Origin of the sequence: Oligella sp. HMSC09E12 (genome assembly GCF_001808505.1) — a bacterium.
Lineage (GTDB): Bacteria > Pseudomonadota > Gammaproteobacteria > Burkholderiales > Burkholderiaceae_B > Oligella > Oligella urethralis.
Genome location: NZ_KV793575.1, coordinates 1 through 51,284, shown reverse-complemented (window position 1 = coordinate 51,284; position 51,284 = coordinate 1). Strand labels below are relative to the sequence as shown.

Annotated in this window: 48 protein-coding genes, 1 pseudogene and 1 riboswitch; of the genes and pseudogenes, 38 read left to right on the top strand and 11 right to left on the bottom strand. The window is 47.9% G+C overall.

The features are described from left to right. Positions 1–235 precede the first annotated feature (235 nt). Together HMPREF3179_RS05745 and HMPREF3179_RS05740 are read left to right on the top strand one after the other, a co-directional pair. A complete protein-coding gene (locus HMPREF3179_RS05745) occupies positions 236–862 on the top strand; it encodes a 2OG-Fe(II) oxygenase (RefSeq protein ID WP_036559475.1) in 627 nt (208 codons plus the stop codon). 99 nt (positions 863–961) lie between these two features. Further along, a complete protein-coding gene (locus tag HMPREF3179_RS05740; protein ID WP_036559472.1) occupies positions 962–1,747 on the top strand; it encodes a TlpA disulfide reductase family protein in 786 nt (261 codons plus the stop codon). Here HMPREF3179_RS05740 and HMPREF3179_RS05735 read toward each other — a convergent pair. Then, entirely contained in the window at positions 1,744–2,025 is a 282-nt protein-coding gene (locus HMPREF3179_RS05735) for a hypothetical protein (RefSeq protein ID WP_036559470.1), read from the bottom strand. The genes HMPREF3179_RS05740 and HMPREF3179_RS05735 overlap by 4 nt on opposite strands. A gap of 237 nt (positions 2,026–2,262) precedes the next feature. Between HMPREF3179_RS05735 and HMPREF3179_RS05730 the strand changes: the two genes are divergently transcribed. The 4 genes from HMPREF3179_RS05730 to aspS all read left to right on the top strand — a co-directional run bounded on the left by HMPREF3179_RS05730 (position 2,263) and on the right by aspS (position 6,232). After that, the gene (locus HMPREF3179_RS05730; protein ID WP_036559467.1) at positions 2,263–2,628 is read left to right on the top strand and encodes a hypothetical protein; all 366 of its coding nucleotides are present in this window, start codon (positions 2,263–2,265) and stop codon (positions 2,626–2,628) included. Between the two features lie 137 nt (positions 2,629–2,765). Next, positions 2,766–4,055, top strand: a complete 1,290-nt coding sequence (locus HMPREF3179_RS05725; RefSeq protein WP_036559465.1) for a putative Na+/H+ antiporter — start codon at positions 2,766–2,768, stop codon at positions 4,053–4,055. A gap of 92 nt (positions 4,056–4,147) precedes the next feature. Next, the gene (locus HMPREF3179_RS05720; protein WP_036559463.1) at positions 4,148–4,366 is read left to right on the top strand and encodes an FmdB family zinc ribbon protein; all 219 of its coding nucleotides are present in this window, start codon (positions 4,148–4,150) and stop codon (positions 4,364–4,366) included. Between the two features lie 69 nt (positions 4,367–4,435). Beyond that, positions 4,436–6,232, top strand: a complete 1,797-nt coding sequence (gene aspS / locus HMPREF3179_RS05715; RefSeq protein WP_036559461.1) for an aspartate--tRNA ligase — start codon at positions 4,436–4,438, stop codon at positions 6,230–6,232. 67 nt (positions 6,233–6,299) lie between these two features. On the opposite strand, the gene HMPREF3179_RS05710 is transcribed toward aspS, so the two are convergent. Beyond that, positions 6,300–7,055: an SDR family NAD(P)-dependent oxidoreductase gene (locus HMPREF3179_RS05710; RefSeq protein ID WP_018025957.1), complete on the bottom strand. Its 756-nt coding sequence runs from the start codon at positions 7,053–7,055 to the stop codon at positions 6,300–6,302. A 160-nt stretch (positions 7,056–7,215) separates the two neighbouring features. On the opposite strand from HMPREF3179_RS05710, the gene HMPREF3179_RS05705 reads away from it, so the two are divergent. The 27 genes from HMPREF3179_RS05705 to epsC all read left to right on the top strand — a co-directional run bounded on the left by HMPREF3179_RS05705 (position 7,216) and on the right by epsC (position 36,320). Then, positions 7,216–8,013: a 3-hydroxybutyrate dehydrogenase gene (locus HMPREF3179_RS05705; protein ID WP_070470002.1), complete on the top strand. Its 798-nt coding sequence runs from the start codon at positions 7,216–7,218 to the stop codon at positions 8,011–8,013. 33 nt (positions 8,014–8,046) lie between these two features. Beyond that, positions 8,047–8,928: a KPN_02809 family neutral zinc metallopeptidase gene (locus HMPREF3179_RS05700; protein WP_018025955.1), complete on the top strand. Its 882-nt coding sequence runs from the start codon at positions 8,047–8,049 to the stop codon at positions 8,926–8,928. A gap of 5 nt (positions 8,929–8,933) precedes the next feature. Beyond that, entirely contained in the window at positions 8,934–9,581 is a 648-nt protein-coding gene (locus tag HMPREF3179_RS05695; protein WP_036559459.1) for a site-2 protease family protein, read from the top strand. A 42-nt stretch (positions 9,582–9,623) separates the two neighbouring features. Then, positions 9,624–10,526 (top strand): endonuclease/exonuclease/phosphatase family protein, encoded by a 903-nt coding sequence (locus HMPREF3179_RS05690; RefSeq protein WP_018025953.1) that lies wholly within the window; start codon positions 9,624–9,626, stop codon positions 10,524–10,526. A gap of 9 nt (positions 10,527–10,535) precedes the next feature. Next, positions 10,536–11,537, top strand: coding sequence for a lipopolysaccharide heptosyltransferase I (gene waaC / locus HMPREF3179_RS05685; protein WP_018025952.1), 1,002 nt, complete (start codon positions 10,536–10,538; stop codon positions 11,535–11,537). Beyond that, positions 11,537–12,883, top strand: coding sequence for a 3-deoxy-D-manno-octulosonic acid transferase (locus HMPREF3179_RS05680; protein ID WP_018025951.1), 1,347 nt, complete (start codon positions 11,537–11,539; stop codon positions 12,881–12,883). The genes waaC and HMPREF3179_RS05680 overlap by 1 nt, the downstream gene beginning before the upstream one ends. A gap of 43 nt (positions 12,884–12,926) precedes the next feature. After that, positions 12,927–13,820 carry a biotin--[acetyl-CoA-carboxylase] ligase gene (locus HMPREF3179_RS05675; RefSeq protein WP_070470000.1) on the top strand — a complete coding sequence of 298 codons (894 nt, stop codon included), beginning with the start codon at positions 12,927–12,929 and terminating at the stop codon, positions 13,818–13,820. Beyond that, the gene (locus tag HMPREF3179_RS05670; protein WP_070469996.1) at positions 13,813–14,667 is read left to right on the top strand and encodes a type III pantothenate kinase; all 855 of its coding nucleotides are present in this window, start codon (positions 13,813–13,815) and stop codon (positions 14,665–14,667) included. Before HMPREF3179_RS05675 ends, HMPREF3179_RS05670 begins: the two co-directional genes overlap by 8 nt. 86 nt (positions 14,668–14,753) lie before the next feature. Continuing rightward, entirely contained in the window at positions 14,754–14,915 is a 162-nt protein-coding gene (locus HMPREF3179_RS12260; RefSeq protein ID WP_018025948.1) for a hypothetical protein, read from the top strand. A gap of 46 nt (positions 14,916–14,961) precedes the next feature. Then, a complete protein-coding gene (locus HMPREF3179_RS05665) occupies positions 14,962–15,633 on the top strand; it encodes an alpha/beta hydrolase (RefSeq protein ID WP_018025947.1) in 672 nt (223 codons plus the stop codon). Between the two features lie 47 nt (positions 15,634–15,680). Beyond that, positions 15,681–16,940 carry a D-alanyl-D-alanine carboxypeptidase family protein gene (locus tag HMPREF3179_RS05660; protein WP_070469994.1) on the top strand — a complete coding sequence of 420 codons (1,260 nt, stop codon included), beginning with the start codon at positions 15,681–15,683 and terminating at the stop codon, positions 16,938–16,940. A 26-nt stretch (positions 16,941–16,966) separates the two neighbouring features. Further along, positions 16,967–17,845 carry a D-amino acid aminotransferase gene (locus tag HMPREF3179_RS05655; RefSeq protein ID WP_018025945.1) on the top strand — a complete coding sequence of 293 codons (879 nt, stop codon included), beginning with the start codon at positions 16,967–16,969 and terminating at the stop codon, positions 17,843–17,845. Positions 17,846–17,860: 15 nt separating this feature from the next. Beyond that, positions 17,861–18,136 (top strand): HP0495 family protein, encoded by a 276-nt coding sequence (locus HMPREF3179_RS05650; protein ID WP_018025944.1) that lies wholly within the window; start codon positions 17,861–17,863, stop codon positions 18,134–18,136. A gap of 40 nt (positions 18,137–18,176) precedes the next feature. After that, positions 18,177–18,881, top strand: coding sequence for a lipoyl(octanoyl) transferase LipB (gene lipB, locus HMPREF3179_RS05645; RefSeq protein ID WP_070469992.1), 705 nt, complete (start codon positions 18,177–18,179; stop codon positions 18,879–18,881). Beyond that, the gene (gene lipA, locus HMPREF3179_RS05640; RefSeq protein ID WP_018025942.1) at positions 18,866–19,843 is read left to right on the top strand and encodes a lipoyl synthase; all 978 of its coding nucleotides are present in this window, start codon (positions 18,866–18,868) and stop codon (positions 19,841–19,843) included. Before lipB ends, lipA begins: the two co-directional genes overlap by 16 nt. A 231-nt stretch (positions 19,844–20,074) precedes the next feature. Continuing rightward, positions 20,075–21,109, top strand: coding sequence for a sulfate ABC transporter substrate-binding protein (locus HMPREF3179_RS05635; protein WP_070469988.1), 1,035 nt, complete (start codon positions 20,075–20,077; stop codon positions 21,107–21,109). Positions 21,110–21,217: 108 nt separating this feature from the next. Further along, positions 21,218–22,048, top strand: a complete 831-nt coding sequence (gene cysT / locus HMPREF3179_RS05630) for a sulfate ABC transporter permease subunit CysT (protein ID WP_018025940.1) — start codon at positions 21,218–21,220, stop codon at positions 22,046–22,048. A gap of 11 nt (positions 22,049–22,059) precedes the next feature. Further along, on the top strand, positions 22,060–23,043 hold the full coding sequence (cysW, locus tag HMPREF3179_RS05625; RefSeq protein WP_036559439.1) for a sulfate ABC transporter permease subunit CysW: 984 nt from the start codon (positions 22,060–22,062) through the stop codon (positions 23,041–23,043). Beyond that, the gene (locus tag HMPREF3179_RS05620; RefSeq protein WP_018025938.1) at positions 23,040–24,107 is read left to right on the top strand and encodes a sulfate/molybdate ABC transporter ATP-binding protein; all 1,068 of its coding nucleotides are present in this window, start codon (positions 23,040–23,042) and stop codon (positions 24,105–24,107) included. Before cysW ends, HMPREF3179_RS05620 begins: the two co-directional genes overlap by 4 nt. Positions 24,108–24,266: 159 nt before the next feature. Continuing rightward, positions 24,267–24,926 (top strand): prepilin peptidase, encoded by a 660-nt coding sequence (locus tag HMPREF3179_RS05615; RefSeq protein ID WP_018025937.1) that lies wholly within the window; start codon positions 24,267–24,269, stop codon positions 24,924–24,926. Between the two features lie 14 nt (positions 24,927–24,940). Then, positions 24,941–25,579 (top strand): dephospho-CoA kinase, encoded by a 639-nt coding sequence (coaE, locus tag HMPREF3179_RS05610; RefSeq protein ID WP_036559437.1) that lies wholly within the window; start codon positions 24,941–24,943, stop codon positions 25,577–25,579. After that, on the top strand, positions 25,576–26,337 hold the full coding sequence (gene zapD, locus HMPREF3179_RS05605) for a cell division protein ZapD (RefSeq protein WP_036559435.1): 762 nt from the start codon (positions 25,576–25,578) through the stop codon (positions 26,335–26,337). Before coaE ends, zapD begins: the two co-directional genes overlap by 4 nt. Positions 26,338–26,363: 26 nt before the next feature. Further along, a complete protein-coding gene (locus tag HMPREF3179_RS05600) occupies positions 26,364–27,635 on the top strand; it encodes an efflux RND transporter periplasmic adaptor subunit (protein ID WP_070469986.1) in 1,272 nt (423 codons plus the stop codon). Continuing rightward, complete coding sequence (locus HMPREF3179_RS05595; protein WP_070469984.1) at positions 27,632–30,793, top strand: efflux RND transporter permease subunit; 3,162 nt, start codon at positions 27,632–27,634, stop codon at positions 30,791–30,793. The genes HMPREF3179_RS05600 and HMPREF3179_RS05595 overlap by 4 nt, the downstream gene beginning before the upstream one ends. 2 nt (positions 30,794–30,795) lie before the next feature. Next, a complete protein-coding gene (locus HMPREF3179_RS05590; protein WP_070469983.1) occupies positions 30,796–33,930 on the top strand; it encodes an efflux RND transporter permease subunit in 3,135 nt (1,044 codons plus the stop codon). Continuing rightward, a complete protein-coding gene (locus HMPREF3179_RS05585; RefSeq protein ID WP_070469982.1) occupies positions 33,927–35,345 on the top strand; it encodes an efflux transporter outer membrane subunit in 1,419 nt (472 codons plus the stop codon). Before HMPREF3179_RS05590 ends, HMPREF3179_RS05585 begins: the two co-directional genes overlap by 4 nt. Positions 35,346–35,402: 57 nt before the next feature. After that, positions 35,403–36,320, top strand: a complete 918-nt coding sequence (epsC, locus tag HMPREF3179_RS05580) for a serine O-acetyltransferase EpsC (protein ID WP_070469981.1) — start codon at positions 35,403–35,405, stop codon at positions 36,318–36,320. Between the two features lie 56 nt (positions 36,321–36,376). Here the strand turns inward: epsC and ppk2 are convergent, their stop codons facing one another. Next, positions 36,377–37,291, bottom strand: a complete 915-nt coding sequence (gene ppk2 / locus HMPREF3179_RS05575) for a polyphosphate kinase 2 (RefSeq protein WP_070469980.1) — start codon at positions 37,289–37,291, stop codon at positions 36,377–36,379. 169 nt (positions 37,292–37,460) lie between these two features. Further along, positions 37,461–39,335 (bottom strand): phosphomethylpyrimidine synthase ThiC, encoded by a 1,875-nt coding sequence (thiC, locus tag HMPREF3179_RS05570; protein ID WP_070469972.1) that lies wholly within the window; start codon positions 39,333–39,335, stop codon positions 37,461–37,463. 102 nt (positions 39,336–39,437) lie between these two features. Continuing rightward, positions 39,438–39,530: riboswitch (TPP riboswitch) on the bottom strand. Positions 39,531–39,860: 330 nt separating this feature from the next. Between thiC and HMPREF3179_RS12255 the strand changes: the two genes are divergently transcribed. Further along, on the top strand, positions 39,861–40,025 hold the full coding sequence (locus tag HMPREF3179_RS12255) for a hypothetical protein (protein ID WP_018025927.1): 165 nt from the start codon (positions 39,861–39,863) through the stop codon (positions 40,023–40,025). 186 nt (positions 40,026–40,211) lie between these two features. Further along, complete coding sequence (alkB, locus tag HMPREF3179_RS05565) at positions 40,212–40,883, top strand: DNA oxidative demethylase AlkB (RefSeq protein WP_246824385.1); 672 nt, start codon at positions 40,212–40,214, stop codon at positions 40,881–40,883. 123 nt (positions 40,884–41,006) lie between these two features. Here the strand turns inward: alkB and acnD are convergent, their stop codons facing one another. Then, on the bottom strand, positions 41,007–43,616 hold the full coding sequence (gene acnD / locus HMPREF3179_RS05560) for a Fe/S-dependent 2-methylisocitrate dehydratase AcnD (RefSeq protein ID WP_070469970.1): 2,610 nt from the start codon (positions 43,614–43,616) through the stop codon (positions 41,007–41,009). Between the two features lie 224 nt (positions 43,617–43,840). Here acnD and HMPREF3179_RS05555 point away from each other — a divergent pair, with 224 nt between their 5' ends. The 3 genes from HMPREF3179_RS05555 to HMPREF3179_RS05545 all read left to right on the top strand — a co-directional run bounded on the left by HMPREF3179_RS05555 (position 43,841) and on the right by HMPREF3179_RS05545 (position 47,085). Next, positions 43,841–45,106, top strand: a complete 1,266-nt coding sequence (locus HMPREF3179_RS05555) for a murein transglycosylase A (RefSeq protein ID WP_036559416.1) — start codon at positions 43,841–43,843, stop codon at positions 45,104–45,106. A 14-nt stretch (positions 45,107–45,120) separates the two neighbouring features. Beyond that, the gene (locus HMPREF3179_RS05550) at positions 45,121–46,296 is read left to right on the top strand and encodes an FAD-dependent monooxygenase (protein WP_070470004.1); all 1,176 of its coding nucleotides are present in this window, start codon (positions 45,121–45,123) and stop codon (positions 46,294–46,296) included. Between the two features lie 72 nt (positions 46,297–46,368). Next, positions 46,369–47,085 carry a DsbC family protein gene (locus tag HMPREF3179_RS05545; RefSeq protein ID WP_018025922.1) on the top strand — a complete coding sequence of 239 codons (717 nt, stop codon included), beginning with the start codon at positions 46,369–46,371 and terminating at the stop codon, positions 47,083–47,085. Here HMPREF3179_RS05545 and HMPREF3179_RS05540 read toward each other — a convergent pair. The 6 genes and pseudogenes from HMPREF3179_RS05540 to tnpA form a co-directional block, all read right to left on the bottom strand. Then, a complete protein-coding gene (locus HMPREF3179_RS05540; protein WP_070469966.1) occupies positions 47,072–47,830 on the bottom strand; it encodes an HAD-IA family hydrolase in 759 nt (252 codons plus the stop codon). The genes HMPREF3179_RS05545 and HMPREF3179_RS05540 overlap by 14 nt on opposite strands. Positions 47,831–47,846: 16 nt before the next feature. Further along, positions 47,847–48,734 (bottom strand): acetylglutamate kinase, encoded by an 888-nt coding sequence (gene argB / locus HMPREF3179_RS05535; protein ID WP_018025920.1) that lies wholly within the window; start codon positions 48,732–48,734, stop codon positions 47,847–47,849. A 37-nt stretch (positions 48,735–48,771) separates the two neighbouring features. Continuing rightward, entirely contained in the window at positions 48,772–49,275 is a 504-nt protein-coding gene (locus HMPREF3179_RS05530; RefSeq protein ID WP_070469965.1) for a peroxiredoxin family protein, read from the bottom strand. 31 nt (positions 49,276–49,306) lie between these two features. Beyond that, a complete protein-coding gene (locus HMPREF3179_RS05525; protein WP_070469964.1) occupies positions 49,307–50,041 on the bottom strand; it encodes a BON domain-containing protein in 735 nt (244 codons plus the stop codon). 3 nt (positions 50,042–50,044) lie between these two features. Beyond that, positions 50,045–50,632: a phosphoheptose isomerase gene (locus HMPREF3179_RS05520; RefSeq protein ID WP_070469960.1), complete on the bottom strand. Its 588-nt coding sequence runs from the start codon at positions 50,630–50,632 to the stop codon at positions 50,045–50,047. Positions 50,633–50,804: 172 nt separating this feature from the next. Continuing rightward, positions 50,805–51,221, bottom strand: a pseudogene (tnpA, locus tag HMPREF3179_RS11965) (IS200/IS605 family transposase). Between the last annotated feature and the right edge of the window lie 63 nt (positions 51,222–51,284).

Sequence of the window (51,284 nt, the reverse complement as noted above, 5' to 3'; positions counted from 1 at the left end):
CCCTGAAAGCTAACGCTCTCAGGGGTTTTTGCTGTCCGCTAACTATGAATACTTAGGGATGTTTTAGACGTATCGCTAGCTTTGGTGCGATTAGCTATTGCCTCCACAAATAAAACTATACAAAACATACCCTGTCGCTATAAAATTATTCTCCGCTTTTAATTGTTGTCACTCGATCTAGTTAGCTTTATGGCGATTAAGATTTAGCTCGACAGCGTAGTCACAGGGTTTTAGCATGCCAACTTTTGATGCCATTTTAACTGCTCTAGAAACTGAGGGTTGTTTTATCAGTGATGAGTTATTATCTCCAGCCTTGCTGCAATCATTATTAATAGAGGGTCATCAACGCTGGCAACTGGGTCAGTTTCACGATGCTCGTGTTGGACGTAAGCAACAACTCGCCTTGGCTGCGGATATTCGCGGTGATTCCATTCTTTGGTTAGATGCACATGATAGCTATCAAGCCTCACAGGAAATATTTGCATTTACTGAGTTATTGCAACAGGCATTTAATCAGTATTTTTTTATGGGTTTAAAGCAAGTTGAATTACACTATGCGCGCTATGCATCAGGTACGGGCTATAAACGTCATATTGACCAGCATCATGACACTACCTTTAGAAAAATAACCATAGTCATTTATTTAAATCCGGATTGGACAGCGGAAGACGGTGGTGAATTGCTGATCTATGATCCTTTTAATCCTGAGCAAACGCTGTTTCGTGTTTTACCTATCGCCGGGCGCATCGTGATCTTCCGTAGTGATCTCTTTGAGCATGAGGTATTGCCTAGCAGCAAAACACGCTGGAGCGTAACGGGCTGGTTTCGTGATGATGAAAACTTTTTCGGTTTTGCAGCTTGAATTCTAGACAATAATCTAGCAGTGACCTAAAAAACCATATGCTAGCTTAGTAATCGCTACACTATAGTCTTGTACTAACACAGTTTCCTTAGTAATCATATGGTGATAGGCCCTTTTTTGTTGCCACCGATGGTTTTTGCGACGCTTATCGGTGTGCTAGTATTAATGCTCATTGGATCGCTACTAAAGCGCTTGATAGACCCACAATTTGATACCTGGGTTGGCATTGCTCTGGTTGCTACCTTTTTAGCAGCTAGAGCTGGCTTTGTGTTAAGGCATTGGGATAGTTATCAGCAAAATCCTTTACGCTTTTTTTATATTTGGCAAGGTGGTTTTGATAGTCATTGGGCTATCGTTGCGGCAGTACTGAGTCTCTTCTTTTTAAGTGCTTGGCGTTATCGGGCAATCGCTGCTGCTGCTTTACTGGTAGCAGGTTCTGCTATTTATCTCGCCTTTAGCCTGACGCCTAAAGCGGCTTCCACACAGCTAGCGGATATTCAGCTAGTTAAGCTGCAGGATGAAGCTGTTAATCTCGCAGCGCATGCTGATGATAAGGTGGTGCTTAATCTATGGGCAACATGGTGCGCGCCCTGCCATCGTGAGATGCCGATGCTGCAGCAGGCGATTACAGATTATCCTGAGCTGCAGTTTTACTTAATTAACCAAGGTGAAACTGAGACGGTGGTGAGGGACTATTTAACAAGGCACGATTTACAACTACAGGATTCGGTTGTATTAGACCCCACCCAAGCGATAGCAAGTTATTATCAGACACTAGGCACGCCTGTGACGCTTTTTTTTAATCAGAATAGGTTAGTGGCTACGCATGTGGGCGAGATCAGTGCTGAGCTACTTAGTGATTATGTGCAAGCGATAAAGCACTAATGTAATCGCATGCTCGTACCGAAGCTGTATTGCAGGGTATTAAGGTAATTGTCTGTGCTTGCTTCGCCAGTATCCTCAGCTAATTCGTAATAGTCATCACAACCTGACAGATGATGGCCGCCACTTTCCTCAAGGGGGATACCCTCAAGTAAGAGTTTATTACCCGGTAGTTGCTTATAGTTAATGATCTGACCGGGTTTAATTTGCAAATGGCTCAGCAGCTCTTCTTTTAATTGGACTTGGCCGTAGGCGCCAATAACCATATAGCCTTTTTTCATGGTGTATCTCCCTAATAATGATTGTAGTCAGCAGTTAACTGCTTGGAAAGGCTTGCAGTCATGTTTTATTGTGCTCAGAACGTGTTGCAGGGACAATACACAGAACTACATATATTATTCATCAGTAGGACAAAAAAAGCCGTCCTCATACATAGCGCTCAGTCTTAGGTATATGATGAAGTGAGTGTTATATAAGACTTTGAATTTATTTGATAATTTCGATGTAGGGTAGTAGGCATGATAGCAAGCAGAAAGGAGTCTATTGATAAGCGTTTAGTACTAATTCATCACACGGGTGATAGACTATATCCCTTTAAAAAGTGCTTTAGACAGACGGGTAGTTTTGGTTATGTGGTGACCCCTAAGGGGCGGCGTGAGCGTAATGGCGATGGACTTTATTTACAAAGTTTGGAGGAGGTGATTCCCTATTTCTTTTATAAAGGTTATAGCTTGGCTGCAACGACGGATACTAGGCCGACCAGTGCGGGTGAGCGAATTGGTGCCTTTACGATTACTGGCACAGCAATCGTGGCCTATGAGATCGCTGAGGAGTTGAGTCATTTGGTGGCTACTGCACCGTTTCAACCGCGTTATGTTTTTTAATTTTTACGCTTAGAACTGTCTTAGTGCTAACGATGGCTGTTTATTTTTCCAAACTGGTTTAAAATCGAACGCTTGCGTTGAAATTTAAAATTACATTTGATAAATTTTAGATGAGATTTATTTTTGGAGCCTAAAGCATGCCAACCTCAATTGAGTTATTAGCAACCGTATTATTCGGTCTTGCGATTATTCATACATTTACCGTCCCTATTTTCGCCAAAATTGCTCATAGACCAGGTCCTCACCAGGGGCTTTGGCACTTGTTATCCGAGGTTGAGGGCGTGTTCGGGCTGTGGGCGACCATCTTTTTGGTGATTATGGCGGCCACTGGCGGTATTGAGTCTGCTGTGCATTATATGGATGGTCGTAATTTTACCGAGCCGCTCTTTGTATTTGCCATTATGGTGATTGCGGCAAGCCGTCCTATTTTGGATCTGGTGCAGCGTATTGTGCGCTATTTGGCGCGAGTGCTGCCGTTGCAGACTGAGGTGGCGCAGTTCTTTATTACCTTGAGTTTAGTGCCTTTAGCTGGCTCAATTATCACCGAACCTGCGGCTATGACTTTAGCAGCGTTGATGCTCAAAGAGGGTTATTTCAGTCGAGCACAGAGTGTAAAGTATAAGTATTTGGCCCTGGGTGTGCTCTTTGTCAATATTTCCATCGGTGGTGTGTTGACTGCGTTTGCGGCGCCACCGGTATTAATTGTGGCTAACACTTTCGGTTGGGACAGCTTGTTCATGTTAACAACTTTTGGTTGGAAAGCGGTAATTGCTGTCTTTATTAATGCGGTCGCCATCACCTTTATTTGTCGTCGTGAAATTATTCGCACGGCGCGTATTCCTATCACTAAAGAAACACGTATTGAGCGAGGCGGGGTGGCTGAACGAGCCGAGGTTGTGCCTGCCAGTGTGATTTTAGTGCATTGTCTATTCTTGCTTGGGGTGGTATTTTTCTCCCATCATCCGCATATCTTTATGGGTATGCTGATGCTCTTTATTGGTTATTGTACGGCCTATAATCGCTATCAAAACCCCTTGCTGATTAAAGAGGGCTTGATGGTCGGCTTCTTCTTGGCTGGTCTTTTGATATTAGGTGGGATGCAGCAGTGGTGGTTGCAGAGTTTATTGGCCGGTTTAGAGCCGTTGGTGTTATTTGTGGGTTCAACGGCATTGACTGCAATTACTGATAACGCAGCCTTAACTTATTTAGGTTCTTTGGTTGAGGGTACCAGTCCCGAGTGGCGTTATATGCTTGTGGCTGGTGCGGTCAGTGGTGGTGGTTTAACCGTGATTGCTAACGCACCTAACCCGGCCGGTTTCTCTCTCTTAAGAAGAAGTTTCCCTGATCAGGCCATTGCGGCACAGTATTTATTATTAGCTGCATTAGGTCCGACCTTGGTTGCTTCCTTGCTGTTTGTCTTATTATAAATCTTGCGCTTAAAGCGCTACCTTAAGGAGGAAAAAGGGCTAAAATATAGCCCTTTATTTCCTTTTTAGCGATTGCTGTTAGAGAGTTTGTTGTGCCTATTTATGTCTATCGTTGCGAACGTTGTGGTGCAGAAAAAGAATTGCTGCAAAAGATGTCCGATCCTCCTTTAACGCATTGTGATGCCTGTGATCAGGAGACCATGGTGAAGCAGGTCACTGCGGCTGGTTTTGAGCTAAAGGGCACTGGTTGGTACGTGACTGATTTCCGTGATAGCGCTAAGCCTAAATCAGGCGGCTCGTCTGAGAGTTAATCAGACACCCTTTATTTATCATTTAGTTATTCTACTAATAAAACGCATTTAAGCGATTTCGGAGCAAATATGAAACGCACCTGCTATACAGGTCAGGTTGGACTAGATCAATTAGATCAAACAGTTACTTTATTCGGTTGGGTTCATCGTCGACGTGACCACGGCGGCGTTATCTTTATTGATTTGCGTGACCGCGAGGGTTTAGCGCAGGTGGTATGTAACCCTGAAAATAAAGACACCTTTAGTATCGCTGAGGGTATTCGTAATGAGTTCTGCTTAAAGGTGACCGGTGTTGTACGCCGCCGCCCTGAGGGTACGGTTAATCCGGATCTTAAATCGGGCGAGGTCGAGGTAGTGTGTGAGGCGATTGAGATTTTAAATCCATCGATTACCCCGCCGTTCCAGTTGGACGATGATAATTTATCCGAGACGATTCGTTTGACTCACCGCGTGATTGATTTGCGCCGTGAGGTGATGCAGAAAAATCTGATGTTACGCTACCGGGTTTCCATGGAGGCGCGTAAGTTTCTGGATGCTCTGGGCTTTATTGATATTGAAACACCGATGCTTACTAAGAGCACGCCTGAGGGCGCACGTGACTATTTAGTGCCGTCACGGGTTAATCCGGGTGAGTTCTTCGCTTTGCCACAGTCACCGCAGTTATTTAAGCAGTTATTGATGGTTGCCGGTTATGACCGTTATTATCAAATCACGAAGTGCTTTAGAGATGAGGACTTACGTGCCGACCGTCAGCCTGAATTTACTCAGATAGACTGCGAGGTTTCTTTCCTTGATGAGGAGGAAATTCGCGAGATCTTTGAATCGATGCTCCGTCATATCTTCAAGGAGGTACTGGCCGTTGAGCTGCCGAATCCTTTCCCAACCATGCCTTGGACGGAGGCCATGCAGCGTTATGGTTCGGATAAGCCTGACTTGCGCGTGAAGCTTGAGTTCACTGAGTTAACTGAGGTGATGAAAGACGTTGAGTTTAAGGTGTTTAGCGGTCCTGCCAATACTGACGGTGGTCGTGTGGTAGCGCTCAGAGTGCCTGGTGGTGCAGCGCTATCTCGTAAGGAAATTGATGACTATACGCAGTATGTTTCTATTTACGGCGCCAAGGGTCTGGCGTGGATTAAGGTAAATAGTGTTGCTGAGGGTCGCGAGGGCTTACAATCACCGATTGTTAAAAATATCCACGATGCTGCCTTGACTGAGATCTTAAAGCGTACCGGTGCGACAGACGGTGATATTTTATTTTTCGGAGCGGATAAGGTCAAGGTGGTGAATGATGCCATTGGTGCCTTGCGCGTGAAATTAGGTCATAGCGATTTTGCCAAGGAGCATGGCTTATTTGACGCTGGCTGGAAGCCTTTATGGGTGGTTGACTTCCCAATGTTTGAATACGATGAAGAGGATCAGCGCTACGTGGCTGCACACCATCCCTTTACCAGTCCCAAAGATGGTCACGAAGACTTTCTTGAGTCCGACCCTTCAAAAGCCTTTGCCAAGGCCTATGATATGGTCTTAAATGGCTGGGAGATTGGCGGCGGCTCAGTGCGTATTCATCGCTCAGATGTACAAAAGAAAATCTTCAAAGCACTTAAACTGAGTGATGAAGAGATTCAAGCGAAATTTGGCTTCTTGGTTGAGGCCTTACGTTATGGTGCACCACCGCATGGTGGTTTAGCCTTTGGTCTGGATCGTCTAGTGACAATCATGGCTAATGCACCGTCAATTCGTGATGTCATTGCCTTCCCTAAGACTCAGCGTGCTCAGTGCTTATTGACCAATGCGCCGTCTGAGGTTGATGAAAAGCAGCTACGTGAATTACATATTCGTTTACGCAAAAAAGCTGAGCAGCAGTAAGTTATTCTCACTGCGCTAAGTCAAACCGCTAATTCTATCGTGTCAGAATTAGCGGTTTTGTTTTATTTTAGGCTTTGCGAGTCACCTTGAGGCCGCCATAGCTTTGCGCCACTGGCATCAGCTCCATGGTGTTGATATTTAAGTGCTCGGGTTGGGCGATGAGCCAGGAAACGATATTGGCAATATCCTCTGGGGTCACAAAATCAACCTTATCGTAAAGGGCCTTGATCTTTGCCTCGTCGCCATCAAAGCGCACATGAGAAAACTCAGTGCCGCCGCAGAGACCAGGTTCAAGATTTGTCACGCGCACGGCGGTACCGGCTAAGTCGGTGCGTAAATTAAGGCTGAATTGGCGTATAAAGGCTTTGCTGGCGCCGTAGATATTAGCACCCTCATAAGGCCAAGTACCTGCGGTTGAACCCATATTAATAATCAGACCACGATTACGCTCCACCATGCCTGGCAGGATTTGATGCGTGACATAGAGTAGGCCGTTGATATTGGTGCTAATCATTTGCTCCCAATCGTCTAAGTCGGCCGCTTGTGCCTTGGCTAGTCCCTTGGCCATGCCGGCATTGTTAATTAACACATCAATCACTTTAAGCGCCGATGGCAGTTGATTAATCGCTTCAATGACTGCCTCTTTGGATTGAATATCAAAGACAAGTGGGTGTAAATTACTACCGAGTTCCGCCCGTAGGGCTTCAAGGCGATCGGCACGACGCCCGCAGGCAATGACAGTATGACCTTGTGTGATCAACTGCTGACTGATCGCCTTACCAAAACCGGCGGTAGCACCGGTAACAAAGCAGATTTTTTTCATCGTAGTAGTTATTTGTTGGTTAAGGTTAAAAGCTGAATAAAGATTTACGTTATTGTCGCATCTTAAGGTTTGATAATAACGGTTAACAGTACTAAGATAGTGAGGAATATTTTATTCTACAATTATTTTTTTCTTATAAGCGAGAGATGGAGGATGATAGATGGTTAAGGCAAGCTATTCTTTAGCGGGGCAAGTCGCGTTAATTACGGGTTCTGGTAGTGGTTTGGGTCGTAATCTAGCCCTTAAGTTTGCGGCAGCGGGTGCGGCGGGCGGTGTGGCTGATTTAAATTTGGCTGCTGCACAACAAGTTGTTGAGGAAATTGAGGCAGCCGGTGGTCGTGCCTTGGCAATTGCGATGGATGTGACTAGTGAAGACGAGGTGAATAAGGGGGTTGAGGCCTTAGTGCAGGCCTTTGGTGCGATTGATGTCTTGATTTCAAATGCGGGTATTCAAATCATTGAATCCATTGATAAGTTTGAGTTTTCTCAGTGGAAGAAAATGCTAGCGATCCATTTGGATGGTGCATTTTTAACGACAAAGGCAGTGCTCAAGCATATGTACAAGGATAATCGCGGCGGCACCGTGATTTATATGGGCTCGGCACACTCGCATGAAGCCTCAGTGTTAAAAGCGCCTTATGTCACGGCAAAGCATGGGTTACTCGGTTTAAATCGGGTATTGGCCAAAGAGGGTGCAGCGCATAATGTTCGTTCCCATGTGATTTGTCCAGGTTTTGTGCTCACACCGCTGGTTGAAAAGCAAATCCCCGAGCAAGCACAGGAATTGGGTATTAGCGAGGAGGAAGTGGTTAAAAACGTGATGCTTAAGAATACGGTGAATGGTGAGTTTACGACGCTTGATGATGTCAGTGATGCGGCGTTGTTTTTGGCTACTTTCCCAAGTCATGCCTTGACGGGACAGTCTATTGTGGTGACAAATGGTTGGCACATGCATTAATTTGCAGGTTTTTTAGGTATTAAGGGGTTTATTATGAGGCTTGGCGGTAGAAGACAGAGTCGCAATGTGGAGGATCGTCGCGGTCAACGCGGCGCCGGTGGTATGGGTGGTGGGATACCCATTTTTCGTGGGGGTAAGCTCAGCCTTGGCACGATTGTGATTGCGCTAGTCGCTTGGTTGGCTTTTGGCGTAAACCCCTTACAGCTGCTTGGCGGGATGAGTGCCTTGGAGGTTGATCAAAGTACGGTTTCACATCGTGGCAGTACTGGTGAGTTAACAGATGCCGAGGGTGTTTTTGTGTCTAAGGTGCTAGCGACAACTGAGGATATTTGGGCTGAGCAGTTTAGGCAGCATCAATATGGTCGTTATAAAGAACCGCGTTTGGTTTTATATAGTGGTGCTACTCGTACCGCCTGTGGCTTGGGTCAAGGGGCGATGGGGCCTTTTTATTGCCCTTCGGATCAGACGGTGTATTTGGACTTGGAGTTTTTCCGCGAGACGGGTAAGCGCATGGGAGTACGCGGTGAGTTTGCCCAAGGCTATGTGATTGCGCATGAGGTCGGTCACCATGTACAACAGATTTTGGGTGTTTTAGAGCAGACCCAACGGGCGCAACAACGCAGCAATCAACGACAGGCCAATCAAATCTCTGTATTGACGGAGTTGCAGGCGGATTGTTTTGCCGGTATCTGGGCACATGAGTTGGCTAAGCAGGGTGATACGATTGACGAGAAAGATATTCGTGATGCGATGAATGCCGCTGCGGCAGTCGGTGATGACCGGATTCAGCGTAATACGCAGGGCTATGTGGTGCCTGATGCCTTTACACACGGTTCTTCAGAGCAGCGTGTGAGTTGGTTTACACGTGGTTTTAAGACGGGCAGTATTGAAGCTTGTAATACCTTTGCGAACTAGTGCTTATGGATATTCAATCAACACTCAAACTGGTCACGGTGTATGCCATTCCAGTGATCTTTGCCATTACTTTACATGAGGCGGCCCATGGCTATGTGGCAAAACGCTTTGGCGATAATACGGCTTATGTGTTGGGCCGTGTAAGCTTAAATCCGGCGCGTCATATTGACCTTTTTGGTACCGTGATTTTTCCGCTATTGACCTTATTTTTGGGCGGTATGCTCTTTGGTTGGGCCAAGCCGGTGCCGGTAAATCAGGGGCAGCTAAGAGAGCCACGGCGTCATATGATTTGGGTGGTCTTGGCTGGTCCCGCAGCAAATTTTTTAATGGCATTGCTGTGGGCGTTGCTGTTGCGCATTTTGTTTTCAATGGGTGAAACGCAGGGCTTTTTATGGGAGGTCTCGCGTGCGGGTATTTCCATTAATCTGATTTTGATGGTCTTGAATTTATTGCCAATACCGCCGCTGGATGGTGGTCGAGTGTTGATGAATATTGTGCCTTTAAAAACAGAAAATCTGTTGGCACGTATTGAACCTTATGGGATTTGGATCTTATTGGCGCTGTTGTTAACTGGTGTGATTCAACCAGTGATTGGGGCTGGGATTAATTTTTTCTTTGAGCTGATTCTTAAAATTGTCTTTTTTAAGCTTTAGTATAAAGGCAATGACATTGAATACGAAGTAGCATCTTAAGCCATGGTTCAATTAAAAGTTTTAACTTATAACATTCACAAGGGTAAGGCGCCCTTAGGTATACGCCAATCATTTGCTCAGTTAAAAGGCGCTCTGCAGCGAGAAAATGCCGATTTGATATTTTTACAGGAAGTGCAGGGACGCAACGATCTGGAGGATGCGCTACATAATCAACCAGAGCGTTTAGCGGAAGCTTTGGGTATGCATGTGGTATATGGGCGTAATGCGATTCGCCGCAACACGGACCATGGTAATGCCTTTTTAAGTCGTTATCCAATTGTTTTTCAGGATAATCAGGATATTTCCGATCATCGTTTAGAGCAGCGCGGGGTCCTACATGTGCAGGTACAGGTGCAACAGCGTATTGTGCATTGTTTTGTGGTGCATTTAGGCCTTTTCAAACAAAGTCGTCGACGGCAGGTGGAGGCGATTGCTCAGCGGATTAATCGTCTGGTGAGGGATGATGAGCCGGTAATTATTGCTGGTGATTTTAATGACTGGACGCAGCAGCTTAGCAGTCAGTTAATGTCCGTGCTGCACTTGCAAGAGGTGTTTGAAGATGAGGCTAAGCGCGTCGATATGGAGTTCCCTGCGGTTAAATTGAATTTCCAAAAGGGCTTTAATGAAATGGCACTGATTTGGCAAAACCCAGAGCTTAAAGGGCGCCTGGAGCGTTTGGCCAGTTATATGAAGACGGATAGTTTTATGCGCTTGACGGAGGCCTTTTTTATTGAAAGGCGTTACTATAATCCGCGCACCTATCCTGCCTCCTTTCCTTGGTTGCGTTTGGACCGTATGTATCAGCGCGGCTTTGAAATTGACACCACTGAGGTACTCAAAGGCAAGCCTTGGACGAAGATCTCAGACCATTTGCCGCTAAGCGCTAAGCTTAGGTTATTAACGTAGAAAGAAGCTATGACAAAAAAAATATTGATCGTGCGCTCATCCTCTTTAGGCGATTTGATCTTCGTGTTGCCGGCGATTTCCGATATCGCCAAGCACTGTCCAGAGGTGATGATTGATTGGGTGGTAGAGGAAAGCTTTGCCGACATTCCGGCCTGGCATCCAGCGGTACATCAGGTTATTCCAATTTCCCATCGACGTTGGCGTAAGCATTGGTGGAGTCGTGAGACGAGACGTGAACGGGCCGCCTTTAGAAAAAAGTTGCGCCAAACGCACTACGATATGGTCTTGGATATGCAAGGTTTAATGAAGTCGGTGTGGGTGGTGCGTCAAGCCATTGGCGAGCGTCATGGTTTGGATTGGAAGTCGGCGCGAGAGCGTTTAGCTTCGTTGTTTTATCATCAGCGTCATCGGGTGGACTTTTGGCAACCCGCCGTCACTCGGCAACGTGAGTTAGCGGCTTTGGCTTTGGGTTATCAATATGAGGGAGCGCCAGACTTTGGTTTGCAAGCGTTTACCGAGGGCGTGGAGATTCAGAATTATGCAGTAGTGATGCCATCCGCCAGTCGCGATGATAAGCTGTGGCCGGAGGAGGATTGGCATGCGGCTTTGGATTTATTGGTTGAGCATGGTTTGGAATTGCGTGTGCTCGCAGGCAATGACAAAGAGGCCGCACGCGCTGCCGAATTGGTTAAACACTATCCTAAGGTGACGCTGTTAACTGCGTTACCGTTAAAGGAAGTGGCCCATCAATTAGCGGCTGCCCGTCTGATGATCGGCTTAGATAGCGGGCTGACCCATTTGTCGGCAGCCTTAGGTCGACCGACGATTGGTATTTATTGTGCTTCTACGCCGGTGCGTACGCCCTTAACGGGTGCAGGTATGACGGCAAGCTTGGGCGACCGAGGTGTGCCGCCAAGTCGTGAGGTGGTGCTGTTAAAGTTAAAGCAAGCGCTCGGTGCCTCAGAAGAGAGTGCCGCGGATGAGCTGCTCGTGGAGCCGGCGGAGTCCTGATGAATCGCTTTTGCTATACCTGCTTGCTTAAAGTCGTAGCGCCCATTATGCTGGCACTGCTGGCGCGTAAAGCTAAGCGTGCTGGCGGTGTGTGGGAGATACGAGCGCCGGAGCGCTTTGGACGCTATGAGGGAGTAGAGCCTGCTTTACAAAGCTCAGCCGTTGCGGCTGCAGACGATGAGGTAGCGGTGGCTTTAGATTTTAAGCGAGCGGTTTGGGTGCATGCGGTCAGTTTAGGTGAAACGCGGGCAGCACAACCCTTGGTTCAAGCCTTATTGGATCAGGGGTTACCGGTTTTATTAACGCATATGACGGCAACGGGGCGAGCGATGGGGGCGAGCTTCTTCGAGGCCTATATCCGTTCAGGGCAGTTGCGTCAAGCTTGGATTCCCTATGATTTGCCGAGGGCAGTGAAGGGCTTTTTGGATTATTGGCAACCGCGCTGTGGCATTCTCATCGAACGAGAAATCTGGCCTAATTTACTCGCTGAAGCGAAGGCACAGCAGATTCCGATGGTGCTGGTGAGTGCACGTTTTTCTGATGCTTCATTAAAGCAGGCCCGTCGTCTCGGCAGCGTGTTAAAGGAAGCCTTTACTTCATTGGCCTTGATTTTGGCGCAAAGCTCGGAGGATCAACAGCGGCTGCAGGACTATGGTTTAGCAGGGGTGCAGTTGGCTGGTAATTTAAAGTTCGATGTGAAGGTGCCCACGTCCGTAGTACAGCAGGCAAGGCAATTTAAGCAGCAATTACAGCGTCCCGTGGTGGTGATTGCCAGTACACGGGAGGGCGAGGAGTGGATGTTTTTAGACAGCATAAAAACCGCCGCATTGCCACAGTCATTGGCTTCAGCCCCGACACCGCTGTATGTGTTGGTGCCGCGTCACCCAGAGCGCTTTGAGGAAGTGGCGCAAGTATTGGAGGCCTCTGGCTTAAGTTACTGTCGCCGCTCATCACAGCCTTCACCGCAGGCACTTAGCCATTGCCATGTATTATTAGGTGATAGCCTAGGTGAGATGTTTTTTTACTATGGGCTGGCTGATGTGGTGATTGTGGGTGGTAGCTTTGCGGATTTTGGCGGACAAAATAATATCGAGCCTAGTGCCTTGGCGTTGCCAGTGCTGGTGGGGCCACATACGGCTAATTTTAAACAGGCTGTGGCCGATGCCATTGCGGCGGGGGCGACGCGGCGCTGTGAGTCAGCCTTAGAGGCCATTGCCATGGCGCAGCAATTATTAGCTGAACCGGCACAAGCACAGGCGATGGGTCAAGCGGCAGAGCAGTGGCTGGTGCAACATCGTGGGGCAACTGAGCGCACAATGCAGTATTTGCAGCCTTTTTTGCAGTAGACTATGCTGTGAGTTGTATTAAATCTGTCATGAAAAATAGTTTATGCCTTTAATTACTTTACCCCCTGCAGCGCAACTAGCCGCTAAAATTAAAGCGGAATTACCTGGTTTTGCTGAGGTGCAATGGCTGGAGCAGGTGGATTCTACCAATAGCCAGTTAATTAATCGGGCGCGTCAAGTTGAGCCCGAGTCGGCGCAAGTACGCCCAGTGCTTTTGGGGGCCTATCATCAGACGCAGGGCAAGGGGCGTGGCGGCCGTACGTGGAAGGATCTGGATAAGACCACCTTAATGTTTTCCTGTGCCTTTGATGTGGATATGCCAGCCACACAGTTGCCGATGTTGGCGCCGCTATGCGGCATTGTGGTGTGTGAGCAGCTACGTCAATTAGTTGGTGCAGCGCATGAGCATCGTCTAAGTATGAAATGGCCCAATGATATTTTGTTTGACGGGGCCAAGCTTTCAGGTTTATTGGTTGAGGCGGTGAGGCCTGCGGTGGGGCGTTTCTCAGCGCATCATCATGTGGTGGTGATTGGTATGGGGCTCAATCTGTCACATGCCAAAGCCTTGAGTGAGTCCTTGCAGCGACCGGTGGCGGATTGGACGTCGGTGTTGTCATCATTAGCGGAGCGGGAGTCTAAAGCGGCGGCAAATGTCAGTAGTATGGTGGCTTTGCTTGCCAATGCTTGGTATCAGGCGTTTTTACAGTATCAAAAAACGGGCTTTGAGCCGTTTGTGGCGCGTCATGCGGTGGTGGATGCTTTAAAGCAGCAGACGGTGGATGTGCTGAATGGCCAGGAGCTGATGTTTAGCGGTCAGGCAGAGGGAGTGGACAAAAATGCCTGCTTATTAGTACGGACTGATGAGGGAGTAAAGCAGGTGATTTACGGCGATATTTCCATTCGGGCAATTGATCCCATGGTGGCGGATAATGGCTAAGGGCAGTGCTGCGGTCTTGCTGATTGATGCGGGTAATACGCGGATTAAATTTGCTTACTATGAACGACTTAGCGCCGCAGGGACAGATGAGGTGCCAGCAGCGCCAGTGAAGTTTATTGTGACGCATGCGGAAATTGAGGGTTTAGCTGCAAAGCTTAAGCAATTTGCTACTAAGCCTAGCCTCGTGATAGGGGTGAATGTCAGTGGTCCGCTGAGCGCAGCCCGGATTAGAGAGCAATTAGATGCGTATTGTGGTGAGCAAGCTTATGAGCTACATTGGCTCGCTTCCGAGCCACAGCTATTGCACTTACGTAATGCCTATGCTGAGTATCAGCAACTGGGTTCCGATCGCTGGTTAGCCATGTTGGGGCTGAGTGTACATGAAGCCGCTCAAAAGCGACCGGTGATGTTAATTAGTTTCGGTACAGCCACAACAATAGATACGGTGTTTCAGGATCAGTTTCTGGGCGGTTTGATTTTGCCTGGGCTGCAGTTAATGAGTGATAGTTTAGTGAGCGGTACGGCGCAATTACCAGCCATTCAATGGACCACGTCCAGTTATCCGCCGGCTTTTCCAAGTTCTACCGCAGAGGCTTTACTGAGTGGCATCACAGCAGCACAAGTGGGGGCGGTGTTACGCCAATGGCTCCATGTGCTTAAGCATTGTCAGCAAGCGCCGGTGGTGTTTTATGCGGGTGGTGCAGCAGACTACGTGCTGCCTGAATTATCCAGGTTGCTGTCAGAGCAAGCTCAATTGCACGGATTTGATACAATAGAGCTATTGCCCTTTGAGGACCCTGCGTTGGCTGGTTTATTACTTTATGCGCAGTACTATTTGGCGCAGTAGTCACTGAGCTAGGGATCATGCCTTGGTTGGAGCATGCTCAAAGTAGCTAGGATTTAGCCATCAAAGACCATAGCGTAAAAAGCACGATGCGAACTCTTTTTATCATACTTCTCCTAGCCAATCTCTTAGTTTATGCCTTGGGTGCAGGTTGGTTGGGCTTTAAACCGAGTGAGTTGAAAATCAGCTCCGGCTCTGCACGTGTGGTGGAATATAAGCCGCGCGATATTAGTATTGAGGCGTTGCCCTAGGCAGTTTGAGAGCCGCACCTTATGTTGATGTTAAAGGATTTAGACTGTGTCGCAAGAGATTAAGTTATATCAGGGTGAAGTAGGCGCTTTGGATGTCGCCATTGATTACCCGAGGACCGAGCCCAAAGCCTGGGCCATGATATTGCACCCACATCCTTTATTTGATGGGACGCGCGATAACAAGGTGATTACTACCATGTCGCGCTTATTAGTTAGTCATGGCTATGTGGTGCTGCGCCCTAATTTTAGAGGTGTAGGTAAGTCCGAGGGAAGTTTTGATGAGGCCCGCGGTGAGACACAGGATATGTTGGCGGTGGTGCAGCAGTTTTTAGCTGAACATCCCCAATTTGCTGAATTGCCATGGGTGCTTGGTGGTTTCTCATTCGGTTCCGCAGTGGCTGCACAATTGCATCAGGAAATTGAAGACTTAGTAGCCACGGCTGCCGCCCCTGCTGCTTTAACAATGCCCGCCGCCTTAGTGCTTGCGGGGGTAGGCGTATGGCGCTTCAGTTATCGAGAGGTTGATTTGCCGGAAAATACCTTTGTCATTCATGGGGAAGCCGATGAGGTGATTCCATTGGCAGATGCCTTTACTTGGCTTGCTGAAAAAAAGCAGGCGGTGACGGTATTACCCGGGGTTGGGCATTTTTTCCATGGCGCCTTAATTGAACTTCGTAAGCAATTAGCGCTCTACCTTAAAGGCCTTGAGCTGTTATAGTTTTACAATAGCGATCATTTATTATTCTGCGATATAGAGTGACAACGATGTTAAAAAAATTACTGATTTTACTGCTACTGCTTTTAGTAGGTGTCGGCAGCTACAAACTATTCTCCGGTGCTAAAACTGAATCTGGTGATGGACAGATGCTGTTGCAGCCGGTGTCACAGGAAAGCGCAGCGCCGGCGCATGTGTCATCTATTGTGCCGACTACGCCGGAAACGCCGACAGTAGTGAGCTTTTCAAATATTGCACAGCCGGAAATTGAGGCTAAAAGCTGGTTATTGATGGATGTGGATACGGGGCAGATTCTAGCCGAAAAAGATCCGGATATGCGGGTGGAGCCAGCCTCTTTAACTAAGTTGATGACCGCTAGTTTGGTGTTTGATGCCTTAGACAAGCGTCGTATCGCTTTGGATCAAACGGTGATAGTGACGCCTGAAGCGCGTGCAGCCGAGGGCTCTCGCATGTTTATTGAGGTCAATACCCCGGTTAAAATCAGTGACTTAGTCCAAGGTATGGTCGTGCAATCGGGTAATGATGCCAGTATTTTGTTGGCGCAAACGGTGGGCGGTACGCTTAATGTCTTTGTTGATCAGATGAATCAGCGGGCGCGAGATTTTGGTATGCCTAATACCAGCTATGGTGATCCCACCGGTTTGCCATCTGAGCGTACCTTTACCACCGCTCGTGATATGTCGGTATTAGCGCAGCACATTATCCTCGATCACCCCGATTATTATCACTACTTCAGTCAGTTGGAATATACCTACAACAATATCAGACAGCATAACCGTAACGGCTTATTGCGTAGAAATCTGGGGGTGGATGGTTTAAAAACCGGTCATACTAGCTCAGCCGGCTATAGTTTAATTACTACGGCGGTGCGTGATGGTCGTCGATTGCTAGCGGTGGTGATCGGTGCGCCTAGCCAGGCTGCGCGTGAACGTGCAAACCAGGCGCTATTAGATTGGGGTTATGCAAATTTTGTGGTACGTGAGGTGGCCGCTGCCGGTGCAGAAGTGATTCAGCCGCGGGTCTGGGAGGCTAAGAGCAAAACGGTTAAATTAGGCGCTAAAAATAAAGTGGCCGTCACTGTGCCACGCGGTCGTGAGAGTCAGGTGCAGTCCATGACTCAGCTTAGCGGCAAGTTGGTGGCGCCGTTAGCTGCAGGTCAACAAGTCGGTATGGTGCAGTTTGTGTTAGATGGTCATATTCTTAAGCAGGATCCTTTAGTTGTGATTGAGCCGGTGGAGCAAGCCGGTTTCTTCGGTCGTCTTTGGGATAAATTGATGAGCTCTTTTTAGGAGAGCCTTTTAAATAGAGTAAGCAAATGATAGAAGCATTAATTCCCGGCGTGACAGAAGACGTTGATGTGTATTTAAATGGCGATTTTGTGCCCTTAAGTGAGGCCAAAATTTCGGTGCTTGATAGAGGCTTTATTTTTGGTGACGGCATTTATGAAGTGGTGCCGGTGTATCGGCGTAAGCCCTTTAGGCTGGAACAGCACGTTGCTCGTTTGATGCGCAGCTTGGATAAAATCGCCTTGTATACCTCAAATACGGCTGAGGATTGGCAGCATTTGATGACTTTAATGGCAGAACGTGCGCCGTGGGAAAATTCCTTGGTGTATCTACAAGTCACGCGCGGCGTGGCAAAACGTGATCATCCTTTTCCTAATCCGCCCGTGAAGCCAACCATCTTTTTGATGAGTGCGCCGCGTTTGGCCCCTAAGGCTCAGGAGATTAATCAGGGGTTGCGCACCGTTAGCATGGTGGATATGCGTTGGTTGCATTGCGATATTAAGTCCGTGTCATTGTTGGGCAACGTACTTTCTAAGCAATACGCCGTGGATCGCGGGGTGGATGATGTGATTCAATTCCGTGACGGTAATTTATCTGAGGCCTCTTCCTCAAATGTCTGGGTCGTTAAAAACGGCAAGGTGTTGGGCCCTCAAAAGGATAATCTCGTGTTAGAGGGTATTCGCTACGGTTTAATCGAGGAATTATGCCGTGCCGAAGGCATTCCCTTTGAGCTGCGTGCCATTAGCAAAGCCGAAGTAGTAGCGGCTGATGAGCTCTTTTTGTCTTCCGCCACCAAGGAGATTCTGCCGATTGTGGAGCTAGACGGTGAGCCTATTGCAAATGGCGCAGTTGGTCCCATCTATAAGCAATTAAAACAGGCGTATAACCAGGTGTTGGCAGCCCTTTAGTTGTGAGAGAAGATGATGACAGAAATTTCAAAAGAAGACTCGTTAATCGAATACCCTTGTGACTTTCCAATTAAAGTCATGAGTGTTAACCATCCAGAGATCATCGATATGCTAGTGCCACTTATTCTGGCGCATGACCCCAGCTTTGATCACGAGACGATTGAGATTCGTGAGAGTAGCAAGGGGAATTATGTGGGCTTGACGGTAACGGTGTATGTGGAATCGCGAGAGCAGTTGGATAATATTTATCGTGCCTTGCATGGTCACGAATTGGTCAAGGCGGTACTTTAAATAATAGCATTTGAGCTCGCGAGGCAGTTTAATCACAAAGATGATAAAAATTAAGCAATTCGAAGGTCTCTCAGCGTATGAGCCCATTTGGCAGGCAATGCAGCAATTTACCGCCGCCCGTGCTGCTGATACCGCTGATGAGATCTGGCAAGTCGAACATGAGCCGGTTTATACCTTAGGGCAAGCCGCTAAGCCAGAGCATATTTTAAACGCAAAGCAAATTCCTATTGTACGTTGTAATCGTGGTGGTCAGGTAACCTATCACGGACCTGGACAGGTGGTGGTATATCCCTTATTACAGCTGAGTCGCTATCAAATGTATGCTAAAGAATATGTGGCATGTTTGGAGGATGCGATTATTGCTACCCTAGCGCATTTTGGTATTACTAATGCCTGCCGCAAGGAAAAAGCGCCGGGCGTGTATGTGCCGATGGCAGGGGCCGCTGCTGATGACTTAGCCAAGATTGCTGCGCTGGGCGTTAAAATTAGCAATGGTTGTACCTATCACGGTTTAGCCATTAATGTTGCGATGGATTTGGATCCCTTTCTTGGCATTAATCCCTGTGGTTATGAGGGCTTACGTACAATCGACATGAAAAGCTTAGGGGTAAAGGCAACGGTACAGGCGGTTTCTGATAAAGTGGTGGCTGAATTGCAGCACATTTTAGTGAGCAAACTCAAGTTGAGCGGACAGGGCGCAGCGGATCGTTCTGAAATAGAGGAAATAGAGTGGACAGTCAGTTAAAAACTATTGCAAAAGACGAGGCTTATGATGCGAGTAAGAAGCAAAAAGCCTTTGATAAGGTATCTCGCATTCCAGTCAAAGTGGTGCAACGGGAACCGCTTAAGAAGCCGTCATGGATCCGTGTAAAAGCGGCACCAGCGAATTCTCAGTTTAATCATATTAAAAAAATTCTACGTGAGAATAATATGGTGACGGTGTGCGAAGAGGCTTCTTGTCCTAATATTGGCGAGTGCTTTGGTATGGGTACGGCTACCTTTATGATTATGGGGGATAAGTGTACACGTCGTTGTCCATTCTGTGATGTCGGTCATGGTCGCCCTGATCCCTTAGATGAGCAGGAGCCAGCAAATCTGGCCGAGTCTATCGCCTTAATGCGTTTAAGCTATGTGGTGATTACCTCGGTCGACCGTGATGATTTGCGTGACGGCGGGGCGCAGCATTTTGTTAACTGTATTAATGAGGTGCGTAGTCGTTCACCGCGTACGCAGGTTGAAGTGTTAGTGCCTGATTTTCGTGGTCGCCTGGACAAGGCCTTGAGCATTTTTGCGGATGGCCTACCAGATGTGATGAACCATAACTTGGAGACCGTGCCGCGTCTTTATAAGCAGGCACGCCCGGGCGCCGATTATGCGCACTCGCTCAAGCTATTGCAGGACTTTAAACGCCTCTATCCCGGTATTCCGACGAAGTCAGGCATTATGGTGGGCTTAGGTGAAACGGACGAAGAGATTTTGGACGTGATGCGTGATATGCGCGCACATGATGTGGATATGATCACAATTGGTCAGTATCTGGCCCCTTCCGAGCATCATTTACCAGTGGAGCGCTATATGCACCCTGATGAATTTGCTTGGCTGGAGGCGGAAGCATACAAAATGGGTTTCACCCATGCTGCGGTGGGAGCTATGGTGCGTTCTTCCTATCATGCTGACGCACAAGCGAGTGAGGCTGGTGTAGTTTAAGTTTGAATTATAGAGCTAATGGCGCCCTGTATTGTTAGTGATACAGGGCGTTTTTGATCGTGCGCAATGGCTTTATTAGCTGTGTTAATCGCACTACATACTTTTTCTATATATCTAAAAGTAATATTAATATTAAAAACTATCATTTTTAATTATAAAGAGAAAGGGGTATAGTTTTTCATACGTCGTCTTATTAAGGACAAAGACTTTAACTTATCGACTTGGAACATTATGAAATTATCTAAACGCTTTTTCTCTTCATTACTTCAGTCTACCCTAATTGCTACGGTAGCTGCCTCTGCCACCTTCGGTGTAGCACAAGCGCAGGACGCTCGTGGGAACTTTTTAAACGTATCGTATGATGTGATGCGTGATTTTTACAAGGAATTCAATCCTTTGTTTTTGGAGGACTATGCCGCTAAGCATGACGGTAAGAAATTCCAAATTCAGCAGTCACATGCTGCTTCTTCTAAGCAGGCCTTAAGCGTGGCAAATGGTTTATTAGCTGATGTGGTGACCATGAATCAGAGCTCAGATATTCAACTGTTGGTGGATAAAGGCTTGATTAAGGCGGATTGGGAGCAGGAGTTTCCTGATAACGCAGTGCCCTTTACCAGTTTGACGGTGATTTTGGTGCGCAAAGGCAATCCTAAACAGATTCAGGACTGGGACGATTTGACCAAAGACGGCGTAGATATTGTGATTGCGAATCCTAAAATCACCGGTAACGGACGTTATGCCTTCTTAGCCTTTTATGGTGCTGCGTTAAAAGAGCATAATGGCGATCAGGAAAAGGCCAAGGAATTAGCCCGTGGTATTTTGAAAAATGTATCTATTCTAGAAAATGGCGGTCGTGCGGCGACCACAACCTTTATCCAGCGTGGCATTGGTGATGTGCTATTAACCTTTGAAAATGAAGCGTATATGGCAGCCAATGAGTTCGGTAAGGATCAGTTTGAGGTGATTTATCCTAAGTACTCGATTAAGGCTGAAAACCCAGTGGCTATTGTCGATACTGTCGCTGAACGTAAGGGTTCCCAAGCAGTGGCTAAGGAGTATTTAGGCTATTTATGGAGTGAGCCAGCGCAAGAATTAGCGGCTTCGCTGTACCTGCGCCCAAGCGATGAGACCGTGCTTAAAAAGTACGCTGAACGCTTTCCTGCAGTAGATACTTTCCGTGCCACAGAGACTTTCGGAGCTTGGCCTGACATTATGAAAAACTACTTTGCGGACGGTGGCGTGTTTGATGAAGTGAATAAGCGCTAAGCCAGCGCCGATACCTAACTCAGATTGAATCAGTTGCCATGCGTTTAGCGCTTCTCGCTTAAGGGCTAAACGCATTCGCTATGAAAATATGCAATAACATTCGGAACGATGCAATTTTTACTTAAACAAAAATCGATATTGCCAGGCTTTGGTTTGAGTCTGGGTATCAGTGTGTTTTGCCTGTCCTTGTTAGTAGTGTTGCCCTTTGCGGCTCTAATTACGGTGACAGCGGGGATGGGCTGGTCCGCTTTTGTGAATACCATTGCTGATGAGCGTGTGTTAGCGGCGGTTTTTTTGAGCTTGCGCTTATCCTTTTATGCCACCCTCACGAATGTATTTTTCGGTACCTTAGTGGCTTGGGTCTTGGTGCGTTATGAGTTTCCTGGTAAAGCAATCATGAATGCTTTGGTGGACTTACCTTTTGCCTTGCCTACGGCGGTGACTGGTATTGCGCTCGCCACCTTATACTCGCCTAACGGTTGGTTGGGGCAGTTCTTTAGTCAAAAAATTGCCTTTAGCCCTGCTGGTATTTTCTTGGCCTTGGTGGTTGTGAGCTTGCCCTTTATTGTGCGTGCGGTGCAGCCTGTGCTAGAAGAACTACAGCCCGAACTGGAAGAAGCGGCAGCGAGTTTGGGGGCGAATCGTTGGACTACCTTTAGGCGCGTTATTCTGCCGGAGCTTACACCCGCTTTATTAATGGGTAGTGGCATGATGTTTGCGCGCGCCACAGGTGAATATGGTTCGGTTATTTTTATCGCCGGCAATATCCCTATGGTATCGGAAATTTTGCCGGTAATTATTACTGCAAAATTAGAAATGTTTGATATTCAAGGGGCTTCAGCCGTGGCCTTGTTTATGCTGATTATCGCTTTTGTGATTTTATTTATTATTAATGCGACGCAATGGCGTCTCAGCCGTCGCCTTGAGGCCAGAGCTTAGGGATTGTAGTGATGCAGACAAGTTATAAAAAACCCATCGATGAACCTCGTTTTTTAAAAGTGCTGTTAATTGCACTGGCGCTTAGTTTTTTAGGCGTGATGTTAGTGATTCCGCTGATTTCAGTGTTTGTAGAGGCTTTTCGTCAGGGTTGGGCGCTGTATATTGCCTCATTAACCGAGCCGGATGCGATGGCGGCCATTAAATTAACCCTGTTGACGGCGGCGATTGTGGTGCCAATTAATGTGGTTTTTGGGGTGGCCATGGCATGGTTGTTGACGCGCTTCGATTTCCGCGGTAAGCAATGGCTGACCACGCTTTTGGATTTGCCATTTTCCGTATCACCCGTGGTTGCCGGTTTGATGTTTATTCTACTGTTCGGTAGCTACAGCGTTTTGGGTAGTTGGTTGGAGTCCATCGGCTTTCAAGTGATTTTTGCGGTGCCGGGCATTGTGATAGCGACCTTGTTTGTGACCTTCCCCTTTATCGCACGTGAGTTGATTCCGCTGATGCAAAGTCAGGGCTCGAGCGAAGAGCAGGCTGCCTTGGTGTTGGGCGCATCGTCGTGGCAAATGTTTTGGCGTGTGACTTTACCGAATATTCGTTGGGCCTTGTTGTACGGCATCATCCTAAGCAATGCCAGGGCCATGGGTGAGTTCGGCGCAGTCTCGGTGGTCTCGGGCCATATTCGTGGCTTGACCAATACCTTACCCTTACATATTGAAGTGCTTTATAACGATTACAATCCGGTGGGTGCCTTTGCCGCCGCTAGTTTATTGGCATTTTTGGCGATTGTCACTCTGCTCTTGCAGCATCTTTTGAATTGGTGGGAGCAGCGCAAATATAAGCAAGCAGCAGCGACACGGAGTGATGCCGAAGAGGTGCTACGCGCCGAGTCAGATATCGTGGCAAGAGATGATTTCACAACTAACAAAATAAGCGCAGAGCGCAGCACAAAAAAGTCCACTGATTTAGGATTAAACAAGGTGACTGTATGAGTATCGAAATTAAAGATCTGAATAAAAGCTTTGGTGCGTTTCACGCGTTAAAAAATATTAATTTACAGGTGGAAACCGGTCAGCTGGTTTCCTTATTGGGACCGTCGGGTTGTGGTAAAACGACGCTGCTACGAATTATTGCCGGTTTAGAGTTTGCCGATAGTGGGCAGGTCTTATTGGATGGCCAGGATGTGACAAATAAATCAGTGCAAGAGCGCCATATCGGTTTTATGTTCCAGCATTATGCTTTGTTTCGCCATATGAATGTCTTTGATAATGTGGCTTTTGGGCTTAGCGTCTTACCACGCAGTCAACGTCCTTCAAAAAAGGAAATTCGCGAGCGTGTGATGCAGCTGTTAGACTTGGTGCAGTTGCCGCATTTGGCACACGCCTTTCCCGCACAGCTTTCTGGTGGTCAAAGACAGCGCATTGCCTTAGCCCGCTCATTAGCCGTACAGCCTAAGTTATTACTGTTGGATGAGCCCTTCGGCGCCTTGGATGCCAAGGTACGTAAGGAATTACGTCAGTGGCTACGGCGGGTGCATCATGAGTTGGGTGTGACGAGTATTTTGGTTACCCACGATCAGGAAGAGGCTTTGGAAATTTCCGATAATATTGTCTTGATGAATCACGGGGTGATTGAGCAAGAGGGTAGCGGTTCCGCACTCTATCACCAGCCGCAAACAGCGTTTGTGACGGAGTTTTTGGGTGAGGCCAGTGTGTTTGAGGGCGTGATTGAGGACGGTGCATGGCGTTTTAATGACTTCACGACTCCATTGACAGCGGAGCAACAACAAGGGGTGCAAGCTGGTCCAGCAAAAGCGTATGTGCGTCCTCACCAGTGGCGCTTAAGTCGACCTGGTGTGTCTGATGACATGATGCTTCAAGGTCGTTTAGAAGAGGTACAAGATCTGGGCGCCTTGGTCAGACTGCATGTGGTAGATGAGGCGCAGGCACAAGCGGTAGATGTTTTTGTGCCCCAACAAATTCAGCAACAGGCACGCTATCAACGAGGTGAGGCACTGGGCTTGAGCCCGGCATCAGTGATTGTTTTTAATTCCTAATGGTCTTTTTTCTGCGGTTTAGCAAGCTGTTTAGAGCGAGTGTTCTTAGGATCGACTCGCTTTTTTTGTGCGTAATGGGCGTGTTAGGTGGATAAAGAAATCCTGTATGCGTGAAAAGGTCAGCGCTTGCACTATGCTTTTTCCTTTAAGGAGAATCATATGTTGCTGCTCGTGATCGCTAGTGTTCTGATGGCTGGCTTGCTGTATTGGCTTTTACCGCATTATGTACTCAGTTGTTATCGGCGCTATCGGGGCGATCCTTATTGGCAGGTGGTGCGACCTTATAAAAAGCGTTATGCGGTGTATTGGGTGCCTTTGCTATTTTTAGCGAGCACCGTGCCGCTACTGAGTGCGACCCAGTGGCCTTTCTTTTATTTGTTTTTCAGTGCTATTTTACTTAGTCTTGCGTGGTTGGATCTCAAGCTGCGTATCTTGCCAGATGTGATTTTGTTGCTCTTTGCCTTACTCGGTTTGACTTATAGCTATGTAGTCGCAGATGGTATTATCTTATGGCGCTTACTCATGGTTTTGCTCTGCGTCGGCTGTGCTAAGATCGTTCAGGTAGTCAGTAGCAGCTTTGCTAAGCGTCGTTGCGGTAGCAGCTTAGGTGCGGGTGACATTAAATTTATGGCCGCCTTGGCGTGTTGGTTTGAGATGATGGTCTGCTTGTATTTAGTGGCCTTAGCCTGCGTTATTGCCTTAGTTGCGATTTTTTTTCAGACACTGCTGTTTAAAAGGCGCGTAGAAACTATCGCATTTGGTCCTTATTTGTCGTTAGCCGCTTACTTTGTATGGTGGTGGGGTAGCTTATATAGCTGATTGAGGGGGTAGAGATGGCTCAGTTTAAGGTAGGTCTTACCGGTGGTATTGGTTCGGGTAAATCAACCGTCACTAAGCAATTACGGGGCTATGGGATTGCAGTGATTGATGCTGATGCCATTTCACGTGCTGCTACGGCAGCTGGTGGTGCCGCCATTGAGGCCATTGTGGCGGCCTTTGGCGCAGCGATGCTGGATCAGCATGGCGCCTTAAATCGTGCCTTAATGCGCAACTTGGTGTTTAAGGACCCCGAGGCACGTCAGCGCTTAGAGGCCATTGTGCATCCCATTGTACAGGAGCAGATGGGCTTACAAGCAGCGCAGGCCGATAGCCCCTATGTGGTTTATGATATACCCTTATTGATTGAGTCAGTCGCACGCTATCGTCCTCAGTTTAAACGTATCTGTGTGATTGATTGTGATGAAGCAACGCAAATATCACGTGTACAATTAAGAGATCAACTTCGTTTAGATGAAGTTAAGCGGATTATTGCCAGCCAAGCACCACGGCAGCTTAGACTGCAGCATGCCGATGATGTGATTGATAATGGTGCCGGCGTAGACTTACCTCGGCTACGTCAACAAGTGCAGGAAAAGCACGAGCTCTGGTTGGCCTTAAGCGAAAAGGACCGATTACATAAGGGATTGTCGTGATTTTATATGAGTATCCATTCAGCGAGAAGATACGCTCATTTTTGCGTTTAGAGTTTCTTTTTCAGCGCTTATCCTTTTTTCATAAGCATTTTGCGAGTAGCCCTGAAAACGATGAGGCCTTATTGGGTGCGTTGTTCGACATTATGGAGGTATGTGAGCGGGGCGACGCGCGTAATACCTTATTACAAGAGTTGGATAAGCAAAAACTGACCTTACAGTCCTATCGCAGCTATCCCGATATTAATTTGGTGGCGATCGAATCGGCCTTGGTGGATTTAAATCGGGTCAGTCGAGAATTGCATGACGCAGGCAAGATTGGTCGAGCGGCGCGTGACTGCGAGTGGCTTGCTAAAATCAAAAACCGTTATGTGGTGCCGGGTGGCTTATCCAGCACTGAATTCCCAGCGTATCATGGTTGGATGTTGGGCGATCATGCGCAGCGCCAAGCGGTGGTGGATGAGTGGGTGGCTTCATTTAATCCACTCAGCGAGGCGGTCAATAGTCTCCTACACTTTATTCGTGCGTCGCGCGAGCCAGAGTATGTGACCACACCGCCTAACGGTGTTTTTGAACGCGCTTTGCGGGGGCAGCCGTTTCAGTTAATACGCGTTTGGGTGCCGGCATCCGGCGGCATTTATCCAGAAATTAGCGCAAATAAGCACGTGACCTTTGTGCGTTTATACCAATTAAATGAGCGACTTGAGCCGCAACTGGTGACAAAGCCCATCAGCCTGAAAATCGCATTTTGTAATTTTTAATTTTTTGTTTTTGATAGGATTTTTGAGTGACAAAACCACCTGAGACGGTACAGCACAATCAGCCACCGAAGCAAGTGCAAGTACAAGCTGAGTCTGATGCGCCGTTTAACAAAAGGGAGTCGGGTAAAGTGCGTATTATCAAACAGCTCGTTCTGCTCCTGTTGCTAGGCGTGATCGTGTTTGTGGTATATGCTTTATTTTTCCATAAGCAGGCTGACAATAACACAGCTTCTACACCTTCTCCTCCAGCGATGGGTCCAGGTGGTAGCGTTCGAGGAGCTCCCGGGGCTGGCACGGTAAAGGTTAGGGCAGTCGCTGCCGAAGTGCGCACCATGAATAATGTGATTCGAGGGATTGGCACCGCTTTGCCGTCCGAAACCGTGGTGGTGCGCAGTCAGGTCAGCGGACCATTAACTCAGGTGTTTTTCGAAGAAGGGGCGCTGGTCAAGGCAGGCGATGCGCTGTTTGCCATTGATCCCAGGCCGTTTGAGGCAAAGTTACAGCAAACACGTGCCCAGTATCAGCAAAATGAAGCACAATTAGCCAATGCTGAGGCAGATTTGCGGCGCTATCAAACCCTGTTTAAGCAAAACTCCATTGCCCGTCAACAGGTGGATACGCAAGCAGCCCAAGTTAAGCAATTAAGAGCCAGTCGTGCCAGTTTACAGGCGCAAATCGATCAGGCTGAGATTGAGCTTGAGTACACCACGGTGAAAGCGCCGATTAGTGGGCGCCTGGGTTTACGACAAGTGGATATTGGAAATCTGGTGCAGGCTAACGCCACCGAGGGCTTAGTGACAATTACTCAAACGCAACCGATGGATGTGGAGTTTGCCATTTCAGAGCGATATGTGCCGCAGGTAGCAGCCAAGTTTTATCAGGGACAGCCGCTTGAGGTGCAGCTCTATGACCGTAATTTTTCTCAATTTATTGAGCAGGGTGCGTTGCTGTCGATGGATAATCAGATCGACGCCGCCACTGGTACGGTAAAAGTCAAGGCACGCTTCGATAATGCGGATTATGCTTTATTTCCAAATCAATTTGTGAATGTGTGGCTGTATGCGCAGCGCTATGACAATAGCCTCAGTGTGTTAACCGATGCCATTCAGCACGGACGCCAAGGGGCTTTTGTGTTCTTGATTAATGAGGATATGACAGTGCAGCGGCAGGAAATTCAAAGTGGCATTGTTGAAGGTGTTTATACCCAAGTACTTGAAGGCTTGGTAGAGGGTGATCGCGTCGTGATTGAGGGCGTAGATCGCTTACGTGCAGGATCTAAAGTAGAGATAATCGATTGAGTATATCAGCGATTTTTATCAGTCGTCCGATTGCGACAACCTTATTAATGATTGCGGTGCTGTTGACGGGGATTTTTTCCTATCAACGGCTCTCAGTGTCTGCATTACCAGATGTGGACTACCCGACGATTCAGGTGACTACCTTGTATCCTGGGGCCAGTCCTGCCACCATGGAGGCCTTGGTGACCTCACCGCTTGAGCGTCAATTAGGGCAAATGGCGGGTCTGCAGCAAATCAGTTCCTCCAGTGCCGCCGGCGCGTCAGTGATTAATCTCAAGTTCAGTTTGACGCTACCGATTGCGGTGGCCGAGCAGGAAGTGCAGGCGGCGATCAATGCGGCCTCGAATCTGTTGCCGCAGGATTTGCCCATGCCGCCGGTATATAACAAGGTGAATCCTGCGGATGCGCCGGTCATTACCTTAGCCATTAGTTCCGATGCTTTACCGTTGTATGAGGTACGGGATTTGGTAGAAACTCGAATTATGCAGACGATTGCGCAAATTTCGGGTGTGGGAATGATCAGTATTGCCGGCGGACAAAAGCCAGCCTTTAGAGTGCAGGTTAATCCAGTCGCTTTAGCGGCTAATGGTTTAGCCTTAAGTGATGTGCGTACGGCGATTGCTTCAGCGAATATTAATCAACCCTCTGGTAATTTAAATGGTCCGCGTCGTTCGACCACCATTCATACCAATAGTCAGCTCTATACGCCGGAAGAGTATGAGGATCTTATCATTAGCTATGTTAATGATGCGCCTTTACGCTTAAAGCAGGTAGCCAAGGTGGTGATGGATGCGGAGGATATACGTCAGGCTGCGTGGCTAGGTGATAAGCAAGCGATTCTTCTTAATGTTCAGCGCCAACCCAATGCTAACGTGATTAGTGTGGTGGATGAGGTGCTGCAACTATTACCCTCATTGCGTGCAGCGATGCCGGAGTCGGTGCAGATAGAAGCGGTGGCTGATCGTACAGAATCCATCCGTCAATCCATCAACAATGTACAGACAGAGTTGCTACTTGCCGTACTGCTGGTGGTGTTAGTGACCTTTGTGTTTTTACGTACCTTAAGCGCAACCTTTATCCCATCGGTGGTGGTGCCGCTATCCATTATCGGTACCTTTGCGATCATGTTATTTTTAGGCTATAGCCTCAATAACCTCACTTTAATGGCGCTGACCATTGCATCCGGTTTTGTGGTGGACGATGCCATTGTGATGATTGAAAATATTGCGCGCCATATTGAGGAGGGTGAAACCCCGCTTAATGCCGCATATAAGGGCGCTAAGGAAATTAGTTTCACCTTGATTGCCTTGACCTTTTCATTAATTGCGGTACTTATTCCTCTGCTCTTTATGGGCGATGTGATTGGTCGCTTATTTAGAGAGTTTGCGGTCACCCTGTCAGTGGCGATATTAATTTCACTGGTGCTGTCGCTTACGCTGACACCGATGATGTGTGCTTATATGCTGAAACCCGCAGCTAAAAAGGCGATGGTTGGGGCGGGTGCTAGTGATCACCCCCTAGATGCTGCGGATGTGCCTAAGGAGGGCCCTGTAAGCCGTTTCTTGGCTAAGCAAATTGATCGGTTGATGGCGGCTTATGCTAATTTACTGGATAAGGTCTTAGCTCATCAGTTAGTGACCCTATTGGTGTTTGTCGCGACCTTAGTGATGACGGCGGCACTGTATGTATGGATTCCCAAAGGCTTTTTCCCGCAGCAGGATACTGGTCTGATGGTCGTGATGACGGAAGCCGATCAGTCCGTGTCTTTTGAGCGAATGGCTGAATTACAAACGGCGATTGCAGAGGCTTTTAGTCAAGATAGGGATGTGGCTTCAGTGACCTCCTTTATCGGCGTAGACGGCAATAATGTCAGTTTGAATACGGGCCGTATACAGATCGAGTTGACGTCTCATGCTGGTCGCAATAGTGCTCACGTAGTCATGGACAGGTTGCAACAGATAGCCGCAGACTATGAAGGCATTAAGGTGTATTTGCAGCTTAATCAGGATCTTTCGATTGATACGCAACTGGCCCGTAGTCAATATCAGCTTAGCCTTTCCTCCATTGATAGTGAACAGCTGAGAGCGTGGGTGCCGAGTTTTGTGTCGGCACTTAGTGAGATTGAGGGTTTACAAGATGTGGTTGAAAATTACCAAGTGCGTGGCTTAGAAGCCAAAGTGGTGGTAGATCGCGATGCCGCCGCTCACTATGGTGTTCGGATGGCACAGGTGGATGAGGCCTTATACAATGCCTTCGGTCAGCGCTTGATTTCAACGGTCTTTACCCAAGCAGCGCAATATCGCGTGGTGTTGGAAGTGGAGCCGAGTTTTGCGCAGGATCCGCAGTCGCTGGCCGATGTGTTTATTCAGGGTACTAATGGCTTAGTTCGGCTGACAGATATTGCCCAAGTTGAAATGGCATACACCCCGTTGGAAGTGCAGCGGATTGACCAGTTTAATGCCAGCTTAATTTCTTTTAATTTACAAGCGCATTATTCGTTGTCGGATGTGTTGCCACAAATTCAAGCGCTACCGCAGCAAATAGCTATGCCCGAGGTGGTTGAGATGCGTTTACAAGGTACCACCGAGGCTTATGTCAGTGCTCAAAAAAATAATCTGTGGTTATTGTTGGCGGCGGTTTTTACCATGTATATTGTTTTGGGGGTGCTGTATGAAAGCTATATTCACCCCATTACGATTTTATCGACGCTACCCTCAGCCACGATTGGCGCCCTAATTGCCTTAAATGTTGCCGGTATGGATTTGGATATGGTGGGCATTATCGGCGTGATTTTGCTGATTGGTTTGGTTAAGAAAAACGGCATTATGGTGGTGGATTTTGCCTTGTCGGCTGAGCGTGAACAGGGTTTATCACCCTATGCAGCAGTACGTCAGGCCGCCTTATTACGCTTCAGACCGATTTTAATGACAACCTTGGCGGCTTTGTTTGCAGCCATTCCACTGATGCTGTCAAGCGGTGTGGGGGCGGAATTGCGTCAACCATTAGGTTTAGCCATGGTGGGTGGCTTGTTATTAAGTCAAGTGTTGACCCTCTTTACGACACCGGTCGTGTACTTATATTTTGACCGTTTGCTTAGCGGCAGAACGCATGATGAGCAACAGGCGAGGCCTGAGTCTACTGTCGCTAACGAGGGCTGAGTATGAACTTATCAGCGCTGTTTATTAAACGACCGGTTGCCACCTTATTATTAGCCATTAGTGTGGCGATTTGCGGTATCGTCAGTTATCTGGCTTTACCAGTCGCGCCATTGCCCAATCTCTCGGTGCCGGCGATTTTTGTGCGTGCGAGCTTGCCTGGCGCTAGTCCAGAAACCATGGCGAGTAGCGTGGCCACGCCATTGCAGCGTGCCTTAGGATCGATTGCCGGGGTGGATGTGTTAAGCGCCACCAGTCAGGAGGGCAGTACACAGATTATTATTCTCTTTGAGTTGCGTAAGGATGTGAACGATGCGGCAAGAGAGGTGCAGGCTGCCATTAATAAAGCGCAACATCTGCTACCCAGCAATATGCGTACACCACCCACCTATCGTAAGATGAATCCTGCTTCTAGTCCGATTATGGTGTTGACACTGACTTCAGAGACGCATAATTTGGGTGAGCTCTATGATTTGGCGACCACGGTAATTGCACAAAAAGTAGCGCAGGTAGAGGGGGTCGGTGAGGTCAGTGTTGGTGGGAGTTCCATGCCGGCGGTACGGGTAGATTTAAACCCGATGCAGTTGACTAGCTATGGCATCACCCTGGATGAGGTCAGTCGAGCCATCAGCGAATCCAATCAAATTCAGCCGCGCGGCTTTATCGAAAACAAAAATTTACGTTGGCTTATTAGTGCTAATGGTATTTTACATAAAGCCGCAGACTATCAAGATTTAATTATTCGCTGGCGCGAGGGTCAGGCGGTGCGCCTAAAGGATGTGGCGCATGTTTATGATTCCGTCGAAAATGAGTATAACTTCGGTTTTTTAGATCATCAACCTGCCATTAACCTGATTATTCGACGTGAAGAGTCGGCCAATATTATTCAAACCGTTGATGCAATAAAGCAGCAATTGCCAGCGCTGAATGCCTTAATGCCAGCGCAAGTGGATTTAAATGTATCGCAAGACCGCTCCTCTAGTATTCGTGCCACCTTGTATGAGGCTGAGAAGACCTTGGTATTGGCGGTGATCTTAGTGGCGCTGGTGGTGTTGGCTTTTTTAAGAAAGCTTAGAATTACGATGATTCCGGCGGTATCGGTGCCGATTTCCTTATTCGGTTCTTTTATCGTGATGTATTTTTTGGGCTTTTCCCTTAATACGATCTCCTTAATGGCTTTGATAGTGGCCACTGGCTTTGTGGTGGACGACTCAATTGTGGTGGTAGAAAATATTGTGCGCCATATGGAAAAGGGCTTGGCGCCTTATGAAGCTGCATTAACCGGCGCTAAGGAGGTCGCTTTTACTGTGGTGACGATGAGCCTGTCGCTGGTGATCGTTTTTCTACCCCTGTTGCTGATTCATGAGATGATCGGTTTGCTCTTTTATGAGTTCGCGTTGACGCTGACGGTGGCTGTCTTGGTCTCACTCGTGGTCTCGCTCACGCTGGTGCCCATGTTATGTGCGCTTTGGTTACGTCCGGACAAGGATCTGCATCACGCCACAGCACCCGCAAAGAAGCCAAGGCGATTACTACGCATGTTGGAGCAGCCTTATGAGTTGCTATTTCGCTTTTATCGGTGGAGTTTGGCTTGGAGTCTACGCTGGCGTGCGGTGACATTTTTTAGCTTGGTGTTGGTGGTGATTTTAAATGTGCACCTATTTATGACGGTACCCAAAGGCTTTTTTCCTCAGCAAGATACCGGTATGATTCGCGGCATGTTCAGAGTCGATGAGGGCACCTCCTTTGAAACGATGAAGCCTAAATTTGATGAGTATCGACGGATTATTTTGGCGGATCCGAATGTCGCTACGGTGAGTGGTTTTGCCGGTGGTCGTGGCGGCAGTTCCAGCAGTTTTATGACGATTCAATTGGTGCCTTTTGAAGAGCGTGAGTTGACGGCTCAAGAAGTCATTAATCAATTACGCACTAAACTGTCGCATATACCTGGTTCGAGCATGTCCTTATTTGCCGTACAGGATATACCGGGTGGTGGCGGTTTGGGTGGTCAGGATAGCGGTGATTATCAGTTTTTATTAAAAGCAGGTGATTTGCCTACACTCAGAGAATGGACAGCTAAGGTACGTGCAGCCTTTTTTGAATTACCCGAGTTGGTCGATGTGTCTGAGGGCTCTGAGGATAAAGGTAGCCGTTTGGAGTTGCACATTGATCGGGAAAAGGCGCTGCGGCTCGGTGTGGATATGCGTCTGGTGGCGAGCACCTTAACTAATCTCTATGCCTCACGTCAAGTGTCGGTGATTTATGAAGAGCTGAATCAATATAATGTGGTGATGGGGGCAAATGCTCGCTATGCCCGAGATGCCACTGTGCTTGATGATTTGATGGTGATGAGCAATGATGGGCGAGCGATCCCAATTAGCTCTTTTACTACCCTAAGCATGGCAAATGCGCCATTGCGCGTGAACCAGTCGGACGGGATGTTAGCGGATTCGATAAGTTTCGCTTTGGCTGAGGGAGTGAGCTTGGAGCAGGCGCGCGCAGCGATTAACGATGCGCTTATCCGAATCAATTTACCTACACGCTTGGTGCAAGCAGGGTTTGCTGGCACCGCTGCCGATTTTGAAAAAATGCAACGACAGCAACCCATCATGTTATTAGCAGTGATTGTATTACTTTATTTGCTGCTTGGGATGTTATATGAAAGCTATATTCATCCTTTGACCATTTTATCCACCTTACCGTCCGCCGGTTTTGGTGCCTTATTGGCACTGAATATGGTGAATATGGAGTTTACGATTATTGCTCTGATTGGTCTTTTCTTATTGATCGGTATTGTGAAGAAAAATGCCATTATTATGATCGATTTTGCTTTGCAGCGACAGAGAGAGGATAATCTCAGTTCCGAGCAGGTGATTTATGAGGCTTGTTTAGTACGTTTTAGACCGATTCTGATGACCACCTTTGCCGCATTGTTTGGCGCTTTGCCTTTAGTTTTGGCCACCGGTGCCGGGGTGGAAATGCGCCAGCCACTCGGTATAACCATTATTGGTGGTTTAGTGGTGAGCCAAATTTTGACCCTTTATAGTACCCCGGTGGTGTATTTATACTTAGATGATTTAGCTAACCGGCTTAAGCGTAAATTATCAAGGCGGCAGCAAGTTATTGAGAGTAAATCATGAGATTAAAGCGATTAATCCTAGCTCTGGTCGCACTGAGTGCGGTCAGTGGCTGTGCGGTGGGACCGGATTATGAGGTGCCGGCAGTCGTTACCGCATCCGCCTTCAAAGGTGCACCGGTCAATAGTGCACAATGGATTGAACTTAAAGCGACCCAAGCTTGGATTCGCGGTGATTGGTGGACGCTGTTTAAGGATGCGGAATTAAATCAATTAATGCTATTGCTGAATCAGGAGAATCAGAGCATTGCGCAAGCGTTGGCTCGCTATCAAGCAGCCATTGCTCAACGTCGTAGCGCGACGGCTGATTGGTTCCCCAATGTCGGTAGTACGACGTCAGTGACGCGGGCCGGTGGTTCGGAGCAAGACCCGAATAATCGCTTTTCCTTAGGGGCGAATTTGTCCTGGGAAGCCGATCTTTGGGGTAGTATTAGGCGCTCGGTAGAGTCAAGCACCGCTTCCGAAGAGGAGGCAGAGATTGCCTTAGCTGATGCTCGTTTAAGCATGCAAGTGCAGCTACTGGAGAGCTACTTCCAGCTACGTCGCAGCGATTTAGAGCGTGAGTTACTGCGCAAGATTATTCAAGCTTATGAGCAATCTTTAACGATTACCCGTAATCGTTATGAGCAGGGCGTGGTTGCTTATGCAGATGTGGTGCAGGCAGAGGCACAATTAGAAAATGCACGCTCTGATGCCATCGCTGTCGAAACCAACCGTCGTCACTATGAAAATATGATTGCTGTGTTGGTGGGGCAAATGCCTTCCAGTTTCCATATCGCTGAAAGGGTGGATGATTTACCCGAGATGATTTCGGTGCCGGTAGGTATTCCAGCTGAGCTGTTACGGGCGCGACCCGATGTGGCAGCCGCTGAACGCCGAGTTGCAGCTGCCAACGCCAAGATTGGGGTGGCGCAATCGGCATGGTTGCCGCGCTTAAGTTTATCCGCTAACGGCAGCTACCAGGCAACACATTTCTCAGACTGGATTCGTTCGCCGCTCAACGTATGGTCACTCGGACCGCAATTGGTCTTAAGTATTTTGGATGGCGGTGCGCGTCAGGCCGCCGTCGATTCAGCTAAAGCAAATTATCAAAGCGAGGTGGCAGCTTACCGACAAGCGGTGTTAGAGGCGATGCGTGAGGTGGAAAATGCCTTAACCGCAGCGGTCAATCTTGAGCGTGAACAGGAGGCGCAGCAGCGCGCCCTAGCCGCATCGCGTCAATCATTAAGCATTGTGATGAATCAATATCAAGCCGGCTTAGTCGATTACCTAAGTGTTGCCCAGGTACAAAACAGTACTTATAATGCCGAAATACGTCAATTAAACCTACGTGCCAGCCGTTTATTAAACCAAGTCGAATTAATTCGTGCCTTAGGCGGCGGTTGGGAAAATCCGCGACTGCTACAAGCCAGCCGCTAATCAGCATTGGCATCGTTTTACTGAGGGATTTTTATGCCATTTTTTAAGTGTGACTCAATGAATGATTTTCCGCATGATTTTATGATCGATGATGTGGTCTGCGGTCTCAAAGAGCAGCGCCAAGCATGGCGCACAGAGCAAAATCGTTTAGAGGAAAAGGGCGGCCGACACTTGCCTTCACCCGAAGTTATTGCGCAAGCGATGCATTCGCTGACGGGCGCCTTATTTCCGATGCGTCTAGGACCTGAGGACTTAGTGCAGGAGAGTGAGGATTTTTACGTGGGTTATACCCTCGGTAAAGCCTTGAATTTACTACTGACACAGGTGCGTCTAGAGTTTTTACAAAAGTCTCAGCAGAATGGGGTGGACCATGAGCAAATCCGTGAGCAAGCGGTAGAGATTGTACGCCGTTTTGCGGCCACGCTGCCCCAGATTCGTGGTTTATTGGATCAGGATGTGCGCGCCGCTTTTCGGGGGGATCCGGCAGCCACGAGTGTGGATGAGGTGTTACTTTGCTACCCTGGTGTGCATGCCATGGTGTCACACCGAATTGCGCATGAGCTATACAAATTGGATGTCAAAATCATCGCTCGGGTTATCTCTGAATTGGCTCATAGTCACACGGGCATTGATATTCACCCTGGAGCAACCATCGGCCCTGGTTGTTTTATTGACCACGGTACCGGTGTAGTGATTGGTGAAACCGCTATTATCGGCAATAATGTCCGGATTTATCAGGCAGTGACTTTAGGTGCCAAGAGCTTCCCTAGCGATGAGCATGGTAATTTGCATAAAGGACTCGATCGTCACCCAATTGTTGAGGATGATGTGGTGATTTATGCGGGGGCGACGATTTTAGGTCGTATCGTGATTGGCAAAGGCTCGGTGATTGGGGGTAATGTCTGGTTGACCCGTAGTGTGCCGGCAAATAGCGTGATTAGCCTAGCCGATCCTTGCGGTGATAGTAGTCTTTAAGCGTTGATAAAAAGGCCGTGAGACACTAAGTTAACTCACGGCCGAGTTACGATAGCTTAGTAAATCGCTGGCACCAGCATCGAATCCGGGGTAGGTAAGCGCTTGTAGTCAGGATGATGGATGCGCTCGGGCAGCTCTACTTCATCATGCTCAATATCCGCATACGGGATTTGCGACAATAGATGCGAGATGCAGTTTAAACGAGCCCGTTTTTTGTCATCACCCTCAACGACCCACCAAGGGGCCTCAGGAATATGTGAACGTGCCATCATAATTTCTTTAGCCTTGGTATAGTCCTCCCAACGACGGCGAGACTCTAGGTCCATAGGCGATAGCTTCCACTGCTTTAAGGGATCGATCATGCGCATCATAAAGCGACGGTGCTGCTCCTCATCGGAAATTGAGAACCAATACTTAATTAAGATGATGCCGCTACGGATGAGCATTTTTTCAAACTCGCCCACGTCACGGAAAAAGGCCTCGTATTCCTCATCGGTACAGAAGCCCATCACGCGCTCGACCCCGGCACGGTTATACCAGCTGCGGTCAAATAGCACGATTTCGCCACCAGCAGGTAAATGGGATACGTAGCGTTGGAAATACCATTGGGTGCGTTCGCGATCATTGGGTGCGGGTAGGGCGGCAACACGACAGACACGTGGGTTTAGACGCTGAGTAATGCGCTTAATGGCACCACCCTTGCCGGCGGCATCACGTCCTTCAAAAATCACCACCACTTTGAGTTTTTTCTCTACTACCCAGTCTTGCAACTTAACCAACTCGCCTTGTAAGCGGAGCAATTCACGGAAATATAGACGACGATCCATGCCTTCATCGTGAACGGTTTGACCCGCTTCAGTCAGTAATGCCTGATAACGTTCATCGTCAATTTCCATCTCCAGCTCTTCATCAAAGCTATCCATGATTTCAGCGTAAAGACGACGCGCGTTTTCTGATAGAGATTGACTCATAATATAAACCTAATGTGTGTGACTTCTTTGGTAAAAATATCTGCTTATTTTATTTATACTACCACTGAATAATGAATCTAATATGACGATTCATCGCTTTTAAGCATAGAAAAAACGCCGCACAAGCATTGAGCTCGCACGGCGTTAATAGTGACATTAAAACGAGTGATTAGCTATAGATCTTACTGCCCTGCTTAATAAACTCAATGGATTTTTCTTGCATACCCTCTTGCGCTTTAGCGTAGTCGCGTACCTCCTGAGTAATCTTCATCGAGCAGAACTTCGGTCCACACATGGAGCAGAAATGCGCGATCTTAGCCCCTTCCGCTGGCAATGTTTGGTCATGATAGGACTCAGCGCGTTCTGGATCCAGACTTAAACGGAACTGATCCCGCCAGCGGAACTCAAAACGTGCTTTGGAGAGCGCGTTATCACGCAATTGAGCGCCTGGCCAGCCCTTGGCTAGGTCGGCCGCATGGGCGGCAATTTTATAGGTAATAATGCCGGTACGTACATCCTCTTTATCAGGTAAACCCAAATGCTCTTTAGGTGTTACATAGCACAGCATGGCAGTACCGTACCAACCAATATTGGTCGCACCGATACCAGAGGTAATATGATCATAGCCGGGCGCAATATCTGTTACCAGTGGCCCTAAGGTATAGAATGGCGCCTCATAGCAATGCTTGAGCTCCTCGGTGACATTGGCCTGAATACGTTGCATTGGTACGTGGCCCGGACCCTCGATCATGACCTGTACATCATGCTCCCAGGCTTTGGCAGTCAGCTCACCCAAGGTATAAAGCTCACTGAATTGTGCTTGGTCATTGGCATCGGCAATACTACCCGGACGCAAGCCATCACCTAAGCTGAAGGATACGTCGTAGGCCTTCATGATTTCACAGATCTCATCAAAATGTGTATACAAGAAGTTTTCTTGGTGATGTGCCAAACCCCATTTCGCCATAATCGAGCCACCACGAGACACAATACCAGTGACGCGATCCGCTGTCATCGGTACATAGCGCAACAGCACCCCGGCATGGATGGTAAAGTAATCAACGCCTTGTTCGGCTTGCTCAATTAAGGTGTCACGGAATAAATCCCATGTTAGGTCTTCGGCAATGCCACCGACTTTTTCCAAGGCTTGGTAAATAGGTACGGTGCCGATAGGTACCGGGGCATTACGAATAATCCATTCACGCGTTTCATGAATATGGGCGCCAGTGGAGAGATCCATAATGGTATCTGCACCCCAGCGCAGTGACCAAACCATTTTTTCGACTTCTTCGGTGAGTGAGGAAGTGACAGCGGAATTGCCCAAGTTGCCGTTGATTTTGACGCGGAAATTACGACCGATGATCATCGGCTCTAATTCTGGGTGGTTGATATTGGCCGGAATAATGGCGCGACCGGCAGCGACTTCACTGCGAACAAACTCCGGCGTAATATCTTCTGGTCGCTTAGGTAAATTGGCGCCGTAATCAAATCCCTCATGCTGTCTTAAGAGCTTGCTATAAGCGGGATCAGACATTAATTTATCCAACATCAATTGTTCACGTAAGGCTACAAACTCCATTTCAGGGGTGATAATCCCTTGGCGAGCATAGTGCATTTGCGTGACGTTTTTGCCGTTTTTGGCGCGTCTGGGTTGAGTGATCACATTAAAGCGTAGATGCGCTGTCTTAGGGTCAGCTAAGCGCTCGTTACCGAATTGACTGCTTAAGCCAGGCAGCTTTTCGGTGTCTCCTCTTTCCTCAATCCAGCGCTCACGAATATTGGGTAGACCCTCTTTAAGGTCAATGCCTTGGGCGCTATCGCCATAAGGACCGGAAGTATCATACACGGGGATGGGTGGGTTAAGCTCTTCGCCTGCCGCAGTAATCGTGGGATCCTGTTCAATTAAGCGCAAAGGTACCCGAATATCATCACGACTGCCTTGAATATAGTGTTTAGTGGAATTTGGATAGGCAAACTGTAAGCTGATTTCCTCGCTTAAGTCGCTCAATGCCTGGGTGCTGTTTAATGATGCGCGTTTATTCATAATGCCTCCGTTGTGGTAAAAGGTGAACAGAGGTATGAATTTGCGTGGAGCGGATAGTGAGCATAACCTACTATCTCAGCACAAGAGAAACGTAAACACAATATGTGCTTACTACAAACTCCCTACGCCGGTACTAACCGGGTCAAGTTCAAAGGGTATTTCTCAGCCGCAACTGCAGCACCCCTGTTCGTTAGTGGCATTAAAACATTTTTTAATAAAAGAATAAAGACTTTAGCTGCTGATTAGGGGTTAATACTGGTTTTAATTACTCTTTGGAACTTAAATGCGCTTACTTAGTCTAACTAAACAATTCGTTCTGAATGCTCTGCCTAGCAGCTGATAAATCATCACAATAAAGCACGCTAAGTCCATGATTATTTGGCATGAAGCTTTCATGCTATTGTCATATTATCTCGTTACTATATCGTCTGACATCATACTTAATTCATGTTTGGACTGTATCAAATGAGCTCGGCAGAGCGACAAAGCAAATAGTAATAATTATTAAAACATTAGGAGCATACTATGAAATTATTAACTCGTCTCCGTGAAGAATTTGCACCAATGACTCACGATGAATCTCTTAAGGATCTAAAGCAGGAAGCAGAGCAAGCTTCCGAGCATGCAGCAAGCGTAGAGGCGTTGATGCAAATGCTGGAACAACGTAAAATTCAAAATGAACTGGCTTAATTGATTAACTAGTCACGTTATTATGCGTTGATCACGCTTTTTTAAATTTTTAGCAGTATCTTCAAAAGCGCTGTTAGTCTTAGGACTGATGGCGCTTTTTGTTCGGCACGTCTTTATCGCGTGAGTACCCTTTGGGCAGCCATAGGATAAACGCACAAGATCATTGAAGGTAAAGGATAAGTAGCATTGGCACAGCAGGGCTTTTTGTTTGATGAGGATGAATTTTTTAGGCACGGTGCTTCAGACAGCTGCGAGCAAATTGGTGCCGCTAGCTTTATTCTGCGTGGCTTTGCCTTGCCTAAGGTGGCACCGATCATCGCACGGTTAGAGCGTATTACTGAAGTCGCAGCTTTTCGGCAGATGCAGACCGCAGGTGGTCATCGTATGTCGGTGGAAATGACGAATTGTGGTGAGTGGGGTTGGTTAAGTGATGAGCAAGGCTATCGTTATGTGCAGCTCGATCCCCTAAGTGCTAAGCCTTGGCCGAGCATGCCAGCGTTATTTCTTAAGTTAGCATGTGATGCTGCAGCGACGGTGGGTTATGAGGGTTTTGCTGCGAATGCCTGTTTAATTAATCGCTATCGACCAGGCAGTAAAATGTCATTGCATCAGGATAAAAATGAGCGCGATTTTGATCAGCCTATTGTTTCCGTGTCTTTGGGCCTACCGGCTGTGTTTCTTTTCGGAGGGCATGAGCGCAGCGATAAAGTGGATAAGCATGCCTTATTTCATGGTGATGTAGTGATCTGGGGTGGTGAGGATAGATTGCGTTACCATGGTGTGATGCCACTTAAGGAAGCGGAGCATCCCGTGTTGGGTGCACATCGTATTAATTTGACCTTTAGAAAAGCTCGTTAAGTAGGGGTGATATGCACTGGGTCAACACGCACCAGGCTGAGGAATACATCTAGCTTATAAAAAGTTGAGCCCGGATCGGAACCCGAGCTCAATGCCTATTAAAGCGCAACTAGTGAGTCTATATTAGGCGTCTGCAGCCTCAAGGAAGTCTTGTGCAAAGCGCTGTAATACGCCGCCAGCTTGGTAGATACTCACTTCTTCGGCCGTATCTAAGCGGCAAGTCACTGGTACATCCACCGTTTCGCCATTACGGCGGTGTAGGCGTAGCGTTAGATCACAACCTGGGGCAGGTGTCCCAATCACGTCGTAGGTCTCGGTACCATCAATTTCTAGCGTGTTACGGTTAACACCCTCTTTGAACTGTAGTGGTAACACACCCATGCCGACTAGGTTGGTGCGGTGGATGCGCTCAAAGCCTTCAGCGACAATGGCCTGCACACCGGCTAAGCGTACACCTTTGGCTGCCCAGTCACGCGACGAACCCTGACCGTAGTCGGCGCCAGCGATAATAATAAGCGGCTGCTCGCGCGCCATATAGGTTTCAATGGCTTCCCACATGCGAGTGACTTTGCCCTCGGGCTCAATGCGAGCGAGTGAACCCTGCTTAACAGAGCCGTCTTCATTGCGAACCATTTCGTTAAACAATTTAGGGTTAGCAAAGGTGGCGCGTTGGGCTGTTAAGTGATCGCCACGGTGCGTCGCATAGGAGTTAAAGTCCTCCTCAGGTAGACCCATCTTGGCGAGGTACTCACCAGCCGCACTACTAGGTAGGATGGCATTGGATGGTGATAAGTGGTCAGTGGTGATGTTATCACCCAAGACCGCTAAAGGCACCATGCCTTTGAGACTACGCTCACCCGCTAAGGCGCCTTCCCAATAAGGAGGGCGACGGATATAAGTAGACATAGGACGCCAGTTATAAAGTGGGCTATCCGCTTTTTGCGTGGTCTCGTCCTTGGCAAACATAGGGATATACACCTTACGATATTGCTCAGGTTTCACCGCTTGCTTTTGGATGGCGTCGATTTCTTCGTCGCTTGGCCAAATATCCTTAAGCGTGATCGGATTGCCGTCCTGGTCAAAGCCGAGCGGATCCTTTTCAATATCAAAACGGATGCTGCCGGCAATGGCATAGGCGACCACTAAAGGTGGTGAGGCGAGAAAAGCTTGTTTAGCATAAGGGTGAATTCGACCGTCAAAGTTACGGTTACCAGAAAGCACGGCAACCGAGTATAGATCACGCTCGATAATTTCCTCTTGGATCTTAGGATCTAAGGCGCCGGACATACCGTTACACGTGGTACAGGCAAAGGCAACCACACCAAAACCGAGCTTTTCTAACTCAGGCATCAGCCCTGCTTCTTCAAGATACAGCGCAACGGCTTTAGAGCCAGGGGCAAATGAGCTTTTAACCCACGGCTTGCGTAACAGACCCAAACGGTTGGCATTGCGTGCTAAGAGGGCGGCGGCAATGACGTTACGGGGGTTATTCGTATTGGTGCAACTGGTAATGGCTGCAATAATCACGGCGCCATCTGGCATTTTGCCGTCTTTGCTCTCGTAGTCACCTAGCAGACCGCGATTCCCCAACTCACTCACAGGTAATAAATTGTGTGGGTTCGACGGACCGGCTAAGGTACGCTCAACCGTAGATAAATCAAATTCAAGAACACGTTCGTACTCAGCGGTCTTTAGCGCATCAGCCCAAAGGCCGGTGGTTTTAGCGTATTGCTCAACAAGCTCGACTTGCTCCGGCTCGCGACCGGTTAGCTTTAAGTAGTCGATAGTTTTATCATCGATATAGAACATGGCTGCCGTCGCACCGTATTCAGGCGCCATATTAGCAATGGTGGCACGATCACCGAGGCTGAGGTTGGCAGTACCCTCACCGAAGAACTCTAGATAGGCAGAAACCACTTTAGCATCACGGAGGAACTTAGTTAAGGCTAAGACAATATCAGTGGCGGTGATGCCTACACCCGGTTTGCCACTTAGCTTGACACCGACAATATCCGGTAAGCGCATCCAGGAGGCACGTCCGAGCATCACCGTTTCGGCCTCAAGACCGCCAACACCGATAGCGATCACACCCAGTGCATCCACCATCGGGGTGTGACTGTCAGTGCCGACTAAGGTGTCCGGGAAAGCAACGCCATCGCGCACTTCAATCACCGGTGACATATGCTCTAAGTTAATCTGGTGGAGAATACCATTGCCCGGCGGAATCACATCGACGTTTTCAAAGGCGGTTTTGCTCCAATTAATAAAGTGGAAACGGTCATCGTTACGACGATCCTCAATGGCGCGGTTTTTCTCGAAAGCGTCAGGATCGTAGCCGCCGTACTCTACCGCTAGGGAGTGATCGACAATCAGCTGGGTTGGTACGACTGGATTGATTTTGGCGGGGTCACCACCCTTGTCGGCAATGGCGTCACGTAGACCAGCTAAGTCGACGAGAGCCGTTTGACCTAAAATATCATGACAGACCACACGTGCAGGGAACCATGGGAAGTCCACCTCACGCTTTCTGTCAGTTAACTGAGTTAACCAGGTGTTTAAGGTCTCTTGGTCTGTTTGACCGTCAGCTTTACGAACTAAGTTCTCAGCTAATACACGTGAAGAGTAGGGCAGCTTATCATAAGCACCGGGGCGAATCGCTTCAACGGCGGCACGCGCATCGTAGTAATGCAGCGAACGACCTGCTAGCGTTTTTTTGAAAGCAGATTGGGTCATTTGATATCCTCAGAGGTTTAATAATATTTCCAAAGATTTGATAGGCGTATTTAGCCTAGTGCATCATAATGTTATGATGAAAATCTTACACTAATACCCGATTGATTTTAAGCAATTGGCAAAAATAAATCTTATATAAGCAGAATAAAGTCTTATATAAGACATAAGACTAAACATATTATATTCATTTCATTCTTAATAGAGTTGATTTAAAGGTTTTTTATATGAAGAAGTTATCTCTATCGCTTATCGCCGGGCTCGTTGGTCTAGCTCTGTTGTCTTGTAGTACTTCTTCAGATTATTCGGCTGAGGTGGAGTCGGTGGCGTTTGATATGCATGCGCCTTTACAGGTGCCGGCATTGTCAAGTTTTGCGCAAACGGCACCGCGGGCCTTGCAGGGGCAGTATCGACCGGCACAATGGCATGATTTACCCGGTTGGTCCGAGGATAATGGCGAGCATCTGTGGATTACGCTGATTAATAACTGTCGCGGTCTGATGCGTCCAGTGTCAGGCTCGTTGACGATTCCAGCGCGGGCAACACCCCAGGATTGGCAGCCATTCTGTCGTGATGTGGCAGAGTTTAGCCGTGAACATGGTGAAACGCCTGAGCTTGGTGCGATGAAGTTTTTCTTAGAACAGCATTTGCAGCCTTGGGCTCTCGTTGGGCGTGGCATGGCGACTGGTTATTATGAGCCCATCGTACATGGCTCCAAATCACGTGGCGGTCAAAATCAATGGCCAATGTACGCAGTGCCTAAGGATTTATTAACTATTGATTTAGCAGGCGTCTATCCTGAGTTGGCTGGTAAGCGTGTACGCGGCAAGGTTGAGGGCAATAAGGTCGTGCCTTATGATAGCCGAGCACAAATTGCCGCTCGTGCTGATAAACCACCAGTGATTGCTTGGTTAAACGATCCGGTGGAGGCCTTTTTTCTGCAGGTTCAGGGATCTGGTCGCGTGCAATTGGATAATGGTCGTTCAATTCGCTTAGCCTACGCTGATCATAATGGTCGTCCTTATACCTCCATTGGTCGTTGGTTAGCCGACCAAGGCGAATTACCGCTGGCTCAGACTTCCATGCAAAATATCAAAGCGTGGGCGCAGCAAAACCCGCATCGGGTTGATGAAATGCTAAATGTTAACGAAGCCATGGTCTTTTTCAGAGAAGAGGCGATTCAAGACAGCATCGCCGGACCAAAGGGCGCTTATGGCATTCCCTTGGTGGCACAAAGAACCGTTGCGGTGGACCCAGACTATGTGCCATTGGGCAGCCCACTGTATTTAGCCACCACCTATCCAGCATCTAATGCGCCTTTAGAAAAAGTCGTGTTTGCGCAGGATACCGGTAGTGCGATTAAGGGCGCTGCTCGGGTGGATTTTTTCTGGGGTAGTGGTGATGCGGCAGGTGAGCAGGCCGGCCGTATGAAGCAGGATACGCAGGTGTGGGTCTTATGGCCGGTTGGCATGGGGGAGCCTAACGCAAGATGAGCGGGAGTCAGAGCATGAGTTACGAGGTGGTGGTCTGTGGTGCCGGCATTGCCGGTATGGCAGCCGCTTTGCAATTAGCAAAAAATCAATTTAAGGTCGCTATTTTAGCCCCTAAAGTACAGCCTAAGCATAGTTTGGGTGAGCAGTATCACCCGCGGATTTACGCGATATCACTTGCCAGCCAGCAGTTTCTTGAAAGCCTGGGCGTGTGGCAGATGATGCCGGCTGAGCGTCGCAATCCAGTGCGTCAGATGGAGGTTCACGGGGATCTGGACGGGGTGATTGTGTTGGACGCACAGCAGTCACAGATGAGCGAGCTGGCTTATATTGTTGAGTCAGGCGAAATTGAACAGGCCCTGTTTAATGCGCTTAAGGTTTACGGTGTGCCTTGGATAGAGGATAGGATTCAGGGCTATGAGCAATGGCAGGGCGAGGTGCGTTGTGCATCCGGTCAGTTGTTGCAGACTAAGCTACTGATAGGGGCAGATGGTGCTCGTTCCACCGTGCGTGAGATTTGTGCTATCCGGCATGAGTTCAAAGCCTATGGCGATATCGGTTTAGTGGCGCAATTGAACGTAGAAAAACCACATCTTAATACCGCCATTCAGTGGTTTGATGGCAGTGGTGTGTTGGCCTTTTTGCCCTTGCCGGATACCGCTGATGGCCATCAGGTGTCGATGGTGTGGTCGGCCCGTCAGGCGATTGCTGATAAGTATTTGGCGATGTCAGCTGAGGAACTGGCGCAACGTCTACCGCCAGCCTTACAGGCCATCGCAGGTCAGCGTTTAGGTGAGATTCAATTACGTAGTCCCATGTATGGCTTTCCATTGACCTTAGAGAGTTCGGCTATGGTGGGTCCTGGCGTGGCACTCGTGGGGGATGCCGCTCACCGGGTTCACCCCTTGGCAGGTCAGGGCTTAAATCTGGGTTTAGGGGACGTGGAGACGCTATGTAAGGTATTAATTGAGCGTGAGCCCATGCGTGATTTAAACGATATGCGTTTATTGCAGCGTTATAAGCATCAACGAGCCGAGGCGATTTTTAATATGCGCTTTGCAACGGATGGCTTATATCGTCTCTTTGCCCTTAATTCACCAGCACTTGCGATGTTGCGCAATACCGGCTTATCACTGGTGGATAGGATTGCGCCATTGAAAAAGTACTTTGTGCGCGCAGCTGCTGGGAACTAAGGCGTTTAGATCGTAATCATAGAGTGAATCAGTCATTGGAAAGGAATTATGGTGTTAAATCAAGTTAGGTCAATGTTGAAGCAAATTAGCTATTGTGGTGTGGCAGCTTTTGCGCTACTAGCCTCACAGACTGTTATGGCAACAAGTGTTGAGGAGTCGATTAAGGAGGGTCTTACAAAGCGTCTTCAGCAACCTGTCACCGAGGTTAGAAAAACGCCCTTTGATAATCTTTACGAGGTGCGTGTGCAGGGTTCGGTGGTGTATACCGATGCAGCTAGACAGTTTGTGATTTTCGGCGGTCAGCTTTACGATTTGGAGAAGAATACTAATCTCACCGAATTGGCGTTGGAGGAGATGAATCGTGTTGATATTGACAGCTTGCCACTAGATAAAGCACTTAAAATGGTTTATGGCGATGGTAAAAACCGTTTAGTGACCTTTGAAGATCCGAATTGCCCTTGGTGTAAAAGGCTACAAGCAGAGTTTGAGCAAATGGATGTGACAGTCTATACCTTTGTGACGCCAATCTTAAGCCCTGACTCATTTACTAAGACAGAGAATATCTTATGTGCCAAGGATCCGGTACAAACCTGGAAAGATTGGATGGCTAAAAATATCAGTCCTAAAAAGCAGGACAGATGTGAGCTACCGATTAACGAGGTACTAGCCCTGATGCAGCATTCAAATGTCGCAGGGACACCAGCGATCTTTTTTGATAATGGCAAACGGATTAACGGTTTTGCCGATGCAGAGCGTATGCGCCAAACCATGCAGGCTAAGGCAGAGTAGCTTTTTTTTGATGTGCAAAGGGGTGCCTTAGGAGCGCAGCTAGGGAGCGCACACGCAGATCGACATAGCTCGGTCGAATAATGTGTTGAGGACCAAAGGGCGTGCCGGGGTGGTAAATATAAACAGTTTGCCATCCCTCTTTATTGGCGGATTTGAGGTTGCTGAGCGTATCCTCAACCAACACACATTGCTGCGGCTTTAGGTCTAAACTGGCTTGTAGTTGTCGTAATAGTGCGGGCGAGGGCTTCGGCTTGTATTCACCTAGCACCCGCATATGATTAATCGCACAGATACCAGCAAAGCATTGGATGATATTCAAGCCCTCTAACACTTGCACGGCATAATGTACAGGTGCATTGGTTAAAACATACTTCGTGCCGGGCACCGCATCTAGCAGGGTGGCTAAATGATGCTCAAAGCGCATGTATTGCGCCACTTCAAAGTTATGTGAATCTAGTAAAAACTGCTCGGGATCCAATTGATGGTGCTTATGCATACCAATCATGGTGGCACCATAGCGTTGCCAATATCGTTCACAAAGCTGCTTGGCGGCAACGGCATCAATGTGCAAATGCTGCATCACTGCCTTCACCATACCGAGGCTAATCTGCTCAAAAATGGCATGGGAAGCGTCATGGATGGTGTTATCTAGGTCAAAAAACCAGACGCGCGCAGCGGGTGATGTCTGCGCGCGATAGCGATGGCTTTTGGCCCTCAAGGGATGAATAAAACGAGTCCGAAGCATGCAGTCCGTTGCTTGCTTAGACCGTGATCATGGTGCCTACACCGTCATTGGTCAGGATTTCGAGCAATAAGCTGTGCGGTACACGACCATCAATAATGTGGACCGAATTGACCCCAGCGTTCGCTGCTTCTAGCGCACCGGCTAATTTCGGGAGCATACCACCAGAAATCGTACCGTCTTCTGCTAAGTCATTGATGCTCTTCGTATTAAGACGGCGTAAGAGATTTTTATCCTTGTCGAGCACACCGGGGATATTGGTTAATAGCACTAGCTTTTCAGCCATCAATACTTGCGCCAAACGACCGGCTACTAAGTCGGCATTAATGTTGTAGACCGCATTATCCTCCTCATTAAAGCCAATAGGGCTAATCACAGGAATAAACTGATCGTTTTGTAAGGCCTTAATCACCGCTGGATCAATGGATTGAATCTCCCCTACATAACCGATATCCAATGGTTGGTCTGGATTCTCGGCATTGTCCATTAGCTTTTTTCTGGCCTTAATCAGCCCGCCATCCTTACCCGTCAAACCGACGGCCTTACCGCCCGCCTGATTGATCATCATTACAATATCCTGCTGCACCTGACCCCCTAATACCCACTCAACCACTTCCATGGTTTCGGCATCGGTGACGCGCATTCCTTGGAGGAAAGTACCCTCCTTGCCTAAACGCTTAAGGGCTTGGTCAATTTGGGGGCCGCCACCATGAACCACGATCGGGTTTAAGCCGATTAATTTTAGTAGAGCCACATCATGCGCAAAGGTTTTTTGTAAATGCTCGTCCACCATGGCATTGCCGCCGAACTTAATAACGATGGTTTTGCCATGAAAACGACGAATATAGGGCATGGCTTCGGAGATAATCTCCGCTTTAATGGCAGGCGTGATAGCTGTCTCAGTCATGGTTAGCTCTTATAAAAGGGGTTGTGTAAAGGGTTTATCAGCTGTGTGCAAGGGCTTTTTCGAGCGCTTCAATAAATTGGTTTTTATCGTAGTTGCCGATAAAGCTTTTAATCACTTTGCCTTTGCGATCAACTAAAAAAGCCACTGGGGTAAAGCGCACATCACCAAAGGCCTTGGCAATAGAACCATCCGCGTCATGCACAATGGTGAACTCATACCCGCGTTCTTGTACTAAGCGATTAATGGCCGCAACGCTGTCGTGCTTCATGGCGACTGCAACCGTCTCATAGCCTTGATCCTTGTACTTAGCATAATGTGCTACCGTATCAGGCATTTGACGCATGCAGGTCACACAGTCGGTGGCCCAAAATTTATACATGGTCACCTTGCCCTGCAAATCATGGGTTGTGAATTGACGCCCGTCAATACTGTGAAGCGTGACTTCGGGGACGGCCTTGCTACTAAAAACCGTGTTATAAACCACTGCACCTAGAATAGCGATGACGGCAACAACGATAAGGAGTACAAAATTTTTCTTCATCTAATCAGACCCTGTTGAATTTCAAATCATCTTAATTAGTTAAAGGAAAGGTTTGTGTACCGCCACTGGTAGCAGGGTTGCTGCTTGTATTGGCATTGCTAGGGTTAGTTTTTGGTGGCGTAGAAGATACCTTGTCAGTGCTTGAAGCGATATCAAATACCTTAACCACGCCCTTTACCCCAGCAATACCGGCAGCGGCGTTGGCGGCGGCATCAGCTTCTTGTGCAGTGACTTGTCCCATCAAATAAACCACGCCTTGAGAGGTGGTGGTCAGGATGGTACCGCTAGGCACGCCAGAGGTTGCTAATAAATCGGTCTTAACCTTGGTGCTAATCCAGGTGTCATTACTGCGGGTTGAAAAATCAGCGACTGGACCGATGCGGAGCTGATTTACCACCTCATTAACGTCATCAATTTCTCTAACCTCTTGCTCGGCCACGCGTTTATGCTCTTCGCTAGCCACCTCGCCAGTCAATAAGACACGCTGATTGAAGGTCATGGCATTAATACGGGAGGTATTGGCAGGCACTGCGCCGCCAGCTTTTTGTTCAGCATAGAGACTGATTTTCTTGTCATTGGCCTGCATGCTCGGCGGACGACGGTCACTGACCACGGTTGCTACGCCAGTGGCTAAGCCCCCCACCATCAATGGCACGCAAGCTGATAACAGCGTGCTGGCGGCAACCATACCTACCATGAGGAATTGGCGAGACTTAAGCAGTGAGAATTTGGTTTTATTGCTAGGTGCAATAGAAGTAGATAGCATCGACTAGTCTCCAAGTATGGCCGCATCTAGACCATCACATAAAATGTGTAATAGTAAAATATGCACTTCCTGAATTCGCATCGTGCGTTCGTGAGGTACACAAAGATGAACATCATTAGATGTTAACATCTGCCCGATAGTTCCACCATTGCGACCGGTTAAGGCAATGATTGGAATATCATACTCCTTGGCCGCTTCAATCGCACGGATGACATTGGTGGAGTTGCCGCTAGTGGAAATCGCCACCAATAAGTCGGCGGGTTGTGCCAAAGCACGCACTTGGCGTTCAAACACCTGATCGAAACCGTAGTCATTACCCACGGCGGTCATAATTGAGGTGTCCGTATTAAGTGCTACCCCAGCTAAAGGAAAGCGCTCACGCTCAAAGCGACCCACTAATTCGGCAATAAAATGCTGTGCATCGGCTGCCGAGCCGCCATTGCCACAAGCGAGCACCTTGCCATTATTGCTAATGGTATTAAATAATAAATCAATCCCTTGTTGTAAAGGCTCAGCAAGCACGTCTAGACTTTTTTGCATCAGGGCTGCATGATCCTGGAAGTGTTGCTCAATACGATTTAAGATGCTCATTTCAAAGGTTCTCGTGATGGATTCAAAACGTAGACTACTATCATAGCCTAAAGTTGAATGAGACTCAGGTCGATCTGAAGTTGCACGGTCATTTTATCAACCCTGTGCCATAAAACTCCGTTCTTCAGGGCGGAGATATAAGGTACAAACGGCGTAGCCGTTTCAAAGCTAATTAATCGGGTGTTTGTTGTTGCTCGATGTATTGGCGAATAATTGAAATGGGTGTACCACCGCAACTACCGGCAAAATAAGATGGCGCCCACAGCTGATTGCCCCAACGTTTTTTTTCGGATACTTGGGTGATTTTTCTTTCTAATCATTCGACTTGATACACCTTTTAGGCTGTTTACTAGCGTAGAAACTGCCACTTTCGGCGGATATTCAATGAGTAAATGAACGTGATCGTCTGCGCCGTCAAACTCGACTCATTTTGCTTCAAAATCATTGCAGATGCTTTCAAAAATCAACTTGAGATCATCTAAAATCGCTTTCCTAAAAACATTACGGCGGTATTTTGTACAAAGACTAAGTGAACGTGCAGATTAAAAATGCAATGTCTACCGTGCCTGATGTCAGTTTCTTTATTCATAGACCAAAGGTAAAATATAAGGAAAATCCTATTCTAAACCTTGCCAATGCAACTACGCAAAGC

Coding starts and splice junctions, on each gene's coding strand:
- HMPREF3179_RS05745 (WP_036559475.1), top strand. CDS start 236: ATGCCAACTTTTGATGCCATTTTAACTGCTCTAGAAACTGAGGGTTGT.
- HMPREF3179_RS05740 (WP_036559472.1), top strand. CDS start 962: ATGGTGATAGGCCCTTTTTTGTTGCCACCGATGGTTTTTGCGACGCTT.
- HMPREF3179_RS05735 (WP_036559470.1), bottom strand. CDS start 2,025: ATGAAAAAAGGCTATATGGTTATTGGCGCCTACGGCCAAGTCCAATTA.
- HMPREF3179_RS05730 (WP_036559467.1), top strand. CDS start 2,263: ATGATAGCAAGCAGAAAGGAGTCTATTGATAAGCGTTTAGTACTAATT.
- HMPREF3179_RS05725 (WP_036559465.1), top strand. CDS start 2,766: ATGCCAACCTCAATTGAGTTATTAGCAACCGTATTATTCGGTCTTGCG.
- aspS (WP_036559461.1), top strand. CDS start 4,436: ATGAAACGCACCTGCTATACAGGTCAGGTTGGACTAGATCAATTAGAT.
- HMPREF3179_RS05710 (WP_018025957.1), bottom strand. CDS start 7,055: ATGAAAAAAATCTGCTTTGTTACCGGTGCTACCGCCGGTTTTGGTAAG.
- HMPREF3179_RS05705 (WP_070470002.1), top strand. CDS start 7,216: ATGGTTAAGGCAAGCTATTCTTTAGCGGGGCAAGTCGCGTTAATTACG.
- HMPREF3179_RS05700 (WP_018025955.1), top strand. CDS start 8,047: ATGAGGCTTGGCGGTAGAAGACAGAGTCGCAATGTGGAGGATCGTCGC.
- HMPREF3179_RS05695 (WP_036559459.1), top strand. CDS start 8,934: ATGGATATTCAATCAACACTCAAACTGGTCACGGTGTATGCCATTCCA.
- HMPREF3179_RS05690 (WP_018025953.1), top strand. CDS start 9,624: ATGGTTCAATTAAAAGTTTTAACTTATAACATTCACAAGGGTAAGGCG.
- waaC (WP_018025952.1), top strand. CDS start 10,536: ATGACAAAAAAAATATTGATCGTGCGCTCATCCTCTTTAGGCGATTTG.
- HMPREF3179_RS05680 (WP_018025951.1), top strand. CDS start 11,537: ATGAATCGCTTTTGCTATACCTGCTTGCTTAAAGTCGTAGCGCCCATT.
- HMPREF3179_RS05675 (WP_070470000.1), top strand. CDS start 12,927: ATGCCTTTAATTACTTTACCCCCTGCAGCGCAACTAGCCGCTAAAATT.
- HMPREF3179_RS05670 (WP_070469996.1), top strand. CDS start 13,813: ATGGCTAAGGGCAGTGCTGCGGTCTTGCTGATTGATGCGGGTAATACG.
- HMPREF3179_RS12260 (WP_018025948.1), top strand. CDS start 14,754: ATGCGAACTCTTTTTATCATACTTCTCCTAGCCAATCTCTTAGTTTAT.
- HMPREF3179_RS05660 (WP_070469994.1), top strand. CDS start 15,681: ATGTTAAAAAAATTACTGATTTTACTGCTACTGCTTTTAGTAGGTGTC.
- HMPREF3179_RS05655 (WP_018025945.1), top strand. CDS start 16,967: ATGATAGAAGCATTAATTCCCGGCGTGACAGAAGACGTTGATGTGTAT.
- HMPREF3179_RS05650 (WP_018025944.1), top strand. CDS start 17,861: ATGACAGAAATTTCAAAAGAAGACTCGTTAATCGAATACCCTTGTGAC.
- lipB (WP_070469992.1), top strand. CDS start 18,177: ATGATAAAAATTAAGCAATTCGAAGGTCTCTCAGCGTATGAGCCCATT.
- HMPREF3179_RS05635 (WP_070469988.1), top strand. CDS start 20,075: ATGAAATTATCTAAACGCTTTTTCTCTTCATTACTTCAGTCTACCCTA.
- cysT (WP_018025940.1), top strand. CDS start 21,218: ATGCAATTTTTACTTAAACAAAAATCGATATTGCCAGGCTTTGGTTTG.
- cysW (WP_036559439.1), top strand. CDS start 22,060: ATGCAGACAAGTTATAAAAAACCCATCGATGAACCTCGTTTTTTAAAA.
- HMPREF3179_RS05620 (WP_018025938.1), top strand. CDS start 23,040: ATGAGTATCGAAATTAAAGATCTGAATAAAAGCTTTGGTGCGTTTCAC.
- HMPREF3179_RS05615 (WP_018025937.1), top strand. CDS start 24,267: ATGTTGCTGCTCGTGATCGCTAGTGTTCTGATGGCTGGCTTGCTGTAT.
- coaE (WP_036559437.1), top strand. CDS start 24,941: ATGGCTCAGTTTAAGGTAGGTCTTACCGGTGGTATTGGTTCGGGTAAA.
- HMPREF3179_RS05590 (WP_070469983.1), top strand. CDS start 30,796: ATGAACTTATCAGCGCTGTTTATTAAACGACCGGTTGCCACCTTATTA.
- HMPREF3179_RS05585 (WP_070469982.1), top strand. CDS start 33,927: ATGAGATTAAAGCGATTAATCCTAGCTCTGGTCGCACTGAGTGCGGTC.
- epsC (WP_070469981.1), top strand. CDS start 35,403: ATGAATGATTTTCCGCATGATTTTATGATCGATGATGTGGTCTGCGGT.
- ppk2 (WP_070469980.1), bottom strand. CDS start 37,291: ATGAGTCAATCTCTATCAGAAAACGCGCGTCGTCTTTACGCTGAAATC.
- thiC (WP_070469972.1), bottom strand. CDS start 39,335: ATGAATAAACGCGCATCATTAAACAGCACCCAGGCATTGAGCGACTTA.
- HMPREF3179_RS12255 (WP_018025927.1), top strand. CDS start 39,861: ATGAAATTATTAACTCGTCTCCGTGAAGAATTTGCACCAATGACTCAC.
- acnD (WP_070469970.1), bottom strand. CDS start 43,616: ATGACCCAATCTGCTTTCAAAAAAACGCTAGCAGGTCGTTCGCTGCAT.
- HMPREF3179_RS05555 (WP_036559416.1), top strand. CDS start 43,841: ATGAAGAAGTTATCTCTATCGCTTATCGCCGGGCTCGTTGGTCTAGCT.
- HMPREF3179_RS05550 (WP_070470004.1), top strand. CDS start 45,121: ATGAGTTACGAGGTGGTGGTCTGTGGTGCCGGCATTGCCGGTATGGCA.
- HMPREF3179_RS05545 (WP_018025922.1), top strand. CDS start 46,369: ATGTTGAAGCAAATTAGCTATTGTGGTGTGGCAGCTTTTGCGCTACTA.
- HMPREF3179_RS05540 (WP_070469966.1), bottom strand. CDS start 47,830: ATGCTTCGGACTCGTTTTATTCATCCCTTGAGGGCCAAAAGCCATCGC.
- argB (WP_018025920.1), bottom strand. CDS start 48,734: ATGACTGAGACAGCTATCACGCCTGCCATTAAAGCGGAGATTATCTCC.
- HMPREF3179_RS05530 (WP_070469965.1), bottom strand. CDS start 49,275: ATGAAGAAAAATTTTGTACTCCTTATCGTTGTTGCCGTCATCGCTATT.
- HMPREF3179_RS05525 (WP_070469964.1), bottom strand. CDS start 50,041: ATGCTATCTACTTCTATTGCACCTAGCAATAAAACCAAATTCTCACTG.
- HMPREF3179_RS05520 (WP_070469960.1), bottom strand. CDS start 50,632: ATGAGCATCTTAAATCGTATTGAGCAACACTTCCAGGATCATGCAGCC.